Below are 56841 nucleotides of genomic sequence, written 5' to 3'. Positions count from 1 at the left end.
GACGTGGGTGCCGGTGATCGCGGAGCAGGGCGACTGGGTGCACGTCCTGCTGCCGACCCGGCCGAACGCCGCGTCCGGCTGGGTGCACCTGAGCGAGGGCGCCGCCGAATCCGCGCAGAACGACTACGTGGTCAATGTGGACCGTGCCGCGTTCAGCCTGGAGATCCTGGAGAGCGGCAAGTCGATCGGCAAGTGGACGATCGGCACCGGCAAGGCCGAACACCCGACCCCGGCGGGGCGTGCTTACATCATCGCCTCGATCGAGGAAACGAAGAACACCTACAGCCCGATCGTGCTGCCGCTGAGCTACCACTCCGATTCGCTGGAGACCTTCGGCGGCGGTCCGGGCACGGTGGGCTTGCACACCTGGCCCAACAACAGCTTCGTCGGCCAGGCGAACAGCGACGGCTGCATCCGGGTGCCCGCGGAGGCGCTCGACGCGCTGGTCGAACTGCCGCTCGGCACGATCGTGAACATCACGTGACGAACTGAGCTTCTTCCCCGCTTCGCCGGTGGCCGGAATGCGCTACGGGGGGCCGCCGGCTTCATTTCGCATTTCCATTTCACGAAAGGGAATTCCTTGTCCAGAAAGAAGGCTGTGGCCGGCGGCGTCGGCGTGCTCGCGACCGCGCTCGCCACCTCGGTGCTGCTCGCGCCCGCCGCCGGTGCGACCACGACCACCTCGGACGGCGTCAACTCCGCCTACGCGATCGCCGCCAAGGGCCTCCTCGGCATCGACCCCAGCCCGTACGTCACCGACGAGAAGGGCTTCGAGCAGAAGTCGCTGGCCTCGCTGAACGTGCCGGGCCTGGCGCAGGTCAACCTGCTCAACGCCTCGGCGGGCGCCGGCCAGGCGCGCGCCAGCGTCGCCGACGTCAACGTCGGGCTCGGCGTGGGCAAGCCGCTGCTGACCGCGACCGCCATCGAGGCGGAGTGCGAGGGCGGCAAGGGCACCTCTTCGCTGGCCAAGGCGAAGCTCGGTGACATCACCCTCGACGTGACCGCGCCGACCAACACCACGGTCGCCGTGCCGGGCCTGCTCTCGGTCGTGCTGAACAAGCAGACCAAGAAGGACGACGGCTCCATCACCGTCACCGCGATCTCCATCAAGATCGACAACCTGCAGACGCTGGACATCGCGTCGGTCACCTGCGCGCCGGGCGACGACGACAACGGCGGCGGCGAGACCCCGACCACCAAGCCGACCGGCACCAGCACGTCGAAGCCGAGCACGCCGACCTCGACGAAGACCAGCTCCGGTGGCGGCGCCGGCTCGGGTGCGGGCGACAAGCCCGACGCCAACGGCAAGGCCCCGAAGCCGACCCCGGTGAAGGCCCACCTGGACGTCACCGGCTGATCCGCTTCTTCCTCGGGTTCCCATGACAAGGGCCCTGCACCGCGAGGTGCAGGGCCCTTGTTCGTGCGTCAGTCCTCCTTGCCGGACTTCAGGCCGCTGGAGATCAGCTCCATGACGCTGGAGTCGGCCAGCGTGGTGACGTCGCCGATCTGGCGGTTCTCGGCCACGTCGCGCAGCAGGCGGCGCATGATCTTGCCGGAACGGGTCTTCGGCAGCTCGGGCACGACCATGATCTGCCGCGGCTTGGCGATCGGGCCGATCTCCTTGGCCACGTGGTTGCGCAGCTCCTGCACCGCCTCTTCCCCGCCCTCGGCCGCGGAGCCGCGCAGGATCACGAACGCGACGATGCCCTGCCCGGTGGTCGGGTCGGAGGCGCCGACCACCGCCGCCTCGGCCACCGTCGGGTGCGAGACCAGCGCGGACTCGACCTCCGTGGTGGAGATGCGGTGGCCGGACACGTTCATGACGTCGTCGACCCGGCCGAGCAGCCAGATGTCGCCGTCGTTGTCGTACTTCGCGCCGTCACCGGCGAAGTAGAAGCCCTGGTCGGCGAACCGCGACCAGTAGGTGTCGCGGAAGCGCTCGTCGTCGCCCCAGATGCCGCGCAGCATCGACGGCCACGGCTTGTCCAGCACCAGGTAACCGCCGCCGCCCTTGCCGACCTCGGTCGCGGTGTCGTCGACGACCTTCGCCGAGATGCCGGGCAGCGGGCGCTGCGCCGAACCGGGCTTGGTCGAGGTGACACCGGGCAGCGGCGAGATCATGATGGCGCCGGTCTCGGTCTGCCACCAGGTGTCCACGACCGGCGCCTTGCCCGCACCGATGTGCTCGCGGTACCACATCCACGCCTCGGGGTTGATCGGCTCGCCGACGCTGCCCAGCACGCGCAGGCTGGAGAGGTCGTACTTCGCCGGGATGTCCTCGCCCCACTTCATGAAGGTGCGGATCAGCGTCGGCGCGGTGTAGTAGATGGAGACCTTGTGGTTCTGGATGATCTCCCAGTGCCTGCCCTCGTGCGGCGTGTTGGGGGTGCCCTCGTAGACCACCTGGGTCGCGCGGTTCGCCAGCGGGCCGTAGACGATGTAGGAGTGGCCGGTCACCCAGCCGATGTCGGCCGTGCACCAGTAGACGTCCTCGCCCGGCTTGTGGTCGAAGACGACGTGGTGGGTGTAGGCGACCTGGGTCAGGTAGCCGCCGGAGGTGTGCAGGATGCCCTTCGGCTTCCCGGTGGTGCCGCTGGTGTAGAGGATGAACAGCGGGTGCTCGGAGTCGAACGCCTCCGGCGTGTGCTCGGTGGACTGGCCGTCGACGAGCTCGTGCCACCACACGTCCCGCTCGCCCATCGGGACCTCTTCGCCGGTGCGGCGCACGACGATGACCTTCTCGACGCTCGCGGCGCCCTCGAGGGCCTCGTCGACGTTGGTCTTCATCGGGGCGGCCTTGCCGCGGCGGTACTGGCCGTCGGAGGTGATCACGACCTTGGCCTCGGCGTCGTCGACGCGGGAGCGCAGCGCCGCCGGCGAAAACCCGCCGAACACGACGCTGTGCGGCGCTCCCAGCCGCGCGCAGGCCAGCATCGCCACGATCGCCTCGGGGATCATCGGCAGCTGGATCGCGACCCGGTCACCGGAGGTGACGCCGAGGGAGACCAGCGCGTTCGCGGCCTTGGACACCTCGTCCTTGAGCTGGGCGTAGGTGATGTCGCGGGTGTCGCCCGGCTCGCCGACCCAGTGGATGGCGACCTGCTCACCGTGCCCGGACTCGACGTGCCGGTCGACGCAGTTGTACGCGACGTTCAGCTTGCCGCCGACGAACCACTTCGCGAAGGGCGCGCCCGACCAGTCGAGGACCTGGGACCACTTGGTGTCCCAGTGCAGCCGCTCCGCCTGCTCGGCCCAGAACGCTTCGCGGTCGGCGTCGGCCTTGTCGTACCAATCGGCCTTCGCGTTGGCCTGCGCCGCGAACTCGTCGGTCGGCGGGAACGTCCGGTTCTCGGTGAGCAGGTTGTCCAGCGCGGGGGACTGCTCTGTCATGGTGCACGGCCTCCTGAAGTCACTCATCACTGGCTGACGCCGGATGCACGGTAGCGACGTTAGCCCCCACGACGAAAGAGCGCAGCACCTCACGGCACGTCCAGCGTCGATCACCGCACGCGAGGGATGTGGCGTCGGCCACTCGGCCTGGGTTCGGGGCCCCGGATCGCCCCCTCATATGCTCGCGGGGACGCGTCGAAGGAGGTCCGAGTGGCTGAGCGGGAAGAGCTCACCTGGGAGTTGTTCGGTTCGGCCGGCCGGGAGCTCGCCCAGCAGGTAGCGGACAGCGGTTACGAGCCGGACGTGATCCTGTCCATCGCCCGCGGCGGGTTGTTCGTCGCCGGCGCGCTCGGCTACGCGCTCGACGTGAAGAACCTGCACGTCATGAACGTCGAGTTCTACACCGGCGTCGGCGAGCGCCTCGAACTGCCGGTGATGCTGCCGCCGGTGCCGAACGCCGTCGATCTGACCGGCGCGAAGGTCCTGGTGGCCGACGACGTCGCCGACACCGGCGCGACGCTCAAGCTGGTGCGTGACTTCTGCGCGGACCACGTGGCGGACGTGCGCTGCGCGGTCGTGTACGAAAAGCCCTGGTCAGAGGTGAAGTGCGAGTACTTCTGGCGGCGCACGGACCGGTGGATCAACTTCGCCTGGTCGAAGCAGCCGCCGGTGATCCGGCGCGAGGGGCAGGTGCTGGACGCATGAGCGACCCACTGGCGCCACTGCTCGAACTGGAGGGCGTGGCCGAAGCGGCGAAGAAGGCGCAGGACGCGGTCTTCGCCGTGCACCGGCTTCCGGTGAACCTGCGCGGCGGCTCGGCCACCGCCGCCGAGGCGTCCGTCCGGGGCGCCCGGGCGTCGGCCGCGCTCGACGGCGCGGACCCGGAAATCCCGGCCGACGCCGAGGTGAAGGACCCGATCCTGGCCGGCGCGCTGCGGGTCGCCGAGGCGAGCGAGTCGCTGCTGCCCACGTGGCGCCGCGCCCCGCGGCAGGCGCTGGCCCGGATGCACGTCCTGGCCGCGGCCGATCTCGTCGACGACCAGGACGCGCTGGGCCGCCCCACCCCGGCCGCCGGTGCCCGCCTGGACCTGCTGACGCAGCTGGTCACGGGCGCGACGTCGGTGCCCGGCCCCGTGCTGACCGCCGTCGTGCACGGCGAACTGCTCAGCCTGCGGCCCTTCGGCACGGCGGACGGTGTGCTTGCCCGCGCCGCGGCTCGCCTGACCATGACGGCGACCGGGGTCGACCCGAAGGGTCTGAGCGTTCCCGAGGTCGCCTTCTTCCGCCGGGCCGCCCGGTACCAGGAGGCGGCGGCGGCCTTCGCGACCGGGAGCCCCGACGGCGTGCGCTCGTGGCTCCTCTTCGTGTGTGAAGCGCTGGAAGCGGGTGCCCGGGAGGCCAAGAGCATCGCCGACGCGGCCGGCTGAGCTGCTCCGGCGGTCGCGTCAAGGGGTGCCGCGTGGTGCGCAGTCGCCCACACCCGCGGTCGCCCGGTCAGGATTTCTCGCGCTCGTAGTCGCGCAATTCCGGGGAAGTGCGACGCTCCCTGCGCACCTCCCCGGGACTGCGCGACCTCACCTCGTCGCGCAGGCGAGCAGCGCCTCCCGCACGTGCCCGCCGTTCGCGGCCAGCATGTCGGCCGCCGTCGCCGCGTCCACCCCGCACAGCAGATGCACCAGCGCGACCTTCAGGTCACCGTTCGCCTCCGCGAGGGCTTCGGCGGCCTCCCGCTCGTTCGCCCCCGTCGCCTCGCTGAGGATCCGCAGCGTGCGGCCGCGCAGCTTCGCGTTGGTCGCGCGCAGGCTGACCATCAGGTTCGAATACGTCCGGCCGAGCTTGATCATCGTGGCCGTGGAGAACGCGGTCAGCAGGATCTTCTGCGCCGACCCCGCCTTCATCCGCGTCGACCCCGCGATCACCTCCGGGCCGGTGTCCACCGAGATGAACACGTCGACCCCGGCCGGCCTGCCCGCACGCGCGTTGCCAGAAACCAGACCGGTCGCCGCGCCGAGCCGCGCGGCCGCCTGCAGCGCGCCGATCACGAACGGGGTGCGGCCGGACGCGGTCAGGCCCAGCACGAAGTCGCCGGCCCGCACCGAAGCCGAGATCTCCGCCGCGCCCGCCGCGGCGTCGTCTTCGGCGTTCTCGACCGCTTCGCGCAGCGCCCGATCGCCGCCCGCGTGGTGCGCGACGAACCAGTCGGACGGCACGTTGAACGTCGGCACGAGCTCGGCCGCGTCCAGCGTCGCCAGCCGGCCGGAAGTGCCGGCGCCGACGTAGTGCACACGATGGCCGGTGCGCAGCGCCTCCACCGCATGATCGACCGCGTCCGCCAGCTCGGGCAGGACCTTGGCGACCGCATCGGGGACCAGGCGATCCTCGTCGTTGATCATGGTCAGGATGCCGAGGGTCGACATCCGGTCGATCTCGGTGGTGCGGGGGTTGCGCTGCTCGGTCGGGGAATCGACGTGGACCACCTGACTCGGCACCGTCATCATGCGTCTCACCGTTTCCTTCGTGCTCACTTTCCGGTTTCCCGCGGACGCCTCCGGCCGTCCGGTCGCACGCCGAGGCGGTGACCGCCGACGGCGTCGCGAGTGGCTTCCAGCGCGGCGGACGCGGTCTCCATGTGGCGCTGCGCGACCCCGATGAACAGGCAGTCGATGACCGTGAGCTGGGCGATCCGGCTCGCGGTCGCGCCCGAGCGGAACGTCGTCTCGCGGGCGGCCGTGGTCAGGACGTAGTCGGCGACCTCGGTGATCGGCGAGCGCGGGAAATTGGTCAGCGCCACGGTGGTCGCCCCGTGCTCGCGGGCCACCCGCAGCGCCTCCACGGTGTCGGTGGTCGCGCCGGTGTGGGAGACGCCGATCGCGACGTCGCCTGCGCCCAGCACGGCGGCCGAGGTCAGCATGATGTGCGTGTCCGACCAGGCGAAACACACGCGACCGATGCGGTGCAGCTTCTGCTGCAGGTCGGCGGCGACGAACGCGCTCGCGCCCACGCCGTAGACGTCGGTGCGCCCGGCGTTGGCGAGCAGTTCGATCACGCGCTGCAGGGTCGCGATGTCGAGCTGGTCGGCGGTCTCCTCGACGGCGCGCGCGTCGGCGAAGCTGACCTTGCCGACCACGGCGGCCAGGTCGTCGTCCACGGCGATCTCGCCGCCAAGGTTCCGTGCCGACCGCGCTTCCGAACGGGCGGTGTCGGCGGCCAGCGCGATCCGCAGCTGCGGGTACCCGCCGACCCCAACGGCCTTGCAGAACCGGGTCACCGTGGTCTCGCTGGTGTTGGCCGCGAGAGCCACCTCGGTGATCGACCGGCGCGCTACTGCGGACGGGTCATCGAGGACGACTTTGGCTACGCGCTGTTCCGCCCTGGCCAGACCGGGCAGCAGCGACCGAATCCGGACCAGGGGACTGGTTTCGGACTCGCGCACGACCGAACCGATCTCGTTCGGTGCCTGTCCCGTCACGGAATCGGTATCCGTTTCCGTGGGAAACTTACTAACCGTAGGCATTTGAGACAAGGTTACCCACATCCTTAGGGATGATCGCAACTCGCCCGCCCCTGCACGGCCGAGCTGCGGTGACTCAGTTGCCCGGAAAGTCGCCAACTACGTCGTGGTTGTTAACGTCATCAAGTTAACGACTTGGCAACTTCCTATGGTTCCCGAAACAGCCGACGATCGTCGGTGGCTCCCGCTCGCGTCTCAGTGATAGGGACTTCCCCGCCACGATGGTATGACGCGACTCTGCGCACTTTAAGTACGAATGGAGCAGCCGTTCGGTAGCTGTCCGTGACGGACGCGAGTGTCCGAAATTCGTTGGCGCTGGTTGGTGGCACACCACCCGGATGCACGGTGAGTGTTCGCTCGCCGAAAGATCACCTGTCCGGCCGCGGGTAATTGTGCCTACAGCCGGTCCCGGTTCACTGCGCTCCGGCCAGCGAGCTCGCCCATTTCTCGCGGGCCGGGTTGATCGAACCCCAGTCGCGGGTCGGGTGCACGCGGTTGGTCAGCAGGATGGCGAAGGACCGGGACACCGGATCGACGACCAGCGACGTGCCGGTGAAGCCGGTGTGCCCCGCGGTGGTGGGCGCGGACAGCGCTCCCATGTAGAACTGCTGGTCCAGCTCGAACCCGAGGCCGTGCGCGTGACCGGGGAACGCCTGGTTGTAGTCGGTCAGCATGTCCCGGACGGTCTCCGGACGCAGGATGCGCGCGTCCCGGTAGGCGCCGCCGTTGAGGATCGTCTGCGCGAGCACCGCCAGGTCGGGCGCCGTGGAGAAGATCCCGGCGTGACCGGACACCCCGCCCAGCGCCCACGCGTTCTCGTCGTGGACCTGGCCGCGCACCATGCCGCGCGCCGGATCGGCCTGGAACTCGGTGGCCGCGATCCGGCCGAGCTTCTCCGCGGGCGGGTTGAACGCCGTGTCGGTCATCCCGAGCGGCTGGGTGATCCGCTCCCGCACGACGACGTCGAGCGGTTGCCCGGCGATCCGCTCGACGAGGAAGCCGAGGGTCATCAGGTTGATGTCCGAGTAGAGGTAGGTCGTGCCCGGCTCGTTCACCAGTGGACTGTCGAGCACCGCCTTCCGCCGGGACGGGATGTCCGGGTAGCCCTCCCACAGGGAGGGGCGCGGGTCGGCGGCCAGGCCCGAGGTGTGGGTGAGCAGCTGCCGTACGGTGACCGCCTGCTTCCCGTTCGCCGCGAACTCGGGCAGGTACTCGGCGACCGGCCGGTCCAGGGCGACCTTGCCGTCGTCGACGAGCTGCATCACCGCGAGGGACGTGAACACCTTGGTGATCGAGGCCAGGTCGAAGATCGTGTCGGCACGCACCGGCACCTGCTGGTCCGGCGGCAGCTCGGCGCCCGCGGCGTCGGCGTACCGGAGCGCCCCGCCGGTCGCGGTCTCCTCGACGATCACCCCGTCGTGCGCGAGGATCCCGGCCGCGCCGGAGAAGTGCGGGTGCCCGGAGGCCGGGTCCGGTTTGGCCCAGTCGGCCAGGAACTGCTCGGCGGCCAGCAGCGGCGCCGGATCGAGCCCCACCTCGCTGGGCGCACCCGGGCGCAGCACCGTGTCGGCCGGTGCGAACTCGTAGTGCGGACGGTCGATCCGCCCGGTGTGGGCCTGTTCGGTGATGGTGGTACTCGCTCCGGGGACGGTGAGGGCGGAAACGGTCAGCGCCGCCGCGACCAGTAGTTTGCCCGTTCGCACGCCGGCCTCACCAGTAGAGCAGGTGCGGCCGCCTGCGGGCGGTGAACTCGTCGAGCTCCGCCTGCCAGGACCCGACGATCTCGTCCACCCCCGCCCCGCGGTCGACCATCGTGCGCAACCGGTCCGAGCCGGTGAGCTTGTCGATGCCGTTGTCCGCGCGCCAGCCGAAGAGGTCCGGGTGCAGCTTCTTGGCCGTGACGAGCATGGCCACCGCCGTGCGGATGGCGTCGAACGAGGCCGGGTCGGTGACCGTGAGCTGCACCCCGCCGCAGGTCTGGTTGACGAACTTGCCGAACGTGGGCACGAAGTAGGTCTCCCGGAACCGCACGCCCGCGAGCCCCAGCGCGGTCAGCTCGTCCCGCCACCGCCAGTCGATGCCGGGCGCGCCGATGATCTCGAAGGGCCGCGTCGTGCCGCGTCCCTCGGAGAACACGGTGCCCTCGAACATCCCCGTGCCGGGGTAGACCAGCGCGGTGTCCGCCGTCGGCATGTTCGGGCTCGGTGGCGTCCAGGTCAGCCCGGTGCCCGCGAAGAACGTGTCCCTGCGCCACCCCTCGGTCTGCACCACCTGCAGATCCGCCAGCCGCACCCCCTCGGCAGGCAGCAGCTCCGCGGCGAAGTACTTCGCCAGCTCGCCGACGGTCATGCCGTGCTGCTGCACGATCGGCTTGAGCCCGACGCCGGAGGCGAACTCCGGGCGCAGCATCGGGCCGAAGGCCTTGCCGCCGATCGGGTTGGGCCGGTCCAGGACGACGAAGGCCGCGCCGGTAGGGCCGGCCGCGACCATCGCGGTGTACATCGACCAGATGTAGGTGTAGAAGCGGGCGCCGACATCGGCGATGTCGAACACCACCGTGTCCACGCCGGCCTTGGTGAACATCCCGGCCAGTTTCGCGGCGTCCGCGCCGTACGCGTCGTACACCGCGACGCCGGTGCGCGGGTCCGTGTAGTCGCCCTCCGAACCACCGGCCTGCGCGCTGCCCCGGAAACCGTGCTCCGGCCCGAAGGCGGCGACCGGCCGGACGCCGGCGGCGATCATCGAGTCGACGATGTGGTCGCCGTTCTCCAGCACGCCCGTCGGGTTCGACAGCACGCCTAATTTGCGGCCGGCGAGCGAGCGCCAGCCCTGCCGGGCGAGGATGTCGGCTCCGGTGACGACCGGCCCCCGCGACGCGGCCGGTAACACGCGTGCCGGTTCGGCCAGAGCGGAGCCGCCGGTCAGAAGGGGTGTCGCGAGGGCGCCGGTGACCAGGAACCCGCGCCGGTTGAAGCTCACCATGTCAGTCCTGTGCCGAAGGGATACCGGATCTGCCCGGCGTCGTCGCCTGCCGGGATGTCGACGGGCAGCTTGCCCTGCGGCGCAATCTCGCCCGTCAGCACCTTGGCCAGCGAAGCCATCGTCACATCCCGCCAGTCGTACGTCGCCACCCAGGTCGGTACGTCGGCGTAGCCCGGGTCGTACGGTTCCTGGACGCTCACTGCGACGACCGGTTTCCCGGTCGCGAGCAGTTCACGCACAAGATCACCCTGGGCGGTGTCGCTGCGCAGCCCGTTGGTCAGCACGACGACCGTGTCCGCTTCGCCGGCGGCCGCCACCGCTTCGGCGATCTTCGCGGCGGTCGGCTTGGCGCCGGTCGAGACGGCCGTGCCGCCGAGCCGCTCGGCCAGCGCCCGGACCGGCTCCGCCGGGTAGCCGGGGTAGTTCGGGTTGTTCCAGCCGGTCACCACGACCTTGCCCGGGGCGCGGCGGGGCAGCAGGCCGGCGTCGTTGCGGAGCACGGTGGTGGTGCGGTCGGTGATGGCCTGGATCTTGTCCCGGTTGGCCGCACTGCCGACGACCTGCTTCACCGCCCTCGGGTTGACCAGTGGGCTCGCCACGATGCCGCGCTTGTCCTTGAGCTTCAGGATCCGCAGGACGCTCTGGTCGATCCGCTCCTCGGTCAGCCTGCCGCTCTTGACCGCGTCCAGCACGCTGTTGATCGCGAGCCCCAGGTCCGGCGGCATCAGCATCTGGTCGACCCCGGCCTCCAGCGCCAGCACCGGGATCTCCGCGTCGGTGTGCAGCTCGCGCACGCCGGCCATCTGCAGCGAGTCGGTCGCGACCACCCCGTCGTAGCGCAGTTCGTCCCGGAGGATCCCGGTCATGATCGGCTTCGACAGCGTCGCGGGCTCACCCGAGGGGTCGAGGCTGGGCACGGTGATGTGCGCGGACATGATCACGTCGGCGCCCGCGTCGATCGCCGCCCGGAACGGCGGCAGGTCGATCTGCCGCCACTGTTCCTCCGTGTGGTTGATGACCGGCAACCCGGTGTGGCTGTCGGTGGCGGCGTCCCCGTGGCCGGGGAAGTGCTTGGCCGCCGCGGAAACCGTCTCCGTCGCCGGCCCCGAGTTCTGGTAGCCGTCGACCTCGGCCGCGACGAGCTCACTGGCCAGCGCCGGATCGGCGGAGAAGGACCGGGAGCCGATGACCGGGTTGAGCGGGTTGGAGTTGACGTCCGCGTCGGGGGCGAAGTCCTGGTTGATGCCCATCGCCCGCAGCTCGTGACCGTTCACGGTGGCCAGCGTCCGCGCGTCCGCGGCGCTGCGGCCCGCCCCGACGGCCATGCTGGACGGGAACTCCGTGGCCGGGGCCGCGATGCGCGTGACCCGGCCGCCCTCCTGGTCGATCGAAACGATCAGCGGCACCTTTGCGCCCGACGCCAGCGCGGCCTGCTGCAGCCCGTTCGAGAAGCGCGCGACCTGCGCCGGGTCGTCCACGTTGTCGGTGCCGGGGTTGTTGAAGTAGATGACGCCGCCCGGGTGGTAGCGCTGGACGACCTCCGCGGCCGTGTCCACGCCGTACTTCTTCCGGTTGCCCTCGTCGGCCTGGCCGGCGGACTTGCCCCAGACGTCGGCGACGAAGAGCTGGCCGACCTTCTCCTCGAGCGACATCCGCCGCAGCGTCTGCTCGGCCCAGCCGTCCTGGCGTCCCGGTGCGGCGGAGGACGCGCCGACCGCGCTCACGCCGAGAACCCCCACGACGATCGCGGCAAGCACATGACTCCTCCGGCGCATCGCGAACCTCCCCTGTGGTGATCGCCGACGGACGAGCCGGCATTGGGGGAAGCTACTCAGTCGCTCCGGACGAGGTCAACGACCGCCTTACTTTCGGAGGAGTCCGAAAGTGTCTTTCAGGTTCTGTCACTCTCGCGGGCTAATCCGTTGGACATAAAAATGCGCGGGCGCCGCCGACGATGTGCCGGCGGCGCCCGCCCGCGCGGACTGCTCAGGTGACCAAGCTGCAACTCGTGTCGTACCTACGGGGACTCGGCGTCCGGCGTCCCGGTACGCAGTCCCTCGACGACAAGCCTCCCGCGGCGCGCTGCGCGTGGGTGCCTGGAGTCCGCGCACGGAGGTTGTCGGGGAGGAACGAGGCTCATCTTCGTCTCGTCCTGGGCCGAACAACGTCCGCACTTCACTTTGTACCCAGTGACCGCCGTCACTTCAAGGGGTCGGACGGGTGCACCGGTACAGACGCTCGATCCGGTGAGGTGGGCACCCTCAGCGACTAGACTTCTACGTTCCCCCACGGCGTTTGCGCGTCAGCCCGTACCAGGTCACGCCCGCCGCGGCGACCGCGCCGAGACCGAGTCCGACCGCCAGCGTCGCCGTCGACGGCGCCGGGAACCGGCTCCGCAACGAGACCGGTTTGGTGAACTCCAGCACCGGCCAGCCGCGGTCGAGCGCGGTCCGGCGAAGCAGGCGATCGGGGTTCACGGCGTGCGGCTTCCCGACCGTCTCCAGCAGCGGGACGTCGGTGCTGGAATCGGAATAGGCGTAACACTCGGCCAGGTCGTAACCGTTCTCCGCGGCCAATTGTTTCGCCGCAACCGCTTTTTGTTCGCCGTAGCAGTAGAAAGCGATTTCCCCCGAATAGCGACCGTCCACGACGGCCATTCTCGTCGCGACGCTGCCCGTCGCGCCGAGCATCGCCGCGATCGGCGTCACGACCTCGTCGCCCGCCGCCGACAGCACGATCACGTCGTGGCCCTCCGCCTGGTGCCACGCGATCAGCTCGGCGGCCTCGGAGTAGACGAGCGGGTCGACGATGTCGTGCAGCGTCTCGTTGACGATCGCCCGCACCTGTGCGACGTCCCAGCCCGCGCACAACGCCGAGATCTCGGCGCGCATCCGCTCGGTCCGGTCGGCGTCCGCGCCGGACAGGGAGAAGACGAACTGCGCGTACGCGCTCTTCAGTGCCGCCCGCTTGCTGATCAGCCCCTCGCGCAGCAGCGGCTTGCTGAAGGCCAGTGCGCTGGAGGAGGCGATGATCGTCTTGTCCAGGTCGAAGAAGGCCGCGACACCGGTTCCGGTCGCGGCGCGCCGGTCGCCCGGCGGCGAGCTGGGAGGTTCTGCCACGGCTTCAGGATAGAAGTAGATCGTTCGCGGGGCGGTGAGGTGACCACGAACGGTGTCGCCCGGTCGGAAATTCGTTGCCCACGGTGGAAATCGATTGCCGGTGCCGTTACCGAATTGTGGGTGTCGCGGGCGGCGTTGCGGGCCGGTCGGCGGAGTTACAGTGGACCGCATCCGGTGTTCCCACCGGCGGTTCAGTCCAACCCCCCGGGGCTGAGCCCTCGGCGACCCCCGCCCCTCCCCCCTGGCGGGGGTCGCCCCTTTTCTCCGCGCGCGGGCGCGGATCTTGCCACAGCGCACCGACGATCCCGCTCTGCCGAGCCGCCTCGGTCGCGAGTTGTCCACAGGACCCCAGTTGTCCACAGCTCCCGCCGGAGCTCCTTGTCGCGGCACGGCGCGAGCACGACGGTGGAGTCAGGTCAAACACCGATCACCACTGGGGGCCGTCATGGAACACGCTCGTCCGCTCGTCATCGCCCACGACGAGGTCATGCTCGACGAAATCCTGCGCGTCGCCGCGGCCGTGGGCTGCGAAACGGAGCGCGCGCCCGATCTGCTCGCCGCCCGGCCGCGGTGGCCGGACGCGCCGCTGGTGCTGGTCGACGAGCAGGTGGTCGACGGCGAGGTGGAGCTGCCGCGTCGGCCCGGCATCCTGCTGATCACCAAGGGCGCGCCGGATTCCCGGACATGGCGACGGGCTTTCCGCGCCGGTGTCGAAGCTGTCGTGTCGTTGCCGGAGGACGAATCGGCGCTGGCGTCGGCGCTGGCCGACGTCGTGGACGGGCCGGGGTTGCCGGGCGGGCGGATCATCGGCGTGCTGGGCGGCCGCGGTGGAGCCGGGGCGTCCGTCCTGGCGGCGGCCACCGCGCTGGTCGCGTGCCGCACCGACCCCGGCGGGCTGCTGGTGGACTGCGATCCGTTGTCCGGTGGGATCGACGCGCTGCTGGGAGCCGAGAACACGGAGGGGCTCCGCTGGCCCGAGCTGCGGCCAGGAGCCGGCCGGTTGTCGATGCCCGCGCTGCTCGAATCGCTGCCCGAGTTCCGGTACCGCGGCCTGCGGCTGCCGTTCCTGTCCTGCCACCGCAATGGCGACGGGCCGACCGGGCAGGGCGTGGCGGCGGTGGTCGAGGCCGGTCGCCGGGCGGGCCGGACGGTGGTGTGCGATCTGCCGCGTCACCTCGACGGTCCTGGCCTCGCGGTGATCGCGCGTGCCGACCTCGTGATCGTGGTGATCCCGGCCGAGATGCGCGCCTGCCTGGCCGCCCGCCGGGTGGTCAAGCAGCTGGGTGACCCGGCCGGCCGGGTCCGGCTCGTCGTCCGCGGGCCCGCGCCGGGTGACCTGGAGCCGAGCGTCGCGGCCGGCGCGATCGGGCTGCCGCTGCTGACGTCGATGGCCGTCGAACGCCAGCTGGACCGGGAGATCGAGCGCGGCAACTTCCTCCCGCGGCCGCGCGGCGCGCTGATGGAGACCGCGCGCCTGATCGTGGAGCAGTCGCAGTCGAAGCAGGTGCTGGCGGCATGAACTCCGAACTGGTCGAGCGGGTCCGCCTCCGGCTGGCGGGCGCTGGCGCCGGGACGGACCCGGCGACGGTGGCGGACGCGGTGCGTGCCGAAGCCGGACGTCCGGTCGGGCACACGGAGGCGCTCGACGCCCTGCGGCTCATCCGGCAGGAGCTGGCCGGTGCCGGTCCGCTGGAACCGTTGCTCGCCCTGCCCGGCGTCACCGACGTGCTGGTCACGGGTCCGGACGACGTGTGGGTCGACGGGGCCGGCGGGTTGCGCCGCGCCGATGCCCACTTCGAGGGCGAGGAGGGAGTGCGCCGTCTCGCCCAGCGGCTCGCGCTCGCCGCCGGACGGCGGCTCGACGACGCCCAGCCCTACGTCGATGGCTGGCTGCCCGGGCTCGGGCCGCACGGCCGCGTCCGGTTGCACGCAGTGCTGCCACCGATCGCCGCCGACGGAACCTGCATCTCGTTGCGGATCCTCCGTCCCGCCGTGCACGACCTCGCCGCGTTGCGTGAGCTGGGCACCTTCGGGGCCGAAGGCGCGGAGCTGGTGGAGTCGGTGGTCGCCGCCCGGCTGGCCTTCCTCGTCACCGGTGGCACCGGCGCGGGCAAGAGCACCCTGCTCGCCGCGATGCTCGGGGCGGTGTCCCCGGCTGAGCGGATCGTCTGTGTCGAGGACGCCGCCGAACTCCAGCCCGCGCACCCGCAGTTCGTGCGGTTGACCGCCCGGCCGCCCAACGTCGAGGGCGCGGGGGAGGTCGGCCTGCGGGACCTGGTGCGCCAGGCGCTGCGGATGCGACCCGACCGGCTCGTGGTCGGCGAAGTGCGCGGCCAGGAGGTGTGCGAGCTGCTCAACGCGTTGAACACCGGTCACGACGGGAGCGCGGGAACGTTGCACGCGAACTCGACGGCGGAGGTGCCGGCCCGGCTGGAAGCGCTTGCCGCGCTGGGCGGTCTGTCCCGCGCGGCCTTGCACAGCCAGCTCGCGGCCGCGGTGCAGGTCGTCCTCCACATGCGCCGGTCGTCGTCGGGGCAGCGGGAACTGGCGGAGGTCGGCGTGCTGAGCCGGAGCGACAACGGGGACGTCCGGGTGCTTCCGGTGTGGCAGGACGGGGGGTGGACGAAGCGGCGGGTCTTGTTCTCCGCGTTGCTGCCCCGGGGAGGCGATCCGTGCTGACCCACTCGCTGGCCTGCGCGGCCGCGGCCGCCTTGTGCTGGCCGCCGGTGCGTGGCTCGGCGGCTCGGCTGGGCGCGCTCGCGCCGTCTCCGGCACGCCGCGGATTGCCGAAGCCGCGAAAGGCGGTCGCGCTCGGGCTGGTTCCGTTGCTGTTCGTTGTGCCACCGATGGTGTGGGCGGCAGGCGCGTTGCTCGGCTTGGCCGGCTGGCGCCAGTGGCACACGCGTCGCCGATCGAAGTCCGGGCTCGCGATGCGCCGGGCGATGGCCGAGGCGCTGCACGCGATGGTGGTGGACCTCCGGGCCGGCGCGACGCCCGCGCTGGCCGCCGAGTCCGCCGCGGCCGACGCTCCTCGCCCGGTCGCCGAGATCCTCGACGCGGTGGCCGGCGCCGCCCGCCTTGGCGGGAACCTCGCCGAAACACTGGCGACGGTCACCACGGCCGAACCACTGTCCGCGGCGCGGAGACGTCTGGTGCGAGCGTGGTCGCTCAGCCAACGGCACGGCCTCCCACTGGCCGACCTGCTCGACGCGGTTCGCCAGGACATCACCGCCGAGCTGCGGTTCACCAGCCAGTCGGAGGCAGCGATGTCCGGCCCCCGCGCGAGCGCGATGGTCCTCGCCGCCCTGCCGGTCTTCGGGCTGCTGCTGGGCGAGGGCATGGGAGCCCACCCGACCCACATCCTGTTCGCCACCCCGAGCGGCAACGCCCTCCTCCTGCTCGGCACAGCGCTGATCATCACCGGCGGCGCATGGAGCGCCCACCTCACAAGACGAGGCACCCCGCGATGAGCAAGCCCACCCCAGCCCCCGCGGCCCACACCACCCCGACCCGAGCCAGTTCCCCCACTTCACCCCCGCCCTCCATCGCCGCCCACATCCCCTGCTCGCCCTTCCCCGCGAGCGGCTACCTCTGCAGCCACAAAGGAGAAGCCCCGCGATGAGCACGCCCACTCCCGCCCCCGCCCCACTGCCCATCCCACGCCTTTTCCCCCGTTTCGGTTCGGCTCACGCGCTGCGAAGGCGGTCGCAGCAATTCCACCCCGGCCCCGAGCCAGTGCCGATCCCATCCGGCGCAGTCTTGCCGCACCTGGCTACTTCCGCCGCGACCCGAGGAGCCCCGCGTTGAGCACGCCCACCCCCCGCCCAATTGCCCCACAACCCTTTCACCCCAAGCCAAATGTTCCCCCCGTTTCGGTTCGGCTCGCGCGCTGCCAAGGCGATCGCAGCAATTCCACCCGGCCCCGAGCCAGTGCCGGTCCGACCCGGCGCAGTCTTGCCGCACCTCGTTGCTTCCGCCGCAACCCGGGAGCCCCACGGTGAGCACGCTTACCCTCGTCCCGCTGCCCACCGCCTTTCCACCCCAACTCGAGCCAGTTCCGCGGTTTCGGTTCGGCCCACTTGCTGCCGAGGCGGTCGCAGCAATTCCACCCGGCCCCGAGCCAGTGCCGATCCCATCCGGCGCAGTCTTGCCGCACCTGGCTACTTCCGCCGCAACCCGGGAGCCCCACGGTGAGCACGCTGACCCTCATCCCGCTGCCGACAGCCTCTCCACCCCAACCCGAGCCAGTTGCCCGGTTTCGGTTCGGCCCACTTGCTGCCGAGGCGGTCGCAGCAATTCCACCCGGCCCCGAGCCAGTGCCGATCCCGTCCGGCGCAGTCTTGCCGCACCTGGCTACTTCCGCCGCAACCCGGGAGCCCCACGGTGAGCACGCTGACCCTCATCCCGCTGCCCACACCCCTTCCATCCCAACCCAAGTCTTTCCCCCCGTTTCGGTTCGGCTCGCGCGCTGCCTTCCCGATCACAGCAGTTCCACCCCGCCCGATCCAATCCGGCGCGGTCTTGCCGCACCTGGCTACTTCCGTCGCAACCCGAGGAGTCCCGCGATGAGCACAGCCGCCGTGGTGGTCGCGTTGCTGGGCGCGGCACTGTTGACCCTTCCCGGCAGGCCAGTCCCAGGTCTGCGGTTGGCGCACCTCTTTCCCTCGCCACGGTCACCCGCGCGCATTCGCGGTCGGCCGCCTCGGAGCGATCCCCTCGACCTAGCCGCGACGTGGGATCTGCTCGCAGCCTGCTTGCGCGCCGGGCAACCGGTGCCCGCCGCTCTCCGCGCCGTCACCGATGGCGTCACAGGGCCGGAAGCGGATGCCCTTCGCGCTACTGCCGGTCTGCTCGAACTCGGCGCCGATGCGACCGAAGCGTGGGTGCCCGCGCTCCGTTGTGCCGGCACCGCCGAGTTCGCCCGCGCGGCCAAGCGGACCGCGCGCAGCGGGACCACCCTCGCCGACGCCGCCACCGACCTCGCCCGCGGAATCCGCGCATCACTCGGCGATCGCGCCGAGGCGCGGGCTCAGCGCGCGGGCGTGCTGATCGCCGGCCCGCTGGGGCTCTGCTTCCTCCCGGCCTTCGTGTGCCTCGGGGTCGTTCCGGTGGTTCTCGGCCTCGCCGGACGCCTCAACGTGTTCTGACCCTCCACAACAGACAAAGGAGACCTCCCATGTTGTTCCGCACCAAGCCCGCCGGCCGCCACGCAGCCCCCGCCCGTCCCCGATGGTGGCGTCGTTGGCTGCGCCCGGTGCTGGCCGCCGACGACGGTATGAGCACCGCCGAGTACGCGATCGGTACGATCGCCGCCGCGGCCTTCGGGGCGTTGCTGTACACCGTCGTCACCGGAGACTCCGTGGTCGGCGCCCTCACCGGGCTGGTCGAGCAGGCCCTCACGGTGCAGTTCTGATGAAGACACGAGCCCGCGCCGGCCCAGCCGACCGCGGCGCGGTGACGGTCGAAGCGGCGATCGCGCTATGCGCGCTGACCGTGGTGGTGGGGCTGGTGCTCGCGGGCTTCACGGCGGTGGCCGGTCAGCTCCGCTGCACCGACGCAGCCCGCGAGGCAGCGCGGCTCCTCGCCCGGGGTGAACCGCAACTGGCCGCGCAGGCGGTCGAGCAGATCGCCCCGCCGGGCGCGCAGCTCGCGGTGAAGACCGAGGGAAACAGCATCACTGTCGAGGTGCGGGCCGCCGCGGCCGGCGGGCTCCTGCCCGGGCTCCGCCTGGCGGCGCGCGCCTTCGCCGTCCTCGAGCCAGGAGCCGCCGATGCCCCTCCCTGACCTGATCCGTCTGCGCCGGCCGGTCTGCCTCGCCCAAGGGGCGTTGGCTGTCCGACCGCTGACCCGGCTCCCGGCTGGCCCGGCCCCGGTGAGGGATCCGCACCGGCGGGATCGGGGTGCGGCGACCGTCTGGGCCGCGTGCGCCATCGCCGGCCTGGTGGTCGTCGCTGGGTTGTTGTGGGGGCTCGGGTCGGCAGCGATCGCTCGGCACCGGGCTGCCGGCGCGGCCGACCTGGCTGCCCTCGCGGCTGCAGGTCAGGCTGTCGAGGGGAGCGATTTCGCCTGCGGGCAGGCGCTGTGGGTGGCCGAGCGGATGGGCGCCCGGGTGGTGAGTTGCCGCTTCGAGGGGTGGGACGCACTCGTCGAGGTGGTCGTCGACACCGGGCTCGGTCCCGCGGCCGGCCGGGCCCGTGCCGGTCCCTGAGGGGGCGGTGGGCTGGTGCCGGCCGCCCGCCGAGCCCCGTGCCGGGTCCCTTGAGTCGCGTCGCCACCGGGCGGGCTGGTCGACGGACCACCACCCGCGCCGCGGCCGGCCCGGGAGGGCAGCCTCGTGCTGGGGCTGCGACGAACGGTCGGTCCCGCGCCGAACGGTAGGTGCGCCGACGGAGGTTGGGCGGTCGCCCTCGCGCGCCGAGCGGTCACAGGCGGTGGCGGCCGGCGAGTGGCGCGCGAGGTCGGAAACCGTTGGTATGCAGGAGAAACGTGTGCTGGAGATCACGATTGACGAGCGGCGCCGTCAACCGCTCGTCGTCGATGGGCAGCGGCCGAGCGGCGTTCGGCCGCGCCGAGCAGGGGATCGTCGCTCGTCGCCCGGGAGCAGCCGGTTGTCGCGTGGCGGGTTCCGGCACTTTGCAACTTGCCGTTTATTGGGAACCAGACAGCCACCGCGAGCGGTGGAACAAGCAAGGAGTTGTGGACGGAAATGTTGGACACGGATTGGTCGGACAGCTGGCGGGGCGCCTTCCGCATCGAGCTACGCGCGGAGGCCATCGGTCTCGCCTGGCACGGGTGGCCGGTGCTGCCCGGCACCTTTCCGGCGCAGGCGGACGCCGAGGGCTCCTGGACCGGCCCGGTGCCCGTCCACGAGGACTGGGCCGACCGGCTCGGCGCCCACCCCAACGAGGTGGCCGGCTGGTGGACCGGACAGCCCTACAGCCTGCTCGTCGCGACCGGCACCGTGCTGGACGCCGTCGAGGTTCCCGATGAACTGGGCAAGCGTGCCGCCCGCCTGCTCCGCGCGACCGGCCACCCCGCGCCGATCGTCGCGACGCCCGACGGCCGCTGGCTGTTCCTGACCACGGTCGCCGACCGCATCCCGGAGGAGCTCGCCACCGACGGCGAGGTCCGCTGGCACGGCCAGGGCAGCTGGATCCCGCTCCCGCCCACGCCGTTCCAGCACGGCGTTGTGCACTGGCGGGTCAAGCCGGATGTGTGGAGCTGGCGGCTGCCGTCCGCCGACGCCGTGCACTCCGTGCTCGCCCGCGCTCTCGACCAGCAGGGTTCCGACCGGACCGCCCTCGTCGGCGCCGGTCAGTTCGCCGCAGCCTGAGCCACCCCGTGGTCGTGCCGGGCACTGTGAAGACTCACCGCCCCGAGCACGGTTTCCAGCACGGCCACCGCCCCCGCCTTGTCCAGTGGGTCGTTACCGTTCCCGCACTTCGGTGACTGCACACAGGACGGGCATCCCGCCGGGCACTCGCAGGAGAGAATGGCCTCCCGCGTAGCGGCCAGCCACGGGACAACAGCAGCGAAACCGCGATCGGCGAATCCCGCGCCTCCGGGATGGCCGTCGTGCACGAACACCGTCGCCTCCCCGGTGTCAGCGTGCAACGCGGTCGAGACGCCGCCGATGTCCCACCGGTCGCACGTAGCGAAGAGCGGTAGCAGGCCGATCGCCGCGTGCTCGGCGGCGTGCAGGGCGCCGGGGATGCGCGCCGGATCCAGACCGGCGCCCCCCGGCGCCCCGCCGAATCCAAACGGGCCACCGCTTCCGGACGCCTGGTCAGTTCCAAGCGCGCCGCCGGTTCCAGACGGCTGGCTGGCTCCGAGCGGGGCGCCGGCTCGAGACGGCTGGTTGGCTCCGAGCGGGCCGTCGGCTCGAGACGGCTGGCTGGCTCCGAGCGGGGCGCCGGCTTGGGAGGGCTGGCCGGCCTCAAGTGGGCCGCCGGCCTCGAGTCGGCCGTTGGCCGGGGCTTGGGCGCCTGTGTTGGGTGCTCCGTCGCGGGTCGGTGCTCCGCTGGCCGTACTGGCGGCCCGAGGGGCTTCCAGCAGCTCCGGGCTGATCGTGTACCACACGGCCCGCGTCTCGAGCGTCTGCGCCGGCAGGTCCAACGCCACCTGGTCCAGGACCTCGCCGGACGGGCGGCGTCTCAGGTAGCCGACCACCTGGGAGGTCACCGCGACCTCGCCCAGGCACACGCTCACCCCGCCGTAGTCGAGGCGTTCCTGCGTGCTCAGCACGGTGATGTCGGCGACCTCCCGCGCCGACGTCGTCCACTCCGGGTCTTCCGCGTGCACCAGCGCGACCCCGGACTCCAGGTCCAGCTCGTCCACCACGTACGACGAACCCTGGTGCAGGTACACCGCGCCCGGATGCACCGTCGTGCACGCCGAGCCCGGGTCGACCGTTCCGAGCAGCCTCGACGTGTCCGCCTCCACGACCGCGATCTGCTCGCCGCCCGAACCACGAATATCCACCTCGTAGTGGGGGCGGTCCCGGGACGTCCAGTACCAGCCGCTGGGCCGCCGCCGCAGCAGCCTGTCCGCCACCAGCCTGTCCAGCACCTCACGCGCCGCCGCGCCGCCGAACGTGTCCAGCTCGCCCGTGGTCAGCGGCAGCTCCGCCGCGGCGCACGCCAGCTGGGGCGCCAGCACGTACGGGTTCGACGGGTCCAGCACCGCCGTCTCCACCGGCCGCTCCAGCACCGCCGCCGGGTGGTGCACCAGGTACGTGTCCAGCGGATCGTCCCGCGCCACGAACACCACCAGCGCGTCGTCACCGGACCGGCCTGCCCGGCCCGCCTGCTGCCAGAACGACGCCAGCGTGCCCGGATACCCCGCCAGCACCACCGCGTCCAGCCCCGCGATGTCCACACCCAGCTCGAGCGCGTTCGTCGTCGCCACGCCCTTGAGCTCGCCCGACAGCAGGGCACGCTCCAGCGCCCGCCGCTCCTCCGGCAGGAAGCCCGCCCGGTACGCCGCCACCTGCGACGGCAACTCGCTGTCCACTTCGGACAACAACCGGCGGGCGCCGAGGGCCGTCAGCTCCGCGCCCCGCCGCGACCGCACGAACGCCAGCGTCCGCGCACCCTCGATGACCAGCTCCGCCAGGATCCGGCTCGCCTCCGCACCCGCCGACCGGCGCACCGGCGCACCGTTCTCCCCGCGGTGGTCCTCCACCAGCGGCGGCTCCCACAACGCCACCGTCCGCGCCCCGCGCGGCGACGCGTCCTCGACCACCGGCACGCAGTCCTCGCCCACCAGACGGCACGCGAACTCGCCCGGCTCCGCCGTCGTCGCCGACGCGAGGATGAACACCGGCGACGAACCGTAGTGCCGCGCCACCCGCTGCAGCCGCCGCAGCAGCAGCGCGACGTGCGACCCGAACACGCCCCGGTAGCTGTGGCACTCGTCGATCACGACGTAGGACAGCTTGCGGAACAACCGCGCCCACCGCGAGTGCGCGGCCAGGATGCCGCGGTGCAACATGTCCGGGTTCGTGAACACCCACCGCGCGTGCGCCCGCACCCAGTCGCGCTCCGCCATCGGAGTGTCACCGTCGTACGACGCCGCCCGCACCCCGGGAACGTCCAAAGCGGACACCGACCGCAGCTGGTCGGCGCCCAGCGCCTTCGTCGGCGACAGGTACAGCGCGCACGCCTTGTCGTCCGCGACCAGCTTCGACAACACCGGCAGCTGGTAGCACAGCGACTTGCCGGATGCCGTGCCCGTCGACACCACGACGTGCCGCCCCTCGAAGGCCAGCGACGCCGCCTCCGACTGGTGCGCCCACGGCCGCTCCACTCCGCTCGAGCGCAGGGCCGTCACCACCCGCGGGTCCGCCCACGACGGCCACTCGGTGTGCCGCGCCTCGCGGGCGGGCAGGTCGGCCACGTGGGTCACCGGGTTCTCCCGGATCCCGGCGGTGACCCGGTGCAGCAACCGCCGCGCGCGCTCGGTTCCCGCAACCACATCCACGCGTTCCAGCTTCGCACACGTGTACGACAGAACCGGTCGCGTGTGAAAAGATCATGAACCGTGAGCAGGCTCACATGCACCGAGAGTGATCGTTACGGGACGCCCTGACCGCGCCGGATCCATTACCAATACACTCCCCGCAACCGGCACCACTTGTGGTGTAGATCCCATGCCAGCGTCGGCACGGCTTTCGGAAGGCGAGCTGTCACTGGCGACAGGAACGTTTCCAGGAGGACGGATGTCCCGGCAGACCCTCGCGGAGGGCCTCGAGTTTTCCGGAGGTGACTACGGCATCGCGGCCGTCGTCGCCGTCATCGCCTTGGCCGCTCTGGTCATCGGCTGGTTCCTGCTCAAGGAGGTGCTGGCCGCCGGCCAGGGCACCACGAAGATGCAGGACATCGCCAAGGCCGTGCAGGAAGGGGCGGCCGCGTATCTGAAGCGGCAGCGCAACACCCTCTCGATCTTCGGTGTGGTGGTGTTCCTGCTGCTCCTCGCGCTCCCGGCGGAGGACTGGAACGAGCGCATCGGCCGCTCGCTGTTCTTCCTCGTCGGCGCGGTGTTCTCGTTCCTCATCGGCTACACCGGCATGTGGCTGGCGACGCGGGCCAACCTGCGGGTCGCCGCCGCCTCCCGCGAGCCGGGCGGCCGGGAGAAGGCGATGCGCGCCGCGTTCCGCACCGGCGGCGCGGTCGGCATGTTCACCGTCGGCCTCGGCCTGTTCGGCGCCGCGGTCGTCGTGCTCGTCTACACCGGCCAGGCGCCGAAGGTGCTCGAGGGCTTCGGCTTCGGCGCCGCGCTGATCGCGATGTTCATGCGTGTCGGCGGCGGCATCTTCACCAAGGCCGCCGACGTCGGCGCGGACCTGGTCGGCAAGGTCGAGCAGAACATCCCGGAGGACGACCCGCGCAACGCGGCCACCATCGCCGACAACGTCGGCGACAACGTGGGTGACTGCGCCGGCATGGCGGCCGACCTCTTCGAGTCCTACGCGGTGACCCTGGTCGCCGCGCTGATCCTCGGCAGCACCGCGTTCGGCGTGGACGGCCTGCTGTTCCCGCTGATCGTGCCCGCCATCGGTGTCATCACCGCGGTCATCGGCGTCTACATCACGCGCGCCCGCTCCGGTGAGAACGGCCTGGTCACCATCAACCGCTCGTTCTACATCTCGGCAGCCATCTCCGCGGTGCTGTGCGCGATCGCCGCGTTCGTCTACCTGCCCGGCTCGTTCGCCGAGTTCGGCGCGGACCAGGCGGGCATTGAGGGCAACCCGGCGCTCATCGCGTTCATCGCGGTGATCATCGGCATCGTGCTGGCCGGCGTGATCCTGAAGCTGACCGGCTACTACACCGGCACCGAGCACGGCCCGGTGAAGAACGTCGGGGAGACCTCGCGGACCGGCGCCGCGACCGTCATCCTGTCCGGCATCTCGGTCGGCTTCGAGTCGGCCGTCTACACGGCGCTGGTGATCGGCGCGGCGGTGTTCGGCGCCTACCTGCTCGGCGGCACGATCGCGCTGTTCGCGGTCGCGCTCGCCGGCACCGGCCTGCTGACCACGGTCGGCGTCATCGTCGCGATGGACACCTTCGGCCCGGTCTCGGACAACGCGCAGGGCATCGCGGAGATGTCCGGCGAGGTCGACGAGAACGCGGCGCAGATCCTGACCGAGCTGGACGCGGTCGGCAACACCACCAAGGCGATCACCAAGGGCATCGCGATCGCGACCGCCGTGCTCGCGGCGACCGCGCTGTTCGGTTCGTACCAGGACTCGATCTCCAAGGCGCTCGCCGACATCGGTGAGTCCGCCGCGGGCGTGAAGTCGTTCGTGGACACGATCGTCAGCCCGAACACGCTGGTCGGCGTGATCATCGGCGCCGCGGTGGTCTTCCTGTTCTCCGGTCTCGCGGTCAACGCCGTGTCCCGCGCCGCCGGCGCGGTGGTGTACGAGGTGCGCCGCCAGTTCCGGGACATCCCGGGGATCATGGAGGGCACCACGCGGCCCGAGTACGGCAAGGTCGTCGACATCGTCACCCGCGACTCGCTGCGTGAGCTGGCCACCCCGGGTCTGCTCGCGGTGTTCGCCCCGATCGCCGTCGGCTTCGGCCTGGGCACCGGCGCGCTGGCCGGGTACCTGGCGGGCGCGATCGCGACCGGCACCCTGATGGCGATCTTCCTGGCCAACTCCGGTGGCGCCTGGGACAACGCGAAGAAGCTGGTCGAGGACGGCCACCACGGCGGCAAGGGCTCCGAGGCGCATGCCGCGACGGTCATCGGCGACACCGTCGGTGACCCGTTCAAGGACACCGCGGGCCCGGCGATCAACCCGCTGATCAAGGTGATGAACCTGGTCTCGGTGCTGATCGCGCCCGCCGTCGTGCAGTTCTCGATCGGGCCGGACGCCTCCGCGGGCGTGCGGATCGCGATTTCGCTGGTCGCGGTGGCGATCATCATCGCCGCGATCGTGGTGTCGAAGCGGCGCGCGAGCGTCATGACGGAGACGCCGAGCGAGGACGCCACCCCGGCGAAGACCGCCTGACACGTCCGGAAGGCCGGGTCCGTCGCGCACGGAGCGTGACGGACCCGGCCTTTTCCATGCCCGGCGGTTGCGATCCGCAATCGTCTCGGTACCGTCGGGAAAGAGCTCACGTCGGCAGCTGGAGGTGTGTGGGTGCGGCCCGGGAAGTCGCTGTTCCTTGTGGTGCTGACCGGGCTCTGCGTGGGCCTCTCCGGATGCGGCCAGCAGCCCGCGAGAACCGTCGAGCCGGGCGGCCCCGGCCTGTCGCAGGAACAGGTCCGGCAGCAGGACGCCGCCGCGCGGTGGGCAGACGACTACTGCGTCGCCGTCGGCTCGCTGGTCCAGGGCCTGGCGACGATGCCGAGCGTGGACCCGAGCAGCCCGCAACGCGCGGTGCGCACGTCGAGCGAACTGCTCGGGTCGGTGATCGGCGGGCTGGACCGCGCGCTGGACGGGCTCGGCAAGCTGCCGCCGTCCCCGGTGCCGGGTGGCGACCAGGTGCGGGCCCAGGCCGTGGCCGACTTCCAGGGCGTGCGTGACCGCGCCTCCGCCGTCCGGCAGCGGCTAGATGCCACTGACGCGAGCGAAATCGACGAGGCCACGCTCGGGCAGGCGCACGGCCCGCTGGACGAGGTGTCCCGCCTCGACCTGCTGAACCGCTTCGACGCCGTGCCCGAGCTGGCCACCGCGATCGCGCACGCCCCGGTGTGCCAGCAGCTCACGGTGCAGGTGACCGCCGCGCCCCGCTAGCTCATCCGGGCGCGGGCGTACGCGGCCATGGCGTCACGCAGGTACTCGGCGAGCCCGGGGTGGATCGCCTCGTAGACCCCGCGGAAGCGCTCGTCGTCGCTGTAGAGCCGGCCGAGGCCGGTGTAGGACTCGGCGTCCGGCGTCCAGAAGTTCTCCAGCCAGGCGCGGTGGGCCGCGACCGCGTCGAGCGCGCGCTCGTCGTCGGCCGGGACCCCCTCGCGGAGCAGCTCGGCCAGCCGCTCGGCCGCCTCGGCGCCCTGCCGCTTGACGGCGTCCCACTTCTCGTCCGACCAGCGCTTGCTCCGCTCGTGCGACTGCACGGCGTCCTCACCCCACCGTTCGACCGCTTCCTCTGCCAGCCACTTCGCCTTCTCCGAGTGCGGCGAAAACCCCTCGAACAGTTCCTTGGCGGACATGTGTTCCCCTCCTTCCAGTTCTTCGATGGTCCGGGCGACGGTGTCGGCGAGCCGGTCCAGCCGATCGCGCTCCGCCAGCAGCCATTTCCGGTGCAGCCGCAGGGCCTCGGCCCTGGACACCGATCCGTCGAGCACCTCGGCGATCGTGTCCAGGCCGAGTCCCAGCTCCCGCAGCAGCAGGATCTGCTGCAGCCGGATGAGCTGTTCCCGCTGGTAGTAGCGCCTCCCGCTGGTGTCGGCGAAGGCCGGTGGCAGCAGGCCGATGTCGTCGTAGTGCCGCAGGGTCCGGGAGGTCACCCCGGAGGCCTTGGACACCTGGACGATCGACAGCGGTTCGTCCATCTCGTCTCCATCCTCGCCCGTGAAAACCACGGTAGAGCTTGACGCTGCGTCAACTTCAAGAACTTTTTCCGCGCGACGACTCGCGGGAAATCGAACGGGTGTTCTACCCTGTCCGCTGTGGATCAGATGTCGCTCTTCTCGGCGGAGGCGAGCGGCCCGGACATCGCCGACCTGAGCGGCGTCCTGTGCGGGCAGGGCCAGATCACCGGCTTCGCGCGCACGGCCGCCCGCCTCACCGTCGAGGTGGACGAGGTGTGGCGCGCGCGGGTGCTGGTCGCCGAGTTCGGCAGGCGCGGGGTCGCGGCGGAGCTGGGCCGGACCGAGGACGGCGGACCGGTGGTCCGCACCGCGTTCCGGTCCGATCTGATCGGGCTGGCCAGGGCGTGGCTCGACGACGAGGGGAAGTCGTTGCCGGGACGGTTCCGGCTGACCGGCGCGGCGCTGCGGCTGTGGGCGCTCGCGGCGGGCCGTCCGGGAGTCCAGGGGTACCTGTTGGCCGTCGACGAGCGCGCGCCGGGCACGCACGAGCCGCTCGCCGAGGCGTTCCGGCAGCTCGGCGTGCCCGCGCAGCTCGTCGGGCCGAAGGGCGGCGGGCCTGCCGTCCGCGTCACCGGCCGCCGCCGTCTCGCGACGCTGGCCGAGCTCATCGGCATGCCCCCGCCGGGCGCCGAGCCGGTGTGGCCGCAGCACGCACCGGCCCGGCAGGCGGTGTGATCAGGCGGGAATGGGAACCGGCAGCGCCACGTTCGGCTTGGGCAGCAGGCACCCGTCCCGCACCAGGCTGAGCTGGTTGTTCTTGGCGAAGCAGGCCGGGATCCGGTAGGTCTGCTGCCCGTAGGTCAGGCCCTGCCGGGCGAACACCACGCCGTTCTCGTCGACCTCGCACGGGTTGTTGAACGTGCAGACCTCGCCGTTGTCGTTGCCGGTGTTGTTGATGCCGACGACCTCCCGGCTGCCCTGGTCGACGATCGGCGAGCCGGACGTGCCGTGGACGGTGTCGCAGCCGGGCGCGTACCGGATCGAGTCCTTCCAGGTCCAGCCCGCCTCGCGCACCGAGTACACGACGCGCTCGATCGAGCAGTTCCAGGTGCGGGTGAAGAACCCGGAGACGACGCTGACCGGGGTGCCGACGTTGGCGGGCGAGGCCGCCACGGTCAGCGGGTGCCCGCCGAAGTCGCGGGCGATCTCCCGGTAGGAGGAGTCGAGGGCGTAGAGCGCGACGTCGGTGTCGGTCATCGTGGCGTAGACGAGCTTCGTCGCGCGGATCTGGCCCAGCTCGCGGCCGTCGGCGCCGAGCAGCACCATCTTGCGGTTGGCAGGCCGGTTGACCAGGACCTCACCCGCCTCCGGCATGCCCGACTCCAGGCAGTGACCGTTGGTGAGGACGAGCGCCCGGTCGAACTCGTCCGACTGGGGCAGCCGGACGAGTGAACCGGAGCAGTTGCTGAGCTTGACGATGCCGCTGTAGTCGGCGGCGGGTGCGGCGGACGCGGCGCTGACCCCGGCCAATGCGGGACCGGTCAGCAGAACGGCGAGGATCGTGAACAGGCGGCGGAACATGACGCGGAGCGTAGCGGAACGGCTACTCAGAAGCCCCGCGAAGCGTGTGGCCGGTATCACGTGCTAGGTGTGGAAAGGGGAAGATGACGCACGCCGCGGCCCGTCCCGGCCGGGAAGCGCGGCGGCGTGTTACGTCACCTCGGGGGACATCACCGGCAGGCAACGTGCACACTTGCTGGTTGAACAGGCGCCGCTGCTGCAGCGGCGGGATGGAGCAGGAGAGCGGACAGCGTGGCTGGATCGACGAAGACGAAGAAGGACGACACCGGGGCGAACGGCGCCGGTCGTCGGCGGTTGGTGATCGTCGAGTCGCCCGCCAAGGCCCGCAAGATCGCCTCCTACCTCGGCCCGGGCTACGTCGTGGAGTCCTCGGTCGGGCACATCCGCGACCTGCCGTCGAAGGCGGAGGACGTCCCCGCCAAGTACAAGGGCGAGTCCTGGGCGAAGCTCGGCGTGAACGTCGACCACGACTTCGAGCCGCTCTACGTCGTCTCCGCGGACAAGAAGTCCAAGGTCACCGAGCTGAAGAGCCTGCTGAAGGACGTCGACGAGCTCTTCCTCGCCACCGACCCCGACCGCGAGGGCGAGGCCATCGCCTGGCACCTGCTGGAGACCCTCAAGCCGAAGGTCCCGGTGCGCCGGATGGTCTTCCACGAGGTCACCGAGCAGGCCGTCCGCGCGGCCGCCGAGGACACCCGCGAGCTGGACGGGGACCTCGTCGACGCGCAGGAGACCCGCCGCATCCTGGACCGGCTCTACGGCTACGAGGTCTCGCCGGTGCTGTGGAAGAAGGTCATGCCGCGGCTGTCGGCGGGCCGGGTGCAGTCGGTCGCGACGCGGCTGGTCGTGGAGCGCGAGCGGGAGCGCATCAAGTTCACCTCGGCCTCGTACTGGGACATCTCCGCGACAATGGACGCGGGCGAGGACGCCACCCCGCGCCAGTTCCCGGCGCGCCTGGTGTCGGTCGACGGCGCGCGCCTGGCCACCGGCAAGGACTTCGACGCCTCCGGGCAGCTCAAGGCGAACGCCAAGGACGTCCGGGTGCTCGAGGAGGCGGCGGCGCGTGCGCTGGCCCAGGGCCTGCACCAGCGGGACTTCAAGGTCACCAGCGTCGAGGAGAAGCCGTACACGCGGCGGCCGTACGCACCGTTCATGACCTCCACGCTGCAGCAGGAGGCCGGCCGGAAGCTGCGCTTCAACGCCGAGACCACGATGCAGATCGCGCAGCGGCTGTACCAGAACGGGTACATCACCTACATGCGTACCGACTCCACGACGCTGTCGGAGTCGGCGCTCGCGGCGGCCCGCAGCCAGGCGACCGAGCTGTACGGCAAGGACCACGTCTCGCCGACGCCGCGGCAGTACACCCGCAAGGTCAAGAACGCGCAGGAGGCCCACGAGGCGATCCGCCCCGCCGGCGAGGTGTTCCGCACGCCCGGCCAGGTCGCCGGTGAGCTGCAGGCCGACGAGTTCCGGCTGTACGAGCTGATCTGGCAGCGCACGATCGCCTCGCAGATGGCCGACGCCAAGGGCACCACGATGTCGGTGCGCATCACCGGCACCGCGAGCACGGGCGAGGAGTGCGTGTTCGCCGCGTCCGGCCGCACGATCACCTTCGCCGGCTTCCTGAAGGCCTACGTGGAGGCGGTGGACGCCGACTCCGGCGCCGAGGCCGACGACAAGCAGAGCCGCCTGCCGCAGCTGGTCAAGGACCAGGCGCTGACCGCGACCGACCTGTCCCCGGACGGGCACGCGACCACGCCGCCGGCGCGCTACAACGAGCCCAGCCTGGTCAGCAAGCTGGAGGAGCTGGGCATCGGCCGCCCGTCGACGTACGCGTCGATCATCAAGACCATCCAGGACCGCGGGTACGTCTGGAAGAAGGGCGCCGCGCTCGTCCCGTCGTGGGTCGCGTTCGCCGTGGTCGGGCTGCTGGAGCGGCACTTCGAGCGGCTGGTCGACTACGACTTCACCGCGGCGATGGAGGACGAGCTCGACCGCATCGCGGCCGGGAACGAGCAGCGCACCCGCTGGCTGTCGCGGTTCTACTTCGGCGGCGAGCAGGGCGTGGACGGCTCCGTCGGGCGCCTCGGCGGGTTGAAGAAGCTGGTCAGCGGCGGGGTCGAGGACATCGACCCGCGCGAGATCAACTCCATCCCGATGTTCGAGGACAACGACGGGCACACCGTGCACGTGCGGGTCGGCCGCTACGGCCCGTACCTGGAGCGCGAGGTCGACGGCAAGCCGCAGCGCGCGAACCTGCCGGAGGACCTGCCGCCGGACGAGCTGACCGTGGAGATCGCGGAGAAGCTGTTCGCGACCCCGCAGGAGGGCCGTGACCTCGGCGTCGACCCGGTCACCCAGCACCGCATCGTCGCCAAGGAGGGCCGGTTCGGCCCGTACGTCACCGAGGTGCTGCCGGAGCCCGAGGAGACGGAGGGCAAGAAGACCAGCAAGGCGAAGAAGCCGAAGCCGCGGACCGGCTCACTGTTCCAGTCGATGTCGATCGAGACGGTGACGCTGGAGGACGCGCTCAAGCTGCTGTCGCTGCCGCGGGTGGTCGGCAAGGACCCGGAGACCGGTGAGGAGATCACCGCGCAGAACGGGCGCTACGGGCCGTACCTGAAGAAGGGCACGGACTCGCGGTCGCTGTCGAGCGAGGACCAGATCTTCTCGATCACGCTCGACGAGGCGCTGAAGATCTACGCGGAGCCGAAGCAGCGTGGCCGCCGGGGCGCCGCGAAGCCGCCGCTGAAGGAGCTGGGCGAGGACCCGGTGTCCAAGAAGCCGATGGTGGTCAAGGACGGCCGGTTCGGCCCGTACGTCACCGACGGGGAGTACAACGCGACCCTGCGCAAGGGCGACAGCATCGAAGGGCTGACCCCGGAGCGGGCGTCCGAGCTGCTCGCCGAGAAGCGCGCGAAGGGCCCGGCGCCGAAGAAGAAGGCGCCGGCGCGCAAGGCCCCGGCGAAGAAGGCGGCCGCGAAGAAGTAGGCCTCGAACAGCAGTTCGACCGAAACTGTCGTACCTTGGGTGCACACTGCCCCCGTGACGACGATCGACGAACTGCTGACCGAGGCCGCCCGGCCGGTGCTGGACGCCGTGCCGGAGCGCGCGAGCACCTGGGACCTGTACGCGCCGTACGCGACGGACGACGACGTCGAGCGGATCCGGTACCCGCTGAGCCGATCGGACGACCCGGCCGACCTGGTCGCCGAGGCCGAGGAGCACAACGCCTGGATGGCGCAGCTGCGGGACTCGCCGTTCGTCGAGGGCGGCGACCTGACGGACGACGCGATGCGGGCGTTCGCGCTGATGTTGCGCGGTCCGATCCGGATGGTGCTCACCGGCGTGCACAGCGGGCTCGCCGGGCCGCTCGACGTGCGGGTCTACGCCGACACGGCCGCCGGGGTGCTGTGGAGCTGGCGGCCGGACAGCACGCAGGTCGGCGGCTGGGGCTACCGTGAGCTGCGCACCCTGTTCGACCGGGTGGTCGGGTTCGTGCCCGAGCAGCGCCGCGGCCGGTTCGGTTCGGTGATGCTGCAGGCGGGCCCCTCCGGTGTGCTGGCCGGGCGGGACGCCGAGCAGGCGGCGCGGGTGCGGGAGTTCCTGCGGCGGCCGCGCACCGGCACGACGGTGGTCGACCTGATGGCGTTCGACCGGCGCTGCGCGCAGTTCCCGCGGCTCGGCTACGTGGTGGTGGACAACGACCTGGGGCGACACGTCCTGGCCACGGTCACCGAACCGGGCGAGGGCACGCAGCTGTTCCTGGTCCCGTCCGACCGCGACCGGCTGGCCCAGTGGATGACCGACGCGGTCGAGGCGGCGATGACCTGTGCCTGAACTTCCGGTTGCGGACAGTGATCACGGGGTTGCCCGGATGGGCGCGTGCGCATCGCGAAAAGCCCACTACGCTGGGGCGAGGTGTTTCCGATCGCACGGGAGTGGTCACCATGGGTCCGGCCAAGGACGACGGTCGGTTCGGCGACGGCACGCAGTCCGGCCTGCCACCGCTGACGTTCGGCGACGCCGTCTCGGGGTCGGTCGACGACGAAGAGGGCTACCAGCCGTTGAAGGTGGCCAAGCCGGTCGAGCCGGACCCGGAGAAGGTCCGCGAGATGATCGAAGCCATGTCGGACAAGCCGGCGGCCCCGGCCGAGACGCCGGTGGACGACACGCCGCCCGCGGCTCCCGCCCCGGCGGTGCCGCCCGCGCCACCGCTGGGCATCCTGCCGCGTCAGCGCACGTGGACCGGGCGTCAGCGGATCGGTTCGTGGTCCAAGCCGTCGTTCCGCCTGCCGCGGCCGGGCCAGGGGGGCTCGGTCCGCAGGGCGAAACCGTCCAGCGGGTCCGCGGCGTTCCTCGTCGCGATCCTGTTGATGGTCGTGTTCGGCGTGCTCGCGATCCAGTTCCTGTCCAGCTTGATCGACACCCTGAGCGGCATCTTCGAATAGTCCGCGACAGGACGATCTTCGCGTTTCGGACGTCTACCGCCCACCACGACGGGCACTCTCAGATCGGCAGAGCTACCCTGGCCCCACGGTTGGGGGATGCCGTTGTGTCGCGCGAGGGGTTCCCCAGCGCCACGGGAATGAGTGGGGTGGGTCCGATCAGCGAGGTCGTGCACGTGGAACCCGGCGCAGGAAGTGAGGCGCCGGCAGGGCGTGACGCCTCGACGATCCACCGGGCCCGGCGGGTCCTGGCGATCCGGCCGTTCCGGCGGCTGTGGGGCGTCACCTACCTGTGCAGCGTCGCGGACTGGCTCACCATCCTGGGCCTGACCAGCCTCGCGACCCAGCTGACCACGAACTACACCGCGCAGAACTTCGCCTTCACCGGCGTCCTGCTCTCCGCGCTGCTGCCCGGCCTGATCTTCGCCCCTCTCGGCGGGCTGCTCGCCGACCGCTTCGACCGGCGCAAGGTCATGTTCGTCGCCGACCTGTTCCGCTGCGGCTTCCTGCTGTCGGTGGCGTTCGTCGGCACGTCCTGGTGGCTCTACATCGCGAACTTCCTGGCCAGCGCGAGCGCGATGATGTGGATCCCGTCCAAGGAGGCGGCGGTCCCGAACCTGCTCAAGCGCCCGGACCAGGTGGAGACGGCCAACCAGCTCGGCCTGGTGATGACCTACGGGCTCGCCACCGTCACCGCGGGCGGCCTCTACGCCGTGGTGACCCGGATCGCGGCCTCGGTCGGCCTGCCGTCCGGGTTCTTCGGCGAGCTCGGCGTCGCCAAGGTCATCGTCGTGCTCATCGCGCTGCTCTACCTGGCCAGCGCGATCCTGGTGCTGACCCGCATCCCGGAGTTGTCGATCCGCAAGCCGCGGATGGCCGAGATCTCGCACGAGCAGGCCGAGAAGGCCGCGAAGCCGATCGCGGAGGCGGACAAGCCCGGGCTGGGCGCCCTGATCAAGGACGCGGGCAAGTACGTGCGGAGCACACCGCTGGTCCGCGGCCTGCTCATCGGCGCGGCCGGCGCGTTCGCCGCGGGCGGCGCGGTGGTCGGGTCGGCCAAGCCGTACTCGTCGAGCCTCCTGGCCGGCGACTCCGCGTGGGGCCTGCTGGTCGTGGCCGTGTTCATCGGACTGGCGACCGGTATGGGGGGCGCGCCGAAGCTGGCCCGGCGGTTGCCGCACGACCGGCTCTTCGGCATCTCGATCGTGCTCGCCGGGCTGGCGCTGATCCTGGTGGCGCTGTCGCCGCACCTGACCGTGTCGCTGATCGCGGTCGCGATCGTCGGCGCGTGTGCCGGCGCCGCGTTCCTGACCGGCGTGACGATCATCGGCTCGCAGGTCGACGACGCGATCCGCGGCCGGATCAACGCGATCTACCAGTCGATGATGAAGATCATCGTGTTCGGGTCGGTCTCGCTGGTGCCGCTGCTGATCGGCCTGACGAAGCCGCGGACGATCACGGTCTGGGGCAACCCGATCATCATCGACGGCACCCGCCCGGTGATGCTCGGCGGCGGCGCCCTCGCCGCGGTCGTCGGCATCATCGCCTACCGGCAGATGGACTCGCGCCGGTCCGAGCCGATCATGGCCGACCTGCGCAACGCGATCCGGCGCCGCCCGCGCCGCGTGAACGGCCTGCTCATCGCGCTGGAGGGCACCACAGCCGCGGACACCGCCGTGCAGGCGTCGAAGCTCGCCGAGTGGCTGCGGTCGGCCAGTCCGCGCCCGGTGGTGCTGGCCGCGGACCCGGCGCTGGACGACGAGCGGCTCGCCGCGCTGATCGGCAACGCGTCGCTGTCCGGGGCGCGGGCGCAGGCCCTCGCGGCCGCCGCGGTGCGTGCCGACATCGTGGAGCGCAACGTCAACCCGGCGCTGGACGGCGGCGCGATCGTGGTGATGGAACGCTTCGTCGACTCGCCGCTCGCGCACCTGTCCGCCGTCGCCGGGCTGGACGCCAAGGAGCTGGAGGGGCTCGCCGACTGGGCCACCGGCCGCCTCCGGCCGGACGTGACCGTGCTGCTGGACGCCGACCCCGGCGCGAACGCGCCCGGCCCGATCTCGGTCGAGGACCAGTGGCGCGTGCAGCACCTGCTCAGCGAGATGGCCGCCGCCGACCCCGATCACTACGTGGTGGTGGACGCCGACGGGCCCGCGGAGGAGGTCGGCGACCGGGTGCGCACCGCGGTCACCGCCGTGCTCGCCCAGCGCAAGCTCGGACTGGTGCCGCTGGCCGAGGTGGAGGCCAGGTGACCGCTGTCGTCGCGCCGGCCGGGGTGTGGGGCCAGCTGGTCGGGCAGGACCACGCCGTCGACGTGCTGTCCGCGGCAGCGCGGGCGGCGGCGCAGATCGTCGCGGGTGAGCCCGCGCCACCGGGGGCGATGACGCACGCCTGGCTGCTCACCGGCCCGCCCGGCTCCGGCCGGTCGGTGGCGGCGCGCGCGTTCGCCGCGGCCCTGCAGTGCATCACCGGCACCGGCTGCGGCCAGTGCCCCGGCTGCCGCACCGCGATGCACGGCACGCACGCCGACGTGCGCCTGGTCATTCCGGAGGGCCTCTCGATCTCGGTCGCGGAGATGCGTGCGCTGGTCCAGGCCGCGGCGCGCCGTCCGACGACCGGGCAGTGGCAGGTCGTGATCATCGAGGACGCCGACCGGTTGACGGAGGGCGCGTCGAACGCCCTGCTCAAGGCGGTCGAGGAGCCGCCGGAGCGGACGGTGTTCCTGCTGTGCGCGCCGTCGGACCACCCCGAGGACATCTCGGTCACGATCCGTTCCCGGTGCCGTCTGGTGACGCTGCGGACGCCGGCCGCGGAGGCGATCGCCCGCGTGCTGGTTGACCGGGACGGCGTCGATCCGGAGCTGGCCGAATGGGCGGCGTCGGTGTGCGGCGGTCACGTCGGCCGCGCGCGGCGCCTGGCCACGGACGACAACGCCCGCAAGCGCCGGGCCGCGGTGCTGCGGATCCCGCTTGGCCTGTCGCGCCCCGGTGACGTGTTCCGCTGCGCCGACGACCTGATCGCCGCCGCCGAAGCGGACGCGACCGAGGAGAGCAAGGAACGCGACGAGGCCGAGAAGGCGGAGCTGCGCAACGCGATGGGCGGTGACGCGACCGGCAAGGGCGTCGCCGGCGCCAAGCGCGCGGCCGAAGCGGCGGTCAAGCAGCTGGAGAAGCGCCAGAAGTCCCGGGCGACCCGCACCCAGCGCGACACGCTGGACCTCGCGCTGGTCGACCTCGCGGGCTTCTACCGGGACGTGCTGGTGGCGGTCAGCGGCGCCGACGCCCGCTACAACCACCCCGACCACGCCCAGGACATCGAGCAGGCCGCCCGCCAGTGGACGGCGGAGTCGACGCTGAAGCGCCTGGAAGCGGTGCTGGCCTGCCGCGAAGCGATCCTGTGGAACGTCAAGCCGCGCATCGCGGTGGAGGCGATGCTGACGGCCCTGCGCCACGGCTGACGGACGCGTGAAAAAGGGGCGGCGCCGGTTGCGGCACCGCCCCTTCCTCAGTACGTCAGTCCCGTGGCCGCGGTGACGGCTTCACCGGCACCGCCTTCAACCGCTTCCGGGCCGGGAACGCCGCGACGAGCACGACCCCGAGCAGCAGCATCGCCGTGCCGGTCCAGAACATCGGCACCGCCGAGTAGGCGCCCGCCGTGTAGGCGAGCTTCTGCGGCCCGGCCGGGGGAGCCGCGTTGCCCGGCGGCGGCGTGGTCGTCGTCCCGCACACGACACCGCCCTCGGGCGCGTACGCCCGCCCGATCTGCTCGCCGAGGGACAGCTGCGCCAGCGACGAGGGCAGCGCGTCGCTGCCGGCCGGGAGCAGGTCCTTCAGCCCGGCGGTCGGCAGGATCTGCAGGTCCAGCAGCCGGGCGGAGGCGCCCAGCTGGTAGCCCTTGAACGGGTCGGTGAGGTTCTGGCCCTTCTGGGTCAGCTCGGCGATGCTCAGCCGCAGGACGCCGAGGTCGAGCACCTTGCCCGCGGTGTCCGAGACCTGCTGCAGGCCCTTCTGCGCGGTGGCGACCAGGCCGCCGACCACCGGCAGGTCCTCCAGCGGGCCGAACTGCTGGGACAGGCCGGACAGCGGCAGGCCGATCGGGATGTCCTTCGTCGGATTGGTCGCGTCGAGCGTGTAGAGCACCTTGCCCTGCCGCTCGATCGTGATCACCGGCGCCGTGTACTCGACCTTCGAGGTCTTCTCGTCGCCGGTCGACGTGACCTTCAGGGTCGGCTGGCTGACGACCTTCAGCGTCAGCTCCAGCGGGGTGCCCTTGAGGATCTCGATGTCCGCGGCCTGCAGCGTGGAGACCGACTGGACCGCCTTGTTCGGCGAACCGGGGATGTCGACCAGCTGCACCACCGACCGCGACGACAGCGTGTTCGGCAGGCTGAGCACGGAGTTCGTGCCGTCGGCCTTGGTCTGGTTGCCGCCGCTGAGCAGGCCGCCGAGGGTCTGCAGGCCCTGCGCCGGGTCGAAACCGTCGGCCAGCTGCACGTTCTGCAGGTCGAGGCCGTCGATCGGCAGGTTGGGCAGTGACGGGATGGCGTTGAGCAGCGACAGGCTCGCCAGGGAGGTGCTGGCGTCGGCGATGGTGCCGACGCACGGGCCGAGCGTCGGGCTGTAGCGGGCGTGCACCTTGCCGTTCAGCAGGCCGACGTTGAGCAGCGGGTTCTCCGGCGCGTTGAGGCCGCCGGTGAGCGGCTTCTCGTTGTCCGGCAGCGCGGTCTGCACGAGGCTGCCCGGCGCCTGCGGCGCGTTCCCGCCGATCGCGAGCCCGAGCGGGGAGGACTGGGCGATCGACTTCTCGTAGCTGAGCAGCGCCTCGGAGTTCGCCTGCGCGCTGGACAGGCCCATCCCGGCTTCGAGCGCGGACTGCTTGGGCAGCTGCTCGCCGTAGCCGGGCAGGATCGTGCTGGTCGGGACCGAGTTCGGCAGCAGGCGCAGCACACCGAGCGCGGCGGCCGCGTCGGCGACCGCGTGGCCGAGTGGCTGCGGACCCTCCTGGCCGACGAACGGTGGCTGCCCCGGGTTGGCCGGCTGCGGGGTCGGGGTGGTGGGGATCGTGCTCTGCGCCACGGCGGGCGTGGCCGACAGGACGAGCACGGCCGCGGCGACCGGCAGCGCCAGCGCGCGAGGCATGCGTCGACGCATGTGGAAGGTCCTCCCAGTACGACCGGGCCGATCTTCGAGTGACCGGCGTCGCACAGCCTAACGACGCGGGGGGTGCTGAAGTGACGCGAACGGGGCCGCTACACTAGTTCGTGTTGCCGCCTTAGCTCAGTCGGCCAGAGCGGCTCACTCGTAATGAGCAGGTCAGGGGTTCGATTCCCCTAGGCGGCTCCGGCAACGGTCGGGGGCTCTCCACTCGGAGGGCCCCCGACGTCGTTTCCGGCCTAGGCTCTCCGGCCATGGCCCGCCGCTCCGAGACGATCAGTCCGACCGCCCACTACACCGGCTTCGTGTGGGTGCGCAGCGGGCTCTCCGACCCCGCCTTCGCCACCGCCGAGGGACGCGTCCTGCACGGGCTGCTGCGGCCGCTGATGGCAGCCAGCGGCGCGCTGGGCGGGCCGACGCTCGACGGCTTCCTGCTGGCCCGGCACCGCCTGATCGACCGGCTCCTCACCGACGCCGTCGAGCGCGACGGGATCACCCAGGTCGTCGAGATCGCGGCCGGGCTGTCCGCCCGCGGCTGGCGCTTCACCCGCCGCCACCCCGGCCTCACCTACCTCGAAGCGGACCTGCCGGACATGGCCGAGCGCAAACGCCGCACCCTGCGTGGCGCGCTTCCGGCCGGGCCCGGGCACCGCGTGGCCGAACTGGACGTCCTCGACGAGACCGGTCTGGACCGGCTGGTGGCCGACCTCGACCCGGCCCGCGGGCTGGTGATCGTCACCGAAGGACTGGTCAACTACTTCGACGAGCCGGCGGTGCGGGCGATGTGGGCGCGCTTCGCCAGGGCGCTGGGCCGGTTCGAGCGCGGCCGGTACCTGTCCGACCTGCACCTGGCCACTTCCGACTTCGCGGTGCGGGCGTTCGTCCGGGCGCTGTCGGCGTTCGTGCGCGGGCAGGTGCACCTGCACTTCACGGGCGCGGCCGAGGCGGAGGCGGCGCTACTCGCGGCCGGATTCGGCCGGGCGGTGCTGCACGTCCCGCCGGAGACGGGGCTCGTCCGGGTCGTCGAGGCCACGCCCTAGCAGCCGGTCGAGCAGCATCGCGCCGAACGCGAGCGCGAGGAACAGCACCGCGATCACCAGGCAGTTCACCGCCACCCGCCCGTACCCGAGCGCGGTCACGTCGATGAACGGGTACGGGTAGAAGCCGTCGATCGCGCCGCGGACGAGCGTGAACGCCACCCACGCGAGCGGGTAGACCACCGACCAGCCGATGATCCGCGGGGTGACCGCGCGGCGCGGCCCGAACAGCAGCCACCCGAGCACCCCGAGCAGCGGGGACGCGGTGTGCAACAGGAAATCGGCCACCCACGCCCACCCGGTGAGGTCCTGAAGGTCGGCCAGCACGAGGTGGAACACGATGCCGGTGACCGCGATCGCGAGCACGCCGTCCAGCCGCAGGGTGCGGAACACTGTGGACGTCCGCAGTGGACGGATCGCCAGCAGCAGACTCGTGAATCCCACGATCAGGTTGGACTGGATCGTGAAGTAGGCGAACACGTTGGCCATCCGCGCGGCCGCCGACTCGTAGCGGCCGCCCATCACGCCCGAGGTGACGAACAGCTGTGTGACCACGCCGGTCAGCACCACCAGGGCGTGCAGCCCGAACCAGACGCGAGCGATCCTCATGCTCGCAACGTAACCGCTCCGGCACTTCCGGTGACGCTCGACACACCGGCGGCCGCGAATAGTCCCGGCGATCACCGGCAAGCCACCCGGTGAGGCCGAAAACGGCTTCGCGCAAGGAGAAAACGCCTCATCTACCGCTCGTCGGTAGAGAAAGGACGATCGAGAATGCGCATGATCACTCGCACTGTCGCCGCCGGCGCCATCGCCCTGCCGCTGACGCTCGGGGCCGCCGGGATCGCCTCCGCGGACACCGTCGAGGAGCACGAGGGTGTCGCCTACCAGCAGGTGTCGGCGACGGCGGGCCCGGACGGCGCGTCGTACAGCGCCACCGCCGCGGCCGCCGATGAAGGCGCGCACGCCGACCACGACGGCACGTACGCCGACCAGGACGATGACGGCGGTCTGCTGGACATCCTGGGTCTGTGACGCGGACCCGTCCGGACGGCCCCCGGGACGAGCACCCGGGGGCCGTTCAGGACACCGGTCCCGAAGGTTAGGCTGGGCGTCCTCGTCGTTCCAGGAGGACACCGCAGTGACCGTCACCCCGCCGGGGCAGCGCGAGCGGCTCTCGCCGAACCAGCTCGCCAAGCAGGAGCAGATCGTCGAAGCCGCCCGGCAGGTGCTGGCCAGGGACGGGCTCGCCGGGTGCACCGCCCGCGCCATCGCCGACGCGAGCCCGCTCACCAAGAGCGCGATCCACTACTACTTCAGCGACACCGACGTGCTCGTCGACCGCGCGATGGCCGCGCATGTCACGACGTTCCTCGACGACCTCCGCGGGGTGGCCGCCCGCCACGACGACCCGCGGGACAAGCTGTGGGCGGTCCTGGAGGCCTACCTGGACGCCTTCACCGAGCGCCCCAACTCCGCGTTCCTCTGGTTCGAGTACTGGATCGCCGTCAGCAGGGCCGACCACCCGGAGGCGATCGAGGCGATGCTCCGGTCGGTCACCGAACTGCTCACCGAACTGCTGGCGGACGTCGGCGTCATCGACCCGCGGGCCCGCGCCCGTGCCCTGATGTCCTACCTGCTCGGCGCGGTCGTGCAGCAGCGCGTCCGGCGGCGCCCGTTCGCCACCCTCCGTGAGGAGATCGAGTCGCTCTGCCTGCCCTAAGGTTCCGGGTATGCCTCTGTTCTCCTTCGAGGGCGTGAGCCCCACCGTGCACCCGGACGCCTGGATCGCGCCCACCGCGACCCTGATCGGCGACGTCGTGATCGAAAAGGACGTCTCCATCTGGTACGGCGCGGTGCTCCGGGCCGACTTCGGCAAGATCATCGTGCGCGAGGGCGCCAACATCCAGGACAACTCCGTGGTCCACGTGAACACCGGCGTGTGCGAGATCGGCCGCAACGTCACCGTCGGCCACATGTGCCTCGTGCACGACTGCACGGTCGGCGAGCAGGCCCTGATCGGCAACGGCTCGACCGTGCTGGACCAGTCGGTGATCGGCGAGCGCGCGCTGATCGCCGCCGGCTCCACGGTCACGCCCGGCACCCAGGTGCCGCCGGAGGTCATCGCGATGGGCAGCCCGGCCAAGAAGTTCGTGCCGCTGACCGACTCCGCGAGAGGCTGGGTCGACCACAACGCGGCCATCTACCAGCAGCTCGCGCGGCGGCACGCGGAAGGTGTCGCACCCGTCGACTAAGCTGGGCGCACAGCAACTTGCGACTGGCGCCGTAGAGGTGGAGCACCACCGGGAAGCGACCGACGAGGCCGGCACCGCGCGCCTGGGTGTGGCCAGTGTCAGGAGTAGGAAGATGACGCACCAGCCAGCCATCCCCGAGCTCACCGCTGCCGACCCGCAGATCGCCGGACTCGTCGAGGACGAGGCGCGCCGCCAGGCGGAGAAGATCCGCCTCATCGCCTCCGAGAACTACGTCTCCCAGGCGGTGCTGGAGGCCACCGGCTCCGTCCTCACCAACAAGTACTCCGAGGGCTACGCGGGCAAGCGGTACTACGAGGGCCAGCAGTTCATCGACCAGGTCGAGCGGCTCGCGATCGAGCGCGCCAAGGCGCTGTTCGGCGTCGACCACGCCAACGTGCAGCCGTACTCGGGCTCGCCCGCGAACCTGGCCGCCTACCTCGCGTTCGCCAGCCCCGGCGACACGGTGATGGGCATGGCGCTGCCCGACGGCGGCCACCTCACCCACGGCTGGTCGGTGTCGGCCACCGGCAAGTGGTTCAACCCGGTCCGCTACGGCGTGCGCAAGGAGACCGGCCGCGTCGACCTCGACCAGGTCCGCGAGCTGGCGCTGGAGCACCGCCCGAAGCTGATCTTCGCCGGTGGCACCGCGATCCCGCGCACCATCGACTTCCCGGCCTTCGCGGAGATCGCGAAGGAGGTCGGCGCCGTGCTGGTGGCCGACATCGCGCACATCGCCGGCCTGGTCGCCGGTGGCGCGCACCCGTCGCCGGTCGGCCACGCGCCGGTCATCACCACCACCACGCACAAGACCCTGCGCGGCCCGCGCGGCGCGATGATCATGACCGACGCCGACCACGCGAAGGCCATCGACAAGGCCGTGTTCCCCGGTCTGCAGGGCGGCCCGCACAACCACACGACGGCCGCCATCGCCGTCGCGCTGGGCGAGGCGGCCAAGCCGGAGTTCCGCGACTACGCCCACGCGATCGTGGCGAACGCCAAGGCGCTGGCCGAGGCCCTGATCGAGCGCGGCTTCGACCTGGTGTCCGGCGGCACCGACAACCACCTGCTGCTGGTCGACCTGACCAGCAAGCAGATCGGTGGCAAGCCGGCCGCGCAGGCGCTGGACCGCGCCGGCATCGAGCTGAACTACAACACGGTGCCGTTCGACCCGCGCAAGCCGTTCGACCCCTCCGGCATCCGGCTGGGCACCGCGGCCATCACCACCCGCGGGCTCACGCCGGAGCACCAGCCGCAGATCGCCGAGTGGATCGACCGCTCGATCGCCGCGGCCGCCGCGAACGACGAGGACGCGATCAACAAGATCGCCGGCGAGGTCCGCGACCTCCTGGCCGCGTACCCGATCCCCGGCTACCGGGCCTGAGCACAAACGAAAGCGCCCCTTCCCCGCGCGGGGAAGGGGCGCTTTCGTTTGTCCGCACTCAGTGGTGCTCGCCGCCCTCGGCGGCCTCCTTCGCGAGCCGGTCGATCTCACGCTGGTAGGAGCGCTTGATCTCGGCCTCCGCCTCGGCGCGGCCCACCCACTGCGAGCCCTCGACGCTCTTGGCCGGCTCCAGGTCCTTGTAGACCTGGAAGAAGTGCTCGATCTCCAGCTTGTGGAACTCGTTCAGGTGGTGGATGTCGCGCAGGTGCTCCAGCCGCGGGTCGTCGGACGGCACCGCGAGGACCTTGTCGTCCGGCCCCTTCTCGTCCGTCATCCGGAACATGCCGATCGCGCGGCAGCGGATCAGGCAGCCCGGGAACGTCGGCTCCTGGACGAGCACCAGCACGTCGAGCGGGTCGCCGTCCTGCCCAAGGGTGTCGTCGATGAAGCCGTAGTCGGCCGGGTACTGGGTGGCCGTGAACAGGGTCCGGTCCAGGCGGATGCGACCGGTCTTGTGGTCCACCTCGTACTTGTTGCGCTCCCCCTTGGGGATTTCGATCGTGGCGTCGAACTCCACGGCGTCCTCGCTGACCTCGTCTTTTCCCGCCGGTACCGGCGGCTTACGGTTTCGCTAACTTGTTCTCACTAGTGTGGACCACGCGCCGTTGGGAAGTCGCACCGATGTCGTCTTGACAACAGTGAGTTTGCCCGCGGTGTGTCGCCGGTCTGGAGGAGGGGTGCGTGCCGAGCAACGAACAGCCAGAGTGGCCGTCCGAAGACACCGACGTCAGCAGCGGGGAGAGTTCCGCTGACGGCGGCGCCACGGCCCAGCTGCCGGTGCCCGGCAAGGTTTCCCTGCCCGAATCGCCGACGTTGTTCGTGCCTGCCGAGCGGGACGCGGAGAAGACGCAGTTCATCCCGGCGGCCAAGCCGGACGCGGAAAGCACGCAGGTCATCGACCTGCGGCAGGTGCCGGAGCAGGAGACCGAGCCGCACCAGGTCCCGCGGCCGCAGCCGCAGCAGTCCGCCGAGTCGGCCCAGCCCCGGCCGCAGCCCGCCCAACCAGCGCAGCAGCCGCAGCAGCCCGCCCAGCAGCAGCCTGCCGAACCGGCGCAGTCCCGGCCGCAGCCCGCGCCGAACCAGGAGCCGTCGCAGCCGGTGCCGCCCGCGGCCGTCCCGCCGGTGCAGCCGATGCGCATCGAGCCCAGCGGCGAAATTCACCCCGCGGAGGCGACCACCGGGGATGAGAAACCGCCCGCCGAACCCGAGCCGGAGCCGAAGCGCCGCCGCAAGGGCGTGCTGATCAGCAGCATCGTGGCGCTGGTGCTGGTCGTCGCGGTGGGCGCCGCGTTGGCCACGCCGTACGTCTCCAACCGGCTCGGCCTGCCGTGGGCGCCGAACCTGCCCAAGGGCGACAGCCCGGAGCCGGTGCCGGTGGCCCTCTCGCTGAAGGCGCCCAGCGCGTCGGCGCCGGAACCGACGTCGTCCGGGGTGTCCTCGGCGCTGGCCGGCCCGGCCGCGAATGCCGCGCTGGGCACGCTCACCGGCGCCGTGATCGACCCGGCGACCGGCGAGCTGCTGTGGGACCGCAACTCCGGCCAGTTCCGCACCCCGGCGTCCACCACCAAGCTGCTGACCACTTCCGCGGCGTTGCTCGCGATGGACCCGGGCACGCAGCTGAGCACGAAGGTCGTGCAGGGCTCTTCGCCGGACACCGCAGTCATCGTCGCGGGCGGGGACATCACGTTGTCCTCGTTGCCCGCCGGGCAGCAGTCGGTGTACGCCGGCGCTGCCCACCTCGACGACCTCGTCGCCCAGGTCAAGCAGGCCAGCGGCGGCACGATCAAGAAGGTCCAGATCGACACCTCGATCTGGTCCGGCGCGCAGACCGCGCCGGGCTGGGCGCCCGACGACGCCCCGATCTACACCGCCGCGATGACCCCGGTGATGCTCGACGGCGGCCTCACCGACCCGACGAACGACCACTCGGTGCGGGTCGCGCAGCCGGCGAACACCGTGCTGCAGACGTTCGCGCAGCGCCTCGGCGCGACCGCGTCCGGCCAGGCGACGGCGCCGCAGGACGCGAAGGTGCTCGGCGAGGTGAAGTCCGCGCCGCTGAGCGAACTGATCGCGCACGCGCTGGAGGCCTCGGACAACACGCTCGCGGACGCGATCGGCCGGATGACGGCCGTCGCGACCGGCGCCGACGCGTCGTTCGCCGGCGCCGCGCAGGCGACCCTGTCCGTGCTGTCGCAGAACGGGTTCGACGTCTCGCAGGTCAAGCTGAGCGACAACAGCGGACTGTCCCCGCAGAACAGCGTCCCGGCGAAGCTGCTCGCGCAGGTGCTGGCCGTCGCCGCGGGACCGGACGGGAAGGACCCGCGCACCGCGAAGCTGCGCCCGATGCTGGCCGGGCTGCCGGTGGCAGGCGGCAGCGGCACCCTCGCCGACCGCTACGAAGCGCCGAACTCCCGGTCCGGCAAGGGGTGGGTCCGCGCCAAGACGGGCACTCTGTCCGGCGTCCACACGTTGGCAGGGGTAGTGCTGGACGAGGACGGCAGGGTCCTGGTGTTCGCGTTGATGTCCGACGGCGCCGACCAGGACCCCGCGCGGGCGGCACTGGACGTCGTCGCGGCCTCGCTGAGGGGCTGTGGTTGCCGATAGCTTCGGGAAGGTGAACACGATGAGCGAGGTTGCGTCCCGGCCGGTCGTGGACTGGTCACTGGCCGCTTCCACGGGCGCCTTCCTCGCCCGTGGCGGGCCGGTGGTCTCCCGCGAGGAAGCCGGCCTGGCCGTGACCGAGCTGCGGGAGCTGTCGCTCGACGCCGAGGCCCACGTCCGCGAGCTGACCGGGCTGGGCGCCGGGCTGCCGCTGCTCCCCGGTGACGTGGTGGACCGGCCCGGCTGGGTGCGCTCGGCGGCGGCCGGGCTCGACGCGCTCACCGCGAAGGCGCTGCCGCCGAATCCGGCGGGGCCGCTGGGGCCCGTCCTGGCCGGTGGCGCCGGCGTGCAGACCGGCGTGGTGCTGGCCTTCCTGGCCTCGCGCGTGCTGGGCCAGTACGACCCGTTCGGCGGCCCGGACGGCGGTGGCCGGCTGCTGCTGGTGGCGCCGAACGTGGTCACCGCGCAGCAGGCGCTGCAGGTGCCGGGCCGCGACTTCCGGCTGTGGGTGTGCCTGCACGAGAGCACGCACCGGCTGCAGTTCACCGCCGTCGGCTGGCTGCGGGACTACTTCGCCGACGAGGTCGAACGCTTGGTCGGCGGCCTCACCGGCGACGACGACGGGATGGCCGACCTGCTCGGCAGGCTGCCGGACGCGTTGCGCGAGGCCCGGCGCGCCAAGGCGGACGGGCTGGTCGCGGTGGGGCAGCTGTTGCGCTCGCCCGAGCAGCGCGAGGTGTTCGACCGGCTGCTGGCGCTGTCCACGCTCCTCGAAGGGCACGCGGACTACGTGATGGACGCGGTGGGGCCGAGCGTGGTGCCCAGCGTCGAGACGATCCGCGCGCGGTTCACCGAGCGGCGCAAGGGCGGCGGCCTGCTGGACCGGCTGCTGCGGGCGCTGCTCGGGGTGGACGCCAAGATCCGCCAGTACGCGCAGGGCGCGGCCTTCACCCGGCACGTCGTCGACCGGGTCGGGATGGCCGGGTTCAACGCCGTCTGGACCTCGCCCAACACGCTGCCGACCCGGGCCGAGATCGCCGATCCCGAGGCTTGGGTGCGGCGCGTCCACCCGTGACCGGGCCGCACCCCGCGGTCGCCGCGGTGCGCCGCGCGGTGCGGAACCTGCTGGCGGAGTGCCCCGGCGTGCCCGCCATCGACGTGGCGCTGTCCGGCGGGGCCGATTCGCTGGCGCTCACCGAGGCCGCCGTGTTCGCCGGGCGGCGGCTCGGGCTGCCGGTGCGGGCGCTGGTCGTGGACCACGGCCTGCAGGCGGGTTCCGCGCGCGTGGCCGAGGAGGCGGCCGGGACGGCGCGCAAGCTCGGAGTGGACTCCGCCGAAGTCCTGACCGTCGAGGTGACCGGCCCGGGTGGACCGGAAGCGGCCGCCCGGAACGCCCGTTATGCCGCGCTCCGCGCACACCACCGCGGGATCGTCCTCCTCGGCCACACCCGCGACGACCAGGCCGAGACCGTCCTGCTCGGACTCGGGCGCGGCTCCGGTCCGCGCTCGATCGCCGGCATGCGTGCTGTGGATCTCCCGTGGGGTAGGCCACTCCTCGACGTGCCCCGCGCGACCACCCGGGACGCCTGCCGCGCGCTCGGCCTGACCCCGTGGGAGGACCCGCACAACAGCGATCCGCGCTACACCAGGGTGCGCCTGCGCGCGGAAGTGCTGCCGCTGCTGGAAGACGTCCTCAACGGCGGGGTCGCGGCGGCACTGGCCCGTACGGCCGCCCAGCTCAGGGAGGATTCCGAGGCGCTCGACGCGCTCGCCGCGGACTTCCTGGCACGGCACGGAAAACCGGACATCGGGGAACTCGCGCCGCTGCCCGCATCCCTCCGCAGGAGGATCCTGCGGAACTGGCTCGCCGCGCACGGCGCGCGCGACCTCACCGACGCCCACCTGCGGTCCGTCGACGCGCTGGTCGCGCGGTGGCGCGGCCAGGGCGGCGTTTGGCTACCCGGCGGCTTGGTGGTGACCCGGACGCATGGCAGGCTTGCCATGAATCCACCGGAAACAAGAGGGGACTGACCCGTGTACGAAGGCGAGATCGCCTCCGTCCTCATCACCGAGCAGCAGATCAACGACAAGATCACCGAGCTCGCCAAGCAGATCGCCGCGGACTACGAGCGCGAGACCTCTGCCGGCGACCTGCTGCTGGTGGGCGTGCTCAAGGGCGCCGTCATGTTCATGACCGATTTCGCGCGGGTGCTGCCGATGCCGGCGCAGCTGGAGTTCATGGCCGTCTCCTCGTACGGTTCGTCCACGTCGTCCTCCGGCGTGGTGCGGATCCTCAAGGACCTCGACCGGGACATCACCGGGCGGCACGTGCTGATCGTCGAGGACATCGTCGACTCCGGACTGACCCTGTCCTGGCTGCTGAAGAACCTGGCGAGCCGCAACCCGGCGTCGCTGGAGGTCGTCACGCTGCTGCGCAAGCCGGAGGCGGTCAAGGTGGACGTGCCGGTGCGGTACGTCGGCTTCGACATCCCCAACGAGTTCGTGGTCGGGTACGGCCTCGACTACGCGGAGCGCTACCGGGACCTGCCCTACATCGGCACCCTTGATCCGAAGGTGTACGGCGCCTGAACACGGTGCGTGAGCACCGGAAATTCGTGAACCCGAACGTGCCGGAACGCGTCATAACTGTCGGTGCGGTGCGTTAACCTACGCGAACGAGGGTGACGCGCCGCGATGCGGTACGGACGTGGGGTAGGGAGAACTGATGGGGAGCTACGCGGACGCCGCGGCGTTCCGGAACGCCGCCGTGAACGGGCAGCTGGGGGTCGACCCGGACGCCGCGCAGGCGGTTCTGAAGAAGATCCGCCTCGGCAAGGACCAGGTGGAGAACCTGCTGCGCAACGCCGGAGCCCTGGCCGAGCCGCCCAAGCTCGGCAACAACCCGGTCGGTAACGCCATCGCCGCGAAGTTCGTGCAGCGCGCCGACGGGGGCGGCGAGTCGTACGCGACCGCGCTGCGCAACCTCTACAACCAGTACCAGCAGGCCGAGGACGCCATCGTCGCGGCGATGAGCCACTACGACAAGATCGAGCAGGCCGCCGAAGACGCGCTGGCGTCCGGTCGTCAGGTCTGAACCCGGGGGGACCGATCACGATGACTTCTCCGAGCAGCGAGCCCAGAGGCGAGGCCGTCCAGCTGGGCGACAACGGCGAGTCCGCCGCGCTGGTGCAGCAGGCCCGCAACAGCGCGGGCGGGTTCACCTACGGCGGCGACCGCGCCATCGCCAGCCCGCCGAACTGGGCCTCGCAGGAGAGCAACCAGCTCTACCTCGGCGCCACCCAGAACAACGACCCGGCCACGGCCGAGGCCACCGGGCGGCAGTGGCAGTCCCACGGCGACAGCCTGCACCAGGCGGCCGACGACCTGTACAACGCGATCGCCGAGCTGGGCAACGCGTGGATCGGGCAGGGCTCCGGCTCAGCGCAGGGCGCGCTGGTCGGCATCGCGAACTCCAGCAAGCAGGCCGGCGACGCGGCGCACACCATGTCGAACCGGATGGCGCAGCAGGCCGCGGCGGCCGCCGAGGTGAAGAAGATGCCCGCGCCGAAGGAGTTCGACCCGGCCAAGCAGACCGCGGCGATGCTCGCCGGCGGTCCGGCCGCGATGGTCGCCGACATGAAGGTGCAGGCCGACGAGGCCCGCGCCGTGCACGCCCAGCAGGTCCAGTACTTCAACGCCTACACCCAGGCGATGGCCGAGGTGGACAGCGCGACCCCGAGCTTCGGCCCGGAGTCGCTCGGCCTGCCTGCGGACGGCCGCTTCGGCGGCACCTCGGCGCAGTCCGTCGGGGCCGGTTCCGGCGCGGTGCCCGGCGGCCTCGGATCGGTCGGGCTCGGCCCGGTCGGCGGCGTCACCACCGGGATCCCGGGCGCCGGCGCGGCCGGCTTCGCCGCCGGTGGCCAGCCCGGCGGTGTCCCTGGTCCGCACGGTGTCCCGGCGGCTCCCGCTCCGGCGGCCGGCGCGGCTTCCGGCGCGGGTCAGGTGACCGCGGTGCCGACGTCGTCCGGTGGCGGCGGTGCGGCGGCGCTGGGCGCGGTGGCGGGTCTCGGCACGGCGGGTCTCGCCGCGGTGGGTGGCAAGGCCGCTCTCGGCCGCGGCAGCAAGTCCGGCGCCAAGGAGCGCCCGGCCACCGACGAGACGGCGGCCAGCTCGGACCAGTCGCAGCAGGCCCACGGCAACGCGCAGCAGCAGGCCCAGCAGAGCCTCATGAACACCGGTGGCACCATCGGCGGGGCAGGCACCCCGCCGCCGGCGTCCGGCATGGGCGGCGGCATGGGTGCCGGCGCGCAGGGCTCGGAGGACGAGGAGCACACCCGTGCCTCCTTCCTCGTCGAGGCCGACCCCGACGAGGCGTTCGGCGCCAACGTGGCGACCGCGCCGCCGGTCATCGGGGCCTGGAACGACGAGGACGACCGCTGATCCGGCGCAACCGCGCGAACCGGGAAAGAGGGACTTGATGGCGCGAGCGGAGCTGCTCACTCCGCTGGAACTGGACTTCCTGTGGGAGTCCTTCGGAGCAGGCGAACTGCCGTACCCGCTGGAGGTGCGCTCGCACGGCGCGACGATGGACGAGCGCGCGCAGCTGCGACGGCAGACCCTGGACCGGCTCGCCGCGCGCGGCGCGGCCGACGGCCGGGGCCGCCCCGCGCCGCACGTCGAGGAGTTCTTCGAGGTGCTGGCGGGGTCGGAGACCAGCCTGGACAGCGTGCACATCACCGCGCCGGACGCGCGTCCGCTGCTCGCCGTGGCGGCGGCGCTCGCCGGGCGCGGCGTGCTCGCGGTGCACGACGAGCGGGGCTTCCACTTCCAGCCGATGCCCGCGGACGGCCTCGCGAGCGCCATCGTGTCCCTGCTGCCCGCCGCCCGGCGGGGCAGCGAGAAGTCGATCACCGTGCCGCTCGAGCAGCTGATGACGGCCACCGGGGCCGACTTCCTGCAGCGCCGCGCCGCGGCCGGCGAGCGGACCAGCGCGGACGACGACCGCAAGGCGCTGGCCCGGCTGCAGGCCCAGCCGCGGCTGCGCGGCGGGCAGATCGGCGCCAACGCCCGCAGCCGCAGTGGCGCGAAGACGAGGCCGCCGGTGCTGAGCTGGTTCGACACCGACGACGGCCGCTACTTCACGCAGGCCAGCCGCGGGCACGACGGCCGCGACTGGATCACAATCGCCCCCGCGGATGCGGCGAACCTGCGGCACCGGTTGAGCGAGATGCTGGTCAGCGCGGCCGGCGAGACCTTGGCGCCGGGTGGTGCTTGGTGAGCCGTTCTGCGCAGGCCGGTGGGCGATGCGCCCCCACCCCGGTTGACCTCGCGAGCGTGCGGTGCCGGTCCACCATCGCCCCCGCGGACGCGGCGAACCTGCGGCACCGGCTGAGCGAGATGCTGGTCAGCGCGGCTGGCGAGACGCTGGCGCCGGGTGGTGCCTGGTGAGCCGTTTTGGGCAGGCTGGTGGGCGATGTGCCGCCACCCCGGTTGACCTCGCGAGCGTGCGGTGCCGGTTCACCGTTGGCCCCGCGGACGCGGCGAACCTGCGGCACCGGTTGAGCGAGATGCTGGTCAGCGCGGCCGGCGAGACCCCGACCCCGGAGAGCGCCCGGTGAACCGCCCCGAGTTCTTCACCCCGATGACGTTCGACTTCCTCTGGGAGGCGGCCGGCATCGGCGAGCTGCCGTACCCGCTGCAGGTGCGCTCACACGGCGCGACCATGGACGAGCGCGCGCGGCTGCGGCAGCGGGCCCACGAGGAGCTGAAGGCCCGCGGCCTGCGCGACCACTACGGCCGCCTCGACCCGCGGGTCGAGGACTGGTTCCGCGTGCTGGCGCAGGGCTCCACCAGCATCGACGCCGTGCACATCCCGGACTTCCAGGTGCCACCGGTGTCGATCCTCGCCGCCACCGACGGCACGCTCGGCGTGGTCGCCATCCAGGACGCCGACGGCATCTGGATCCGGCCCGCCTTCCCGGAGGGGCTGGCCTCGACGGTCGTCGACCTGCTGCCGCCGGGCACGCGCGGCACGGAGGCTTCCATCACACTTCCGGTCGACGAGGCGCTGCGCATTCAGCCGGCCAGGGCGGCGGTCCCGGTCGGCGGCGACCCGAAGCCGCGGCGCCGGTCGCTGTCCGAGGGCTCCTCCGACCCGCGCGAGGCCTACGCCCGGCTCGCCGGCCAGCCGCGGCTGCGTGGCGGTCAACTGGCCGCGAACAGCAGGTCCGAGGTGAGCGGTCGTCGCAGGTCACCGGTGCTGGGCTGGTTCGACACGGCCACCGGCCGGTACCTGAGCCTGTCCCGGCCGGGCGCCGACGGGCGGGAGTGGGTGACCGTCTCCTCCGCGGACGCGAAAACGCTGCGCACCAGGCTGGGCGAGATGGTGGCGGGCGTCACAACCGAGCCGGGCAACTGACCCGAACCGCTCCGGGGAACCAGACCGCGGCACCGGCCGTTGACCTGCTTGAGACTCGTGCAGGTGCCCATGTCGGCCGGACTGTACCCTGGATGGACGGGGTGTTCCTCGCACACCGCAAGTTGTTGTCTACACCGTGACGGCGGATGTGACATCTACCGCCTAGCCAGGGAGGGTCGAGGCCGAACGGCCGAGGCATATGGACCGGAAGCGCCTGCTCAGGAACCCGCTGCTGTGGATCGTCGCGGTTGTGTTGATCTTCCTCGCGGTCAACACCCTCTTCGACAGCGACCGTGGATACACCCAGGTCCCCACTTCACAGGCGATCGCCCAGATCGACGACAACAACGTGAAGGAAGCCAACCTGGAGGACAAGGAGCAGCAGCTCAAGCTGTCGCTCACGAACAAGATCGACGTCGACGGCCAGCAGGTCGACCAGATCATCACGCCGTTCCCGTCGGAGGCGACCGGCTCGATCTACCAGAAGCTGCTCGACCACAAGAACGTCAAGTTCACCACCACGGTCACGCAGCAGGGCTTCTTCACGCAGATCATGTACTACATCATCCCGCTCGGCCTGCTGCTCCTGCTGCTGATGTGGATGATGAACAACGCCCAGGGCGGCGGCAACCGCGTCCTCAACTTCGGCAAGTCCAAGGCCAAGCAGCTGAACAAGGACATGCCGAAGACGACGTTCGCCGACGTGGCAGGCGCGGACGAGGCGGTCGAAGAGCTCTACGAGATCAAGGACTTCCTGCAGAACCCGGCCCGCTACCAGGCGCTGGGCGCGAAGATCCCCAAGGGTGTGCTGCTCTACGGCCCGCCCGGCACCGGTAAGACGCTGCTCGCGCGCGCCGTCGCCGGTGAGGCCGGCGTGCCGTTCTACACGATCTCCGGTTCGGACTTCGTCGAGATGTTCGTCGGTGTCGGCGCCTCCCGCGTTCGCGACCTGTTCGAGCAGGCCAAGCAGAACGCCCCGTGCATCATCTTCGTCGACGAGATCGACGCGGTCGGCCGCCAGCGCGGCGCCGGCCTCGGCGGCGGTCACGACGAGCGCGAGCAGACCCTGAACCAGCTGCTCGTCGAGATGGACGGCTTCGACTCGCGCGGCGGGATCATCCTGATCGCCGCGACGAACCGCCCGGACATCCTGGACCCGGCGCTGCTCCGCCCGGGCCGCTTCGACCGGCAGATCCCGGTGTCCGCGCCGGACCTGGCCGGCCGCCGCGCCATCCTCGAGGTGCACTCGAAGGGCAAGCCGCTGGCGCAGGGCGTCGACCTGAACGCGCTGGCCAAGCGCACCGTGGGCATGTCCGGCGCCGACCTGGCCAACGTCATCAACGAGGCCGCGCTGCTCACCGCCCGCCAGAACGGGCACGTGATCACCGACGCGGCGCTGGAGGAGTCGGTCGACCGGGTCATCGGCGGGCCGGCGCGCAAGAGCCGGATCATCTCCGAGCAGGAGAAGAAGATCACCGCCTACCACGAGGGCGGGCACGCGCTCGCCGCGTGGGCGATGCCGGACCTGGAGCCGGTGTACAAGCTGACCATCCTGCCGCGCGGCCGGACCGGTGGGCACGCGCTCGTCGTCCCCGAGGACGACAAGCAGCTGATGACCAGGTCCGAGATGATCGCCCGGCTGGTGTTCGCGATGGGTGGCCGCACCGCCGAGGAGCTGGTCTTCCACGAGCCGACCACCGGCGCGTCCTCCGACATCGAGCAGGCGACCAAGATCGCCAAGGCGATGGTCATGGAGTACGGCATGAGCGCCCGGCTCGGCGCCGTGAAGTACGGCCAGGACCAGGGCGACCCGTTCCTGGGCCGCTCCGCGGGGCGTCAGGCGGACTACTCGCTCGAGGTCGCGCACGAGATCGACGAAGAGGTCCGCAAGCTCATCGAGACCGCGCACACCGAGGCGTGGGAGGTGCTCAACACCTACCGCGACGTGCTCGACGACCTGGTGCTGGAGCTGCTGGAGAAGGAGACGCTCAGCCGCAAGGACCTGGAGCGGATCTTCGCCACCGTCGAGAAGCGGCCGCACATCACCGTCTTCAACGAGTTCGGTGAGCGCACCCCGTCGGACAAGCCGCCGATCAAGACGCCGGGCGAGCTGGCGATGGAGCGCGGCGAGCCGTGGCCGCCGCCGGAGAAGAAGCCGGCGCCGCGTCAGGTGCCGACGCCGGTCGGGACCGCGCCGGGCGGCAGCGACCTGCCCGGTGGCCCGCCTTACAGCCAGCCGGAACCGCCGTCGAACCCGTACGCGCCCCCGTCGGGCGGGAACTACCCGCCGCCCAACGGCGGTGGCCGTCCGTACGGTCCGAACGGCACCGGTCAGTGGCCGCAGCCCTACAACGGCGGCAACCAGTCCGGTCCGCCGAACTACGGTGCGCCTCCTGGCTGGACCCCGGCGACCCAGCCGGGTGGCCAGACCCCGTGGCGCCCGAACCAGGGCGAGCAGCCGCGGCAGGGCGACTGGTTCGGTGGCTCCGAGGAGGGCCAGGGCCAGCACCGGCGGAACCCCGACGAGCAGGACGGTCAAGATCGACAGTGAGCTGACGCCCGGGGAGGGGCCGGTCTTCGACCAGGCGCGTGCCGAGAAAGCGGTGCGTGAGCTGCTGGAGGCCGTTGGCGAGAACCCGGACCGGGAGGGCCTTCGGGACACCCCGGCCCGGGTCGCCCGTGCGTACCGGGAGATGTTCGCCGGGCTGTACACGGATCCGGCGTCGGTGCTGGAGCGCACGTTCGACGAGTCGCACGAAGAGCTCGTCCTGGTCACCGACATCCCGATGTACAGCACGTGCGAGCACCACCTGGTGCCCTTCCACGGCGTCGCGCACGTGGGTTACATCCCGAACAGCCACGGCAAGGTCACCGGTCTGTCGAAGCTGGCCCGGCTGGTCGACCTGTACGCGAAGCGCCCGCAGGTGCAGGAGCGGCTGACGTCGCAGATCGCCGACGCGCTGGTGCGGAAGCTGGAGCCGCGCGGGGTGATCGTCGTGGTCGAGGCCGAGCACCTGTGCATGTCGATGCGCGGGATCCGCAAGCCGGGCGCGCGCACCACGACGTCGGCGGTGCGCGGCATGCTGCAGACGTCGGCGACCTCCCGGGCGGAGGCGCTGGAGCTGATCAAGGGCCGTCGATGACCACCGGGGCGCCGGACCGCTGTCTGGTGATGGGCGTCCTGAACGTCACGCCGGACTCGTTCTCCGACGGCGGCCGGTACCTCGACCTGGATGCCGCGCTGGCGCACGCGCACGAGATGTGGGAGCGCGGCGCGGACATCATCGACGTCGGCGGCGAGTCCACCCGGCCCGGTTCGTCCCGGGTGGACGCGGAGACCGAGACCGCTCGCGTGCTGCCGGTGGTGGGGGCGCTGGCGGCCGACGGCCTGCGGCTGTCGGTGGACACCACCCGCGCGGCTGTCGCGGAGGCGGCGCTGGACGCGGGCGCGGAGATCATCAACGACGTGTCGGGCGGCCTGGCCGACCCGGACATGGCGAAGGTGGCCGCGAGCAGCCAGGCGCCGTGGGTGCTGATGCACTGGCGCGGGCACAGCAAGGACATGAACGCGCTGGCCGAGTACGACGACGTGGTCGAGGACGTGCGGCGCGAGTTGCAGGCGCGGGTCGACGCGGCGCTGGCCGCCGGGGTCGCGCCGGAGAAGATCGTCATCGACCCCGGGCTGGGGTTCGCCAAGCGCGCGGAACACGACTGGGCGTTGCTGAACCGCCTGGACGTGTTCCTGGACATGGGTTTCCCGGTGCTGGTGGGCGCTTCCCGCAAGCGGTTCCTGGGCAGCCTGCTGGCCGACGACAGCGGTGCGCCGCGGCCGCCGGACGGCCGGGAGGACGCGACGGCGGCGGTGTCGGCGATCGCCGCGGTGAAGGGGGCGTGGGGCGTGCGGGTGCACAACGTGGGTGCGTCGCTGGACGCGGTCGCGGTCGCCGCGGCGTGGAGGCGCGGGCGTGCCTGACCGGATCACGCTCACCGGGCTGCGGGTGTTCGGGCGGCACGGGGTGTTCGAGCACGAGAAGCGGGACGGGCAGGAGTTCGTCGTCGACGTCGTGGCGTGGCTGGACCTCGCGCCTGCCGCCGCTTCGGACGATCTGACGCAGACCCTGCACTACGGCGAGCTGGCGCAGCTGGCGGCGGATATCGTCGGCGGTGAGCCGTACGACCTGATCGAGAGCGTCGCGGGCCGGATCGCGGACGAGGTGCTGAAGGATTCGCGGTTGTCCGCGGTCGAGGTGACGGTGCACAAACCGTCGGCGCCGATCCCGCTGAACTTCGCGGACGTGGCGGTGACCGTGCACCGGGAGCGCGGGTGAGGGCGGTCCTGTCGCTGGGGTCGAACCTGGGCGACCGGCTGGCGTACCTGAAGTCGGTGATCGGTTTCTTCGGGCCCGCGGTGGTCGCGGTGTCCAGTGTGTACGAAACGAAACCGTGGGGCGTCGAGGACCAGCCGGATTTCCTGAATGCGGTGTGCATTGTGGACGATCCCGCGCGGGACGAGTGGGCGTGGCTGCGGGCTGGCCAGGAGCTGGAACGCCGGGCAGGCCGGGTGCGCGAACTGCGGTGGGGGCCGCGCACGCTGGACGTCGACGTGGTGACGGTGGACGGGGTGCGCTCGGACGACCCGGAGCTGCTGCTGCCGCACCCAGGGACGCCGGAGCGCGCGAGCGTGCTGATCCCGTGGCTGGAAATCGACCCGGCCGCGGTGCTGCCCGGCCACGGCAGTGTCCGCGACCTGCTGGCGGCGCGCCCCGACTCCGACCGCGCTTCGGTGCGCCTGCTGCAGCCCTTCCCGCGCTGAGCGATCTTTGAACCAAACCCAAGGTAGCTGGGTGGTCATCCCGTCGCCTGACACTGGACGATCACCTTGAGCCAGGGCCGCAACCTCCGCACCCGCGTGAGTTGACATGCCA

General features: G+C 71.7%; 50 protein-coding genes, 1 tRNA gene, 1 pseudogene and 1 riboswitch (1 of these 53 only partly in view). Of the genes and pseudogenes, 39 read left to right on the top strand and 13 right to left on the bottom strand.

Features of this window, described 5'->3' with window-relative positions:
• Both ACCP09_RS26870 and ACCP09_RS26865 read left to right on the top strand, forming a co-directional pair.
• A protein-coding gene (locus ACCP09_RS26870; protein ID WP_027933578.1) for a L,D-transpeptidase crosses the window boundary here: on the top strand, nucleotides 1-484 show its 3' portion. 347 nt of this gene lie to the left of the window's left edge; the window shows 484 of its 831 coding nt (coding positions 348-831); its start codon lies off the left edge, out of view; its stop codon occupies nucleotides 482-484.
• A gap of 96 nt (nucleotides 485-580) precedes the next feature.
• Nucleotides 581-1357: a choice-of-anchor P family protein gene (locus ACCP09_RS26865; protein ID WP_228685032.1), complete on the top strand. Its 777-nt coding sequence runs from the start codon at nucleotides 581-583 to the stop codon at nucleotides 1355-1357.
• Nucleotides 1358-1425: 68 nt separating this feature from the next.
• On the opposite strand, the gene acs is transcribed toward ACCP09_RS26865, so the two are convergent.
• A complete protein-coding gene (gene acs, locus ACCP09_RS26860; RefSeq protein WP_433751331.1) occupies nucleotides 1426-3390 on the bottom strand; it encodes an acetate--CoA ligase in 1965 nt (654 codons plus the stop codon).
• Nucleotides 3391-3600: 210 nt separating this feature from the next.
• On the opposite strand from acs, the gene ACCP09_RS26855 reads away from it, so the two are divergent.
• Together ACCP09_RS26855 and ACCP09_RS26850 are read left to right on the top strand one after the other, a co-directional pair.
• The gene (locus ACCP09_RS26855; protein ID WP_433751328.1) at nucleotides 3601-4095 is read left to right on the top strand and encodes a phosphoribosyltransferase; all 495 of its coding nucleotides are present in this window, start codon (nucleotides 3601-3603) and stop codon (nucleotides 4093-4095) included.
• Nucleotides 4092-4817: an oxidoreductase gene (locus tag ACCP09_RS26850; RefSeq protein ID WP_378333576.1), complete on the top strand. Its 726-nt coding sequence runs from the start codon at nucleotides 4092-4094 to the stop codon at nucleotides 4815-4817. The genes ACCP09_RS26855 and ACCP09_RS26850 overlap by 4 nt, the downstream gene beginning before the upstream one ends.
• Nucleotides 4818-4964: 147 nt before the next feature.
• Here ACCP09_RS26850 and ACCP09_RS26845 read toward each other — a convergent pair whose 3' ends face one another.
• The 6 genes and pseudogenes from ACCP09_RS26845 to ACCP09_RS26820 form a co-directional block, all read right to left on the bottom strand.
• On the bottom strand, nucleotides 4965-5888 hold the full coding sequence (locus ACCP09_RS26845; protein ID WP_123684612.1) for an N-acetylmuramic acid 6-phosphate etherase: 924 nt from the start codon (nucleotides 5886-5888) through the stop codon (nucleotides 4965-4967).
• 23 nt (nucleotides 5889-5911) lie between these two features.
• Nucleotides 5912-6904 carry a MurR/RpiR family transcriptional regulator gene (locus tag ACCP09_RS26840; protein WP_027933584.1) on the bottom strand — a complete coding sequence of 331 codons (993 nt, stop codon included), beginning with the start codon at nucleotides 6902-6904 and terminating at the stop codon, nucleotides 5912-5914.
• A gap of 416 nt (nucleotides 6905-7320) precedes the next feature.
• Nucleotides 7321-8604 (bottom strand): annotated as a pseudogene (locus ACCP09_RS26835) (serine hydrolase domain-containing protein); the annotation flags it as partial.
• A 7-nt stretch (nucleotides 8605-8611) separates the two neighbouring features.
• A complete protein-coding gene (locus tag ACCP09_RS26830) occupies nucleotides 8612-9880 on the bottom strand; it encodes an exo-beta-N-acetylmuramidase NamZ family protein (protein ID WP_433751385.1) in 1269 nt (422 codons plus the stop codon).
• Nucleotides 9877-11640 (bottom strand): glycoside hydrolase family 3 protein, encoded by a 1764-nt coding sequence (locus ACCP09_RS26825; RefSeq protein ID WP_433751323.1) that lies wholly within the window; start codon nucleotides 11638-11640, stop codon nucleotides 9877-9879. The genes ACCP09_RS26830 and ACCP09_RS26825 overlap by 4 nt, the downstream gene beginning before the upstream one ends.
• Before the next feature lie 519 nt (nucleotides 11641-12159).
• The gene (locus ACCP09_RS26820) at nucleotides 12160-13002 is read right to left on the bottom strand and encodes an HAD family hydrolase (protein WP_027933588.1); all 843 of its coding nucleotides are present in this window, start codon (nucleotides 13000-13002) and stop codon (nucleotides 12160-12162) included.
• A gap of 445 nt (nucleotides 13003-13447) precedes the next feature.
• Between ACCP09_RS26820 and ssd the strand changes: the two genes are divergently transcribed.
• From ssd to ACCP09_RS26780, 8 genes are all read left to right on the top strand, one after another.
• Nucleotides 13448-14521 (top strand): septum site-determining protein Ssd, encoded by a 1074-nt coding sequence (gene ssd, locus ACCP09_RS26815; protein WP_123684615.1) that lies wholly within the window; start codon nucleotides 13448-13450, stop codon nucleotides 14519-14521.
• Complete coding sequence (locus tag ACCP09_RS26810; RefSeq protein WP_433751318.1) at nucleotides 14518-15681, top strand: TadA family conjugal transfer-associated ATPase; 1164 nt, start codon at nucleotides 14518-14520, stop codon at nucleotides 15679-15681. Before ssd ends, ACCP09_RS26810 begins: the two co-directional genes overlap by 4 nt.
• The gene (locus ACCP09_RS26805) at nucleotides 15675-16472 is read left to right on the top strand and encodes a type II secretion system F family protein (RefSeq protein ID WP_433751315.1); all 798 of its coding nucleotides are present in this window, start codon (nucleotides 15675-15677) and stop codon (nucleotides 16470-16472) included. The genes ACCP09_RS26810 and ACCP09_RS26805 overlap by 7 nt, the downstream gene beginning before the upstream one ends.
• A 1095-nt stretch (nucleotides 16473-17567) precedes the next feature.
• Entirely contained in the window at nucleotides 17568-18149 is a 582-nt protein-coding gene (locus ACCP09_RS26800) for a type II secretion system F family protein (protein WP_433751312.1), read from the top strand.
• A 29-nt stretch (nucleotides 18150-18178) separates the two neighbouring features.
• On the top strand, nucleotides 18179-18415 hold the full coding sequence (locus ACCP09_RS26795) for a DUF4244 domain-containing protein (RefSeq protein ID WP_017985467.1): 237 nt from the start codon (nucleotides 18179-18181) through the stop codon (nucleotides 18413-18415).
• Nucleotides 18415-18786 (top strand): TadE family type IV pilus minor pilin, encoded by a 372-nt coding sequence (locus ACCP09_RS26790; RefSeq protein WP_027933593.1) that lies wholly within the window; start codon nucleotides 18415-18417, stop codon nucleotides 18784-18786. The genes ACCP09_RS26795 and ACCP09_RS26790 overlap by 1 nt, the downstream gene beginning before the upstream one ends.
• Nucleotides 18773-19210 (top strand): Rv3654c family TadE-like protein, encoded by a 438-nt coding sequence (locus tag ACCP09_RS26785; protein WP_433751308.1) that lies wholly within the window; start codon nucleotides 18773-18775, stop codon nucleotides 19208-19210. The genes ACCP09_RS26790 and ACCP09_RS26785 overlap by 14 nt, the downstream gene beginning before the upstream one ends.
• 498 nt (nucleotides 19211-19708) lie before the next feature.
• The gene (locus ACCP09_RS26780) at nucleotides 19709-20335 is read left to right on the top strand and encodes a bifunctional DNA primase/polymerase (protein ID WP_027933595.1); all 627 of its coding nucleotides are present in this window, start codon (nucleotides 19709-19711) and stop codon (nucleotides 20333-20335) included.
• Here ACCP09_RS26780 and ACCP09_RS26775 read toward each other — a convergent pair.
• Nucleotides 20317-22977 carry a DEAD/DEAH box helicase gene (locus tag ACCP09_RS26775; RefSeq protein WP_433751383.1) on the bottom strand — a complete coding sequence of 887 codons (2661 nt, stop codon included), beginning with the start codon at nucleotides 22975-22977 and terminating at the stop codon, nucleotides 20317-20319. The genes ACCP09_RS26780 and ACCP09_RS26775 overlap by 19 nt on opposite strands.
• Nucleotides 22978-23221: 244 nt before the next feature.
• On the opposite strand from ACCP09_RS26775, the gene ACCP09_RS26770 reads away from it, so the two are divergent.
• Complete coding sequence (locus ACCP09_RS26770) at nucleotides 23222-25516, top strand: sodium-translocating pyrophosphatase (protein WP_027933597.1); 2295 nt, start codon at nucleotides 23222-23224, stop codon at nucleotides 25514-25516.
• Between the two features lie 132 nt (nucleotides 25517-25648).
• Nucleotides 25649-26245: a hypothetical protein gene (locus tag ACCP09_RS26765; protein ID WP_231960710.1), complete on the top strand. Its 597-nt coding sequence runs from the start codon at nucleotides 25649-25651 to the stop codon at nucleotides 26243-26245.
• Here ACCP09_RS26765 and ACCP09_RS26760 read toward each other — a convergent pair.
• Nucleotides 26242-27003, bottom strand: coding sequence for a MerR family transcriptional regulator (locus tag ACCP09_RS26760; protein ID WP_027933599.1), 762 nt, complete (start codon nucleotides 27001-27003; stop codon nucleotides 26242-26244). The two genes, ACCP09_RS26765 and ACCP09_RS26760, sit on opposite strands and share 4 nt — an antisense overlap.
• 126 nt (nucleotides 27004-27129) lie before the next feature.
• On the opposite strand from ACCP09_RS26760, the gene ACCP09_RS26755 reads away from it, so the two are divergent.
• Nucleotides 27130-27717: a hypothetical protein gene (locus ACCP09_RS26755; RefSeq protein ID WP_123684622.1), complete on the top strand. Its 588-nt coding sequence runs from the start codon at nucleotides 27130-27132 to the stop codon at nucleotides 27715-27717.
• Here the strand turns inward: ACCP09_RS26755 and ACCP09_RS26750 are convergent, their stop codons facing one another.
• A complete protein-coding gene (locus tag ACCP09_RS26750) occupies nucleotides 27718-28563 on the bottom strand; it encodes a trypsin-like serine peptidase (protein WP_123684623.1) in 846 nt (281 codons plus the stop codon). It abuts the gene before it with no gap.
• A 231-nt stretch (nucleotides 28564-28794) separates the two neighbouring features.
• Here ACCP09_RS26750 and topA point away from each other — a divergent pair, with 231 nt between their 5' ends.
• From topA to ACCP09_RS26725, 5 genes are all read left to right on the top strand, one after another.
• Nucleotides 28795-31557 (top strand): type I DNA topoisomerase, encoded by a 2763-nt coding sequence (gene topA, locus ACCP09_RS26745; protein ID WP_027933602.1) that lies wholly within the window; start codon nucleotides 28795-28797, stop codon nucleotides 31555-31557.
• A gap of 54 nt (nucleotides 31558-31611) precedes the next feature.
• On the top strand, nucleotides 31612-32406 hold the full coding sequence (locus ACCP09_RS26740; RefSeq protein ID WP_433751301.1) for a hypothetical protein: 795 nt from the start codon (nucleotides 31612-31614) through the stop codon (nucleotides 32404-32406).
• A 110-nt stretch (nucleotides 32407-32516) separates the two neighbouring features.
• Nucleotides 32517-33017: a hypothetical protein gene (locus tag ACCP09_RS26735; protein ID WP_228685373.1), complete on the top strand. Its 501-nt coding sequence runs from the start codon at nucleotides 32517-32519 to the stop codon at nucleotides 33015-33017.
• A 137-nt stretch (nucleotides 33018-33154) separates the two neighbouring features.
• Complete coding sequence (locus ACCP09_RS26730) at nucleotides 33155-35263, top strand: bifunctional MFS transporter/dTMP kinase (protein WP_378333524.1); 2109 nt, start codon at nucleotides 33155-33157, stop codon at nucleotides 35261-35263.
• Complete coding sequence (locus ACCP09_RS26725) at nucleotides 35260-36468, top strand: DNA polymerase III subunit delta' (protein ID WP_027933606.1); 1209 nt, start codon at nucleotides 35260-35262, stop codon at nucleotides 36466-36468. Before ACCP09_RS26730 ends, ACCP09_RS26725 begins: the two co-directional genes overlap by 4 nt.
• 55 nt (nucleotides 36469-36523) lie before the next feature.
• Here ACCP09_RS26725 and ACCP09_RS26720 read toward each other — a convergent pair whose 3' ends face one another.
• A complete protein-coding gene (locus ACCP09_RS26720; protein ID WP_027933607.1) occupies nucleotides 36524-38161 on the bottom strand; it encodes a hypothetical protein in 1638 nt (545 codons plus the stop codon).
• Between the two features lie 115 nt (nucleotides 38162-38276).
• Here ACCP09_RS26720 and ACCP09_RS26715 point away from each other — a divergent pair.
• Both ACCP09_RS26715 and ACCP09_RS26710 read left to right on the top strand, forming a co-directional pair.
• Nucleotides 38277-38350, top strand: a tRNA-Thr gene (locus ACCP09_RS26715).
• A 68-nt stretch (nucleotides 38351-38418) separates the two neighbouring features.
• Complete coding sequence (locus ACCP09_RS26710; protein ID WP_123684625.1) at nucleotides 38419-39204, top strand: class I SAM-dependent methyltransferase; 786 nt, start codon at nucleotides 38419-38421, stop codon at nucleotides 39202-39204.
• On the opposite strand, the gene ACCP09_RS26705 is transcribed toward ACCP09_RS26710, so the two are convergent.
• Nucleotides 39121-39810 carry a Pr6Pr family membrane protein gene (locus tag ACCP09_RS26705; RefSeq protein WP_433751294.1) on the bottom strand — a complete coding sequence of 230 codons (690 nt, stop codon included), beginning with the start codon at nucleotides 39808-39810 and terminating at the stop codon, nucleotides 39121-39123. The two genes, ACCP09_RS26710 and ACCP09_RS26705, sit on opposite strands and share 84 nt — an antisense overlap.
• Before the next feature lie 171 nt (nucleotides 39811-39981).
• Here ACCP09_RS26705 and ACCP09_RS26700 point away from each other — a divergent pair, with 171 nt between their 5' ends.
• From ACCP09_RS26700 to glyA, 4 genes are all read left to right on the top strand, one after another.
• Nucleotides 39982-40236, top strand: coding sequence for a hypothetical protein (locus ACCP09_RS26700; RefSeq protein ID WP_433751291.1), 255 nt, complete (start codon nucleotides 39982-39984; stop codon nucleotides 40234-40236).
• A gap of 106 nt (nucleotides 40237-40342) precedes the next feature.
• Nucleotides 40343-40924: a TetR/AcrR family transcriptional regulator gene (locus ACCP09_RS26695; protein ID WP_017985448.1), complete on the top strand. Its 582-nt coding sequence runs from the start codon at nucleotides 40343-40345 to the stop codon at nucleotides 40922-40924.
• Between the two features lie 10 nt (nucleotides 40925-40934).
• The gene (locus tag ACCP09_RS26690; protein WP_027933610.1) at nucleotides 40935-41456 is read left to right on the top strand and encodes a gamma carbonic anhydrase family protein; all 522 of its coding nucleotides are present in this window, start codon (nucleotides 40935-40937) and stop codon (nucleotides 41454-41456) included.
• Nucleotides 41457-41465: 9 nt separating this feature from the next.
• Nucleotides 41466-41551: riboswitch (ZMP/ZTP riboswitch) on the top strand.
• A gap of 17 nt (nucleotides 41552-41568) precedes the next feature.
• Nucleotides 41569-42837 (top strand): serine hydroxymethyltransferase, encoded by a 1269-nt coding sequence (gene glyA / locus ACCP09_RS26685; RefSeq protein ID WP_027933611.1) that lies wholly within the window; start codon nucleotides 41569-41571, stop codon nucleotides 42835-42837.
• A 58-nt stretch (nucleotides 42838-42895) separates the two neighbouring features.
• Here the strand turns inward: glyA and ACCP09_RS26680 are convergent, their stop codons facing one another.
• A complete protein-coding gene (locus tag ACCP09_RS26680) occupies nucleotides 42896-43414 on the bottom strand; it encodes an inorganic diphosphatase (RefSeq protein WP_027933612.1) in 519 nt (172 codons plus the stop codon).
• Between the two features lie 164 nt (nucleotides 43415-43578).
• On the opposite strand from ACCP09_RS26680, the gene dacB reads away from it, so the two are divergent.
• The 13 genes from dacB to folK all read left to right on the top strand — a co-directional run bounded on the left by dacB (nucleotide 43579) and on the right by folK (nucleotide 56729).
• Entirely contained in the window at nucleotides 43579-45501 is a 1923-nt protein-coding gene (gene dacB, locus ACCP09_RS26675; RefSeq protein WP_433751285.1) for a D-alanyl-D-alanine carboxypeptidase/D-alanyl-D-alanine endopeptidase, read from the top strand.
• A 19-nt stretch (nucleotides 45502-45520) separates the two neighbouring features.
• Complete coding sequence (locus ACCP09_RS26670; protein ID WP_123684627.1) at nucleotides 45521-46573, top strand: zinc-dependent metalloprotease; 1053 nt, start codon at nucleotides 45521-45523, stop codon at nucleotides 46571-46573.
• Nucleotides 46570-47529: a tRNA lysidine(34) synthetase TilS gene (tilS, locus tag ACCP09_RS26665; RefSeq protein ID WP_123684628.1), complete on the top strand. Its 960-nt coding sequence runs from the start codon at nucleotides 46570-46572 to the stop codon at nucleotides 47527-47529. The genes ACCP09_RS26670 and tilS overlap by 4 nt, the downstream gene beginning before the upstream one ends.
• A gap of 3 nt (nucleotides 47530-47532) precedes the next feature.
• Nucleotides 47533-48087: a hypoxanthine phosphoribosyltransferase gene (gene hpt, locus ACCP09_RS26660; protein WP_020422651.1), complete on the top strand. Its 555-nt coding sequence runs from the start codon at nucleotides 47533-47535 to the stop codon at nucleotides 48085-48087.
• 136 nt (nucleotides 48088-48223) lie between these two features.
• On the top strand, nucleotides 48224-48592 hold the full coding sequence (locus ACCP09_RS26655; protein ID WP_020422650.1) for a hypothetical protein: 369 nt from the start codon (nucleotides 48224-48226) through the stop codon (nucleotides 48590-48592).
• Nucleotides 48593-48612: 20 nt separating this feature from the next.
• Nucleotides 48613-49938: a hypothetical protein gene (locus ACCP09_RS26650; RefSeq protein WP_400983798.1), complete on the top strand. Its 1326-nt coding sequence runs from the start codon at nucleotides 48613-48615 to the stop codon at nucleotides 49936-49938.
• Between the two features lie 37 nt (nucleotides 49939-49975).
• Nucleotides 49976-50776: an ESX secretion-associated protein EspG gene (locus tag ACCP09_RS26645; protein WP_027933617.1), complete on the top strand. Its 801-nt coding sequence runs from the start codon at nucleotides 49976-49978 to the stop codon at nucleotides 50774-50776.
• Nucleotides 50777-51112: 336 nt separating this feature from the next.
• Nucleotides 51113-51916, top strand: a complete 804-nt coding sequence (locus tag ACCP09_RS26640) for an ESX secretion-associated protein EspG (protein ID WP_027933618.1) — start codon at nucleotides 51113-51115, stop codon at nucleotides 51914-51916.
• A gap of 199 nt (nucleotides 51917-52115) precedes the next feature.
• The gene (ftsH, locus tag ACCP09_RS26635) at nucleotides 52116-54467 is read left to right on the top strand and encodes an ATP-dependent zinc metalloprotease FtsH (RefSeq protein WP_433751277.1); all 2352 of its coding nucleotides are present in this window, start codon (nucleotides 52116-52118) and stop codon (nucleotides 54465-54467) included.
• Nucleotides 54457-55059: a GTP cyclohydrolase I FolE gene (gene folE, locus ACCP09_RS26630; protein WP_027933620.1), complete on the top strand. Its 603-nt coding sequence runs from the start codon at nucleotides 54457-54459 to the stop codon at nucleotides 55057-55059. Before ftsH ends, folE begins: the two co-directional genes overlap by 11 nt.
• Nucleotides 55056-55889, top strand: a complete 834-nt coding sequence (folP, locus tag ACCP09_RS26625) for a dihydropteroate synthase (RefSeq protein WP_433751274.1) — start codon at nucleotides 55056-55058, stop codon at nucleotides 55887-55889. Before folE ends, folP begins: the two co-directional genes overlap by 4 nt.
• Nucleotides 55882-56244: a dihydroneopterin aldolase gene (folB, locus tag ACCP09_RS26620; protein WP_433751271.1), complete on the top strand. Its 363-nt coding sequence runs from the start codon at nucleotides 55882-55884 to the stop codon at nucleotides 56242-56244. The genes folP and folB overlap by 8 nt, the downstream gene beginning before the upstream one ends.
• Nucleotides 56241-56729, top strand: coding sequence for a 2-amino-4-hydroxy-6-hydroxymethyldihydropteridine diphosphokinase (folK, locus tag ACCP09_RS26615; protein ID WP_017985431.1), 489 nt, complete (start codon nucleotides 56241-56243; stop codon nucleotides 56727-56729). Before folB ends, folK begins: the two co-directional genes overlap by 4 nt.
• Nucleotides 56730-56841 lie beyond the last annotated feature (112 nt).

The organism is Amycolatopsis sp. 3B14 (genome assembly GCF_050958625.1).
Lineage (GTDB): Bacteria > Actinomycetota > Actinomycetes > Mycobacteriales > Pseudonocardiaceae > Amycolatopsis_E > Amycolatopsis_E thermoflava.
Note: the sequence above shows the minus strand (reverse complement) of the source record. Positions and strands in the feature narration are given on the sequence as shown.

Excerpts from the sequence above, each read along its gene's own strand:
- acs (WP_433751331.1), bottom strand. The coding sequence starts at position 3,390 with ATGACAGAGCAGTCCCCCGCGCTGGACAACCTGCTCACCGAGAACCGG.
- ACCP09_RS26650 (WP_400983798.1), top strand. The coding sequence starts at position 48,613 with ATGACTTCTCCGAGCAGCGAGCCCAGAGGCGAGGCCGTCCAGCTGGGC.
- ACCP09_RS26770 (WP_027933597.1), top strand. The coding sequence starts at position 23,222 with ATGTCCCGGCAGACCCTCGCGGAGGGCCTCGAGTTTTCCGGAGGTGAC.
- ACCP09_RS26700 (WP_433751291.1), top strand. The coding sequence starts at position 39,982 with ATGATCACTCGCACTGTCGCCGCCGGCGCCATCGCCCTGCCGCTGACG.
- ACCP09_RS26810 (WP_433751318.1), top strand. The coding sequence starts at position 14,518 with ATGAACTCCGAACTGGTCGAGCGGGTCCGCCTCCGGCTGGCGGGCGCT.
- ACCP09_RS26750 (WP_123684623.1), bottom strand. The coding sequence starts at position 28,563 with ATGTTCCGCCGCCTGTTCACGATCCTCGCCGTTCTGCTGACCGGTCCC.
- ACCP09_RS26645 (WP_027933617.1), top strand. The coding sequence starts at position 49,976 with ATGGCGCGAGCGGAGCTGCTCACTCCGCTGGAACTGGACTTCCTGTGG.
- ssd (WP_123684615.1), top strand. The coding sequence starts at position 13,448 with ATGGAACACGCTCGTCCGCTCGTCATCGCCCACGACGAGGTCATGCTC.
- ACCP09_RS26705 (WP_433751294.1), bottom strand. The coding sequence starts at position 39,810 with ATGAGGATCGCTCGCGTCTGGTTCGGGCTGCACGCCCTGGTGGTGCTG.
- ACCP09_RS26670 (WP_123684627.1), top strand. The coding sequence starts at position 45,521 with ATGAGCGAGGTTGCGTCCCGGCCGGTCGTGGACTGGTCACTGGCCGCT.
- ACCP09_RS26840 (WP_027933584.1), bottom strand. The coding sequence starts at position 6,904 with ATGCCTACGGTTAGTAAGTTTCCCACGGAAACGGATACCGATTCCGTG.
- ACCP09_RS26720 (WP_027933607.1), bottom strand. The coding sequence starts at position 38,161 with ATGCGTCGACGCATGCCTCGCGCGCTGGCGCTGCCGGTCGCCGCGGCC.
- ACCP09_RS26755 (WP_123684622.1), top strand. The coding sequence starts at position 27,130 with ATGTCGCTCTTCTCGGCGGAGGCGAGCGGCCCGGACATCGCCGACCTG.
- ACCP09_RS26655 (WP_020422650.1), top strand. The coding sequence starts at position 48,224 with ATGGGGAGCTACGCGGACGCCGCGGCGTTCCGGAACGCCGCCGTGAAC.
- ACCP09_RS26795 (WP_017985467.1), top strand. The coding sequence starts at position 18,179 with ATGTTGTTCCGCACCAAGCCCGCCGGCCGCCACGCAGCCCCCGCCCGT.
- ACCP09_RS26735 (WP_228685373.1), top strand. The coding sequence starts at position 32,517 with ATGGGTCCGGCCAAGGACGACGGTCGGTTCGGCGACGGCACGCAGTCC.
- ACCP09_RS26800 (WP_433751312.1), top strand. The coding sequence starts at position 17,568 with ATGAGCACAGCCGCCGTGGTGGTCGCGTTGCTGGGCGCGGCACTGTTG.
- ACCP09_RS26845 (WP_123684612.1), bottom strand. The coding sequence starts at position 5,888 with ATGATGACGGTGCCGAGTCAGGTGGTCCACGTCGATTCCCCGACCGAG.
- ftsH (WP_433751277.1), top strand. The coding sequence starts at position 52,116 with ATGGACCGGAAGCGCCTGCTCAGGAACCCGCTGCTGTGGATCGTCGCG.
- ACCP09_RS26850 (WP_378333576.1), top strand. The coding sequence starts at position 4,092 with ATGAGCGACCCACTGGCGCCACTGCTCGAACTGGAGGGCGTGGCCGAA.
- ACCP09_RS26760 (WP_027933599.1), bottom strand. The coding sequence starts at position 27,003 with ATGGACGAACCGCTGTCGATCGTCCAGGTGTCCAAGGCCTCCGGGGTG.
- folP (WP_433751274.1), top strand. The coding sequence starts at position 55,056 with ATGACCACCGGGGCGCCGGACCGCTGTCTGGTGATGGGCGTCCTGAAC.
- glyA (WP_027933611.1), top strand. The coding sequence starts at position 41,569 with ATGACGCACCAGCCAGCCATCCCCGAGCTCACCGCTGCCGACCCGCAG.
- ACCP09_RS26730 (WP_378333524.1), top strand. The coding sequence starts at position 33,155 with ATGAGTGGGGTGGGTCCGATCAGCGAGGTCGTGCACGTGGAACCCGGC.
- ACCP09_RS26785 (WP_433751308.1), top strand. The coding sequence starts at position 18,773 with ATGCCCCTCCCTGACCTGATCCGTCTGCGCCGGCCGGTCTGCCTCGCC.
- ACCP09_RS26790 (WP_027933593.1), top strand. The coding sequence starts at position 18,415 with ATGAAGACACGAGCCCGCGCCGGCCCAGCCGACCGCGGCGCGGTGACG.
- ACCP09_RS26710 (WP_123684625.1), top strand. The coding sequence starts at position 38,419 with ATGGCCCGCCGCTCCGAGACGATCAGTCCGACCGCCCACTACACCGGC.
- ACCP09_RS26780 (WP_027933595.1), top strand. The coding sequence starts at position 19,709 with ATGTTGGACACGGATTGGTCGGACAGCTGGCGGGGCGCCTTCCGCATC.
- ACCP09_RS26690 (WP_027933610.1), top strand. The coding sequence starts at position 40,935 with ATGCCTCTGTTCTCCTTCGAGGGCGTGAGCCCCACCGTGCACCCGGAC.